The organism is Bacillus sp. cl95 (assembly GCF_900115925.1).
Taxonomy (GTDB): domain Bacteria; phylum Bacillota; class Bacilli; order Bacillales; family Cytobacillaceae; genus Neobacillus_A.
The window spans coordinates 229797-287467 of sequence record NZ_FOYF01000001.1 but is presented as its reverse complement, the minus strand read 5'-3'; the positions used below and the strand labels follow the sequence as shown (position 1 = coordinate 287467).

The 57671-nt window shown below is 38.0% G+C and carries 60 protein-coding genes, 1 tRNA gene, 2 pseudogenes, 1 riboswitch and 1 other annotated feature (2 of these 65 cut by a window edge); of the genes and pseudogenes, 46 read left to right on the top strand and 17 right to left on the bottom strand.

The genetic code is table 11. The annotated features are described in order from the left end of the window. Positions 1–1162: the 3' portion of a DNA mismatch repair endonuclease MutL gene (gene mutL, locus BMZ31_RS01490; RefSeq protein ID WP_090829956.1), read on the top strand. Its footprint begins 749 nt before the window's first position; 1162 of the gene's 1911 nt are visible here — the last part of the coding sequence; its start codon lies beyond the left edge, outside the window; its stop codon occupies positions 1160–1162. 65 nt (positions 1163–1227) lie between these two features. Here mutL and mreBH read toward each other — a convergent pair whose 3' ends face one another. Then, positions 1228–2235, bottom strand: coding sequence for a rod-share determining protein MreBH (gene mreBH, locus BMZ31_RS01485; RefSeq protein WP_090829955.1), 1008 nt, complete (start codon positions 2233–2235; stop codon positions 1228–1230). 254 nt (positions 2236–2489) lie between these two features. Between mreBH and miaA the strand changes: the two genes are divergently transcribed. The 4 genes from miaA (at position 2490) to BMZ31_RS01465 (ending at position 6416) form a co-directional block, all read left to right on the top strand. Beyond that, positions 2490–3473: a tRNA (adenosine(37)-N6)-dimethylallyltransferase MiaA gene (gene miaA / locus BMZ31_RS01480; protein ID WP_090829954.1), complete on the top strand. Its 984-nt coding sequence runs from the start codon at positions 2490–2492 to the stop codon at positions 3471–3473. A 29-nt stretch (positions 3474–3502) separates the two neighbouring features. Then, positions 3503–3733: an RNA chaperone Hfq gene (gene hfq, locus BMZ31_RS01475; protein WP_090829953.1), complete on the top strand. Its 231-nt coding sequence runs from the start codon at positions 3503–3505 to the stop codon at positions 3731–3733. A 529-nt stretch (positions 3734–4262) separates the two neighbouring features. Next, on the top strand, positions 4263–5210 hold the full coding sequence (gene spoVK, locus BMZ31_RS01470; RefSeq protein ID WP_090829952.1) for a stage V sporulation protein K: 948 nt from the start codon (positions 4263–4265) through the stop codon (positions 5208–5210). 96 nt (positions 5211–5306) lie between these two features. Continuing rightward, a complete protein-coding gene (locus tag BMZ31_RS01465) occupies positions 5307–6416 on the top strand; it encodes a GerAB/ArcD/ProY family transporter (protein WP_090829951.1) in 1110 nt (369 codons plus the stop codon). A gap of 24 nt (positions 6417–6440) precedes the next feature. Here BMZ31_RS01465 and BMZ31_RS01460 read toward each other — a convergent pair whose 3' ends face one another. The 6 genes from BMZ31_RS01460 to BMZ31_RS01435 all read right to left on the bottom strand — a co-directional run bounded on the left by BMZ31_RS01460 (position 6441) and on the right by BMZ31_RS01435 (position 12482). Further along, positions 6441–7535 (bottom strand): GerAB/ArcD/ProY family transporter, encoded by a 1095-nt coding sequence (locus BMZ31_RS01460; protein WP_175477973.1) that lies wholly within the window; start codon positions 7533–7535, stop codon positions 6441–6443. Between the two features lie 13 nt (positions 7536–7548). Next, entirely contained in the window at positions 7549–8655 is a 1107-nt protein-coding gene (locus BMZ31_RS01455) for a GerAB/ArcD/ProY family transporter (protein ID WP_090829949.1), read from the bottom strand. 13 nt (positions 8656–8668) lie between these two features. Beyond that, positions 8669–8902: a hypothetical protein gene (locus BMZ31_RS01450; RefSeq protein ID WP_090829948.1), complete on the bottom strand. Its 234-nt coding sequence runs from the start codon at positions 8900–8902 to the stop codon at positions 8669–8671. A 4-nt stretch (positions 8903–8906) separates the two neighbouring features. Further along, positions 8907–10097, bottom strand: coding sequence for a Ger(x)C family spore germination protein (locus BMZ31_RS01445; protein ID WP_175477972.1), 1191 nt, complete (start codon positions 10095–10097; stop codon positions 8907–8909). A 20-nt stretch (positions 10098–10117) separates the two neighbouring features. Continuing rightward, positions 10118–11662, bottom strand: coding sequence for a spore germination protein (locus tag BMZ31_RS01440; RefSeq protein WP_090829946.1), 1545 nt, complete (start codon positions 11660–11662; stop codon positions 10118–10120). A 214-nt stretch (positions 11663–11876) separates the two neighbouring features. Next, entirely contained in the window at positions 11877–12482 is a 606-nt protein-coding gene (locus BMZ31_RS01435) for a trimeric intracellular cation channel family protein (RefSeq protein WP_090829945.1), read from the bottom strand. Between the two features lie 390 nt (positions 12483–12872). On the opposite strand from BMZ31_RS01435, the gene hflX reads away from it, so the two are divergent. The 4 genes from hflX to glnA all read left to right on the top strand — a co-directional run bounded on the left by hflX (position 12873) and on the right by glnA (position 17445). Then, positions 12873–14132, top strand: a complete 1260-nt coding sequence (gene hflX, locus BMZ31_RS01430) for a GTPase HflX (protein WP_090829944.1) — start codon at positions 12873–12875, stop codon at positions 14130–14132. An 18-nt stretch (positions 14133–14150) separates the two neighbouring features. After that, positions 14151–15413, top strand: coding sequence for a methionine gamma-lyase family protein (locus BMZ31_RS01425; protein WP_090829943.1), 1263 nt, complete (start codon positions 14151–14153; stop codon positions 15411–15413). A gap of 254 nt (positions 15414–15667) precedes the next feature. After that, the gene (locus BMZ31_RS01420; protein ID WP_090829942.1) at positions 15668–16072 is read left to right on the top strand and encodes a MerR family transcriptional regulator; all 405 of its coding nucleotides are present in this window, start codon (positions 15668–15670) and stop codon (positions 16070–16072) included. 38 nt (positions 16073–16110) lie between these two features. Next, positions 16111–17445 carry a type I glutamate--ammonia ligase gene (glnA, locus tag BMZ31_RS01415; RefSeq protein WP_090829941.1) on the top strand — a complete coding sequence of 445 codons (1335 nt, stop codon included), beginning with the start codon at positions 16111–16113 and terminating at the stop codon, positions 17443–17445. Positions 17446–17996: 551 nt separating this feature from the next. On the opposite strand, the gene BMZ31_RS01410 is transcribed toward glnA, so the two are convergent. Beyond that, positions 17997–18605, bottom strand: a complete 609-nt coding sequence (locus BMZ31_RS01410) for an exonuclease domain-containing protein (RefSeq protein WP_090829940.1) — start codon at positions 18603–18605, stop codon at positions 17997–17999. 79 nt (positions 18606–18684) lie between these two features. Further along, positions 18685–19308 carry a transcriptional repressor LexA gene (lexA, locus tag BMZ31_RS01405; RefSeq protein ID WP_090829939.1) on the bottom strand — a complete coding sequence of 208 codons (624 nt, stop codon included), beginning with the start codon at positions 19306–19308 and terminating at the stop codon, positions 18685–18687. A gap of 158 nt (positions 19309–19466) precedes the next feature. Here lexA and BMZ31_RS01400 point away from each other — a divergent pair, with 158 nt between their 5' ends. The 9 genes from BMZ31_RS01400 to BMZ31_RS01360 all read left to right on the top strand — a co-directional run bounded on the left by BMZ31_RS01400 (position 19467) and on the right by BMZ31_RS01360 (position 28176). Further along, the gene (locus BMZ31_RS01400; protein WP_254778548.1) at positions 19467–19787 is read left to right on the top strand and encodes a cell division suppressor protein YneA; all 321 of its coding nucleotides are present in this window, start codon (positions 19467–19469) and stop codon (positions 19785–19787) included. Positions 19788–19801: 14 nt separating this feature from the next. Next, entirely contained in the window at positions 19802–20449 is a 648-nt protein-coding gene (locus tag BMZ31_RS01395) for a YneB family resolvase-like protein (RefSeq protein ID WP_090829938.1), read from the top strand. Between the two features lie 73 nt (positions 20450–20522). Continuing rightward, positions 20523–20756 (top strand): DUF896 domain-containing protein, encoded by a 234-nt coding sequence (locus BMZ31_RS01390; protein ID WP_090829937.1) that lies wholly within the window; start codon positions 20523–20525, stop codon positions 20754–20756. 180 nt (positions 20757–20936) lie between these two features. Next, entirely contained in the window at positions 20937–22943 is a 2007-nt protein-coding gene (tkt, locus tag BMZ31_RS01385; RefSeq protein ID WP_090829936.1) for a transketolase, read from the top strand. A gap of 213 nt (positions 22944–23156) precedes the next feature. Further along, on the top strand, positions 23157–23597 hold the full coding sequence (sirA, locus tag BMZ31_RS01380; RefSeq protein ID WP_090829935.1) for a sporulation inhibitor of replication protein SirA: 441 nt from the start codon (positions 23157–23159) through the stop codon (positions 23595–23597). A gap of 87 nt (positions 23598–23684) precedes the next feature. Beyond that, positions 23685–23897, top strand: a complete 213-nt coding sequence (locus BMZ31_RS01375; RefSeq protein ID WP_090829934.1) for a YneF family protein — start codon at positions 23685–23687, stop codon at positions 23895–23897. Positions 23898–23993: 96 nt separating this feature from the next. Beyond that, positions 23994–24488 (top strand): GNAT family N-acetyltransferase, encoded by a 495-nt coding sequence (locus BMZ31_RS01370; protein ID WP_090829933.1) that lies wholly within the window; start codon positions 23994–23996, stop codon positions 24486–24488. A gap of 138 nt (positions 24489–24626) precedes the next feature. Next, a complete protein-coding gene (locus BMZ31_RS01365; RefSeq protein WP_090829932.1) occupies positions 24627–26378 on the top strand; it encodes an ABC transporter transmembrane domain-containing protein in 1752 nt (583 codons plus the stop codon). 1 nt (position 26379) lies between these two features. Continuing rightward, entirely contained in the window at positions 26380–28176 is a 1797-nt protein-coding gene (locus BMZ31_RS01360; protein ID WP_090829931.1) for an ABC transporter ATP-binding protein, read from the top strand. 52 nt (positions 28177–28228) lie between these two features. Here the strand turns inward: BMZ31_RS01360 and BMZ31_RS01355 are convergent, their stop codons facing one another. Then, positions 28229–28426, bottom strand: a complete 198-nt coding sequence (locus BMZ31_RS01355) for an aspartyl-phosphate phosphatase Spo0E family protein (protein WP_302846823.1) — start codon at positions 28424–28426, stop codon at positions 28229–28231. Positions 28427–28688: 262 nt separating this feature from the next. Here BMZ31_RS01355 and BMZ31_RS01350 point away from each other — a divergent pair, with 262 nt between their 5' ends. The 3 genes from BMZ31_RS01350 to BMZ31_RS01340 all read left to right on the top strand — a co-directional run bounded on the left by BMZ31_RS01350 (position 28689) and on the right by BMZ31_RS01340 (position 30590). Further along, complete coding sequence (locus BMZ31_RS01350) at positions 28689–29399, top strand: cytochrome c biogenesis CcdA family protein (protein ID WP_090829930.1); 711 nt, start codon at positions 28689–28691, stop codon at positions 29397–29399. Positions 29400–29710: 311 nt separating this feature from the next. Further along, positions 29711–30067: a response regulator gene (locus BMZ31_RS01345; protein WP_090829929.1), complete on the top strand. Its 357-nt coding sequence runs from the start codon at positions 29711–29713 to the stop codon at positions 30065–30067. 55 nt (positions 30068–30122) lie between these two features. Then, positions 30123–30590, top strand: coding sequence for a CcdC family protein (locus tag BMZ31_RS01340; RefSeq protein ID WP_090829928.1), 468 nt, complete (start codon positions 30123–30125; stop codon positions 30588–30590). 128 nt (positions 30591–30718) lie between these two features. Here the strand turns inward: BMZ31_RS01340 and BMZ31_RS01335 are convergent, their stop codons facing one another. Further along, a complete protein-coding gene (locus tag BMZ31_RS01335) occupies positions 30719–31144 on the bottom strand; it encodes a DUF2621 domain-containing protein (protein WP_090829927.1) in 426 nt (141 codons plus the stop codon). A 108-nt stretch (positions 31145–31252) separates the two neighbouring features. Between BMZ31_RS01335 and BMZ31_RS01330 the strand changes: the two genes are divergently transcribed. The 4 genes from BMZ31_RS01330 (at position 31253) to BMZ31_RS01320 (ending at position 35339) form a co-directional block, all read left to right on the top strand. Then, positions 31253–31669 (top strand): GNAT family N-acetyltransferase, encoded by a 417-nt coding sequence (locus tag BMZ31_RS01330; RefSeq protein ID WP_090829926.1) that lies wholly within the window; start codon positions 31253–31255, stop codon positions 31667–31669. A gap of 154 nt (positions 31670–31823) precedes the next feature. Further along, positions 31824–31920, top strand: a tRNA-Sec gene (locus BMZ31_RS20200). A gap of 838 nt (positions 31921–32758) precedes the next feature. Next, a complete protein-coding gene (locus tag BMZ31_RS01325) occupies positions 32759–33931 on the top strand; it encodes a glycerophosphodiester phosphodiesterase family protein (RefSeq protein ID WP_254778547.1) in 1173 nt (390 codons plus the stop codon). Between the two features lie 490 nt (positions 33932–34421). Next, positions 34422–35339 (top strand): GDP-mannose 4,6-dehydratase, encoded by a 918-nt coding sequence (locus BMZ31_RS01320; protein WP_090829924.1) that lies wholly within the window; start codon positions 34422–34424, stop codon positions 35337–35339. 78 nt (positions 35340–35417) lie between these two features. Here the strand turns inward: BMZ31_RS01320 and BMZ31_RS01315 are convergent, their stop codons facing one another. Continuing rightward, positions 35418–35798 carry a DUF4183 domain-containing protein gene (locus BMZ31_RS01315; protein WP_090829923.1) on the bottom strand — a complete coding sequence of 127 codons (381 nt, stop codon included), beginning with the start codon at positions 35796–35798 and terminating at the stop codon, positions 35418–35420. 182 nt (positions 35799–35980) lie between these two features. Here BMZ31_RS01315 and BMZ31_RS01310 point away from each other — a divergent pair, with 182 nt between their 5' ends. The 7 genes from BMZ31_RS01310 (at position 35981) to BMZ31_RS01280 (ending at position 42289) form a co-directional block, all read left to right on the top strand. After that, the gene (locus BMZ31_RS01310) at positions 35981–36328 is read left to right on the top strand and encodes a DUF4183 domain-containing protein (protein ID WP_254778546.1); all 348 of its coding nucleotides are present in this window, start codon (positions 35981–35983) and stop codon (positions 36326–36328) included. A gap of 158 nt (positions 36329–36486) precedes the next feature. Continuing rightward, a complete protein-coding gene (locus tag BMZ31_RS01305; RefSeq protein WP_090829922.1) occupies positions 36487–37740 on the top strand; it encodes a glycosyltransferase family 4 protein in 1254 nt (417 codons plus the stop codon). Further along, positions 37715–38662 carry a hypothetical protein gene (locus BMZ31_RS20625; protein WP_090829921.1) on the top strand — a complete coding sequence of 316 codons (948 nt, stop codon included), beginning with the start codon at positions 37715–37717 and terminating at the stop codon, positions 38660–38662. The genes BMZ31_RS01305 and BMZ31_RS20625 overlap by 26 nt, the downstream gene beginning before the upstream one ends. Before the next feature lie 283 nt (positions 38663–38945). Beyond that, a complete protein-coding gene (locus tag BMZ31_RS01295) occupies positions 38946–39272 on the top strand; it encodes a hypothetical protein (RefSeq protein WP_090829920.1) in 327 nt (108 codons plus the stop codon). A gap of 420 nt (positions 39273–39692) precedes the next feature. After that, the gene (locus BMZ31_RS01290) at positions 39693–40352 is read left to right on the top strand and encodes a DUF1796 family putative cysteine peptidase (RefSeq protein ID WP_090829919.1); all 660 of its coding nucleotides are present in this window, start codon (positions 39693–39695) and stop codon (positions 40350–40352) included. After that, positions 40353–41336 (top strand): polysaccharide biosynthesis protein, encoded by a 984-nt coding sequence (locus tag BMZ31_RS01285; protein ID WP_090829918.1) that lies wholly within the window; start codon positions 40353–40355, stop codon positions 41334–41336. A 44-nt stretch (positions 41337–41380) separates the two neighbouring features. Further along, positions 41381–42289, top strand: coding sequence for an NAD-dependent epimerase/dehydratase family protein (locus BMZ31_RS01280; protein ID WP_090829917.1), 909 nt, complete (start codon positions 41381–41383; stop codon positions 42287–42289). A 916-nt stretch (positions 42290–43205) separates the two neighbouring features. Here BMZ31_RS01280 and BMZ31_RS01275 read toward each other — a convergent pair. Further along, entirely contained in the window at positions 43206–43478 is a 273-nt protein-coding gene (locus BMZ31_RS01275) for a YqhV family protein (protein WP_090829916.1), read from the bottom strand. A gap of 420 nt (positions 43479–43898) precedes the next feature. Between BMZ31_RS01275 and BMZ31_RS01270 the strand changes: the two genes are divergently transcribed. Both BMZ31_RS01270 and BMZ31_RS01265 read left to right on the top strand, forming a co-directional pair. Then, positions 43899–44228 carry a hypothetical protein gene (locus tag BMZ31_RS01270; RefSeq protein WP_090829915.1) on the top strand — a complete coding sequence of 110 codons (330 nt, stop codon included), beginning with the start codon at positions 43899–43901 and terminating at the stop codon, positions 44226–44228. Positions 44229–44507: 279 nt separating this feature from the next. Further along, on the top strand, positions 44508–44900 hold the full coding sequence (locus BMZ31_RS01265) for a hypothetical protein (RefSeq protein WP_090829914.1): 393 nt from the start codon (positions 44508–44510) through the stop codon (positions 44898–44900). 84 nt (positions 44901–44984) lie between these two features. On the opposite strand, the pseudogene BMZ31_RS01260 reads toward BMZ31_RS01265, so the two are convergent. Further along, positions 44985–45678 (bottom strand): annotated as a pseudogene (locus tag BMZ31_RS01260) (aspartate/glutamate racemase family protein). A gap of 280 nt (positions 45679–45958) precedes the next feature. On the opposite strand from BMZ31_RS01260, the gene BMZ31_RS01255 reads away from it, so the two are divergent. Continuing rightward, positions 45959–46399 (top strand): DUF6376 family protein, encoded by a 441-nt coding sequence (locus tag BMZ31_RS01255; RefSeq protein ID WP_090829913.1) that lies wholly within the window; start codon positions 45959–45961, stop codon positions 46397–46399. A gap of 47 nt (positions 46400–46446) precedes the next feature. Here the strand turns inward: BMZ31_RS01255 and BMZ31_RS01250 are convergent, their stop codons facing one another. Then, positions 46447–47037, bottom strand: a complete 591-nt coding sequence (locus tag BMZ31_RS01250) for a LysE family translocator (protein WP_090829912.1) — start codon at positions 47035–47037, stop codon at positions 46447–46449. Positions 47038–47076: 39 nt separating this feature from the next. Continuing rightward, positions 47077–47318 (bottom strand) — a binding site (T-box leader). Positions 47319–47497: 179 nt separating this feature from the next. Here BMZ31_RS01250 and BMZ31_RS01245 point away from each other — a divergent pair. The 4 genes and pseudogenes from BMZ31_RS01245 to BMZ31_RS01235 all read left to right on the top strand — a co-directional run. Continuing rightward, on the top strand, positions 47498–48595 hold the full coding sequence (locus BMZ31_RS01245; RefSeq protein WP_254778545.1) for an amidohydrolase: 1098 nt from the start codon (positions 47498–47500) through the stop codon (positions 48593–48595). Positions 48596–48759: 164 nt separating this feature from the next. Then, complete coding sequence (locus BMZ31_RS20860; protein WP_302846822.1) at positions 48760–48888, top strand: hypothetical protein; 129 nt, start codon at positions 48760–48762, stop codon at positions 48886–48888. A gap of 92 nt (positions 48889–48980) precedes the next feature. Next, complete coding sequence (locus BMZ31_RS01240) at positions 48981–49829, top strand: hypothetical protein (protein ID WP_090829910.1); 849 nt, start codon at positions 48981–48983, stop codon at positions 49827–49829. A gap of 45 nt (positions 49830–49874) precedes the next feature. Beyond that, positions 49875–50225 (top strand): annotated as a pseudogene (locus BMZ31_RS01235) (cation acetate symporter); the annotation flags it as partial. Positions 50226–50410: 185 nt separating this feature from the next. Here BMZ31_RS01235 and BMZ31_RS01230 read toward each other — a convergent pair. Continuing rightward, positions 50411–50692 (bottom strand): phage holin family protein, encoded by a 282-nt coding sequence (locus BMZ31_RS01230; protein WP_090829909.1) that lies wholly within the window; start codon positions 50690–50692, stop codon positions 50411–50413. Between the two features lie 1030 nt (positions 50693–51722). Then, positions 51723–51807, top strand: a riboswitch (cyclic di-GMP riboswitch). 82 nt (positions 51808–51889) lie between these two features. Here BMZ31_RS01230 and BMZ31_RS01225 point away from each other — a divergent pair. The 6 genes from BMZ31_RS01225 (at position 51890) to BMZ31_RS01200 (ending at position 56364) form a co-directional block, all read left to right on the top strand. Further along, positions 51890–53581, top strand: coding sequence for a methyl-accepting chemotaxis protein (locus BMZ31_RS01225; protein ID WP_090829908.1), 1692 nt, complete (start codon positions 51890–51892; stop codon positions 53579–53581). A gap of 257 nt (positions 53582–53838) precedes the next feature. Then, complete coding sequence (locus BMZ31_RS01220; RefSeq protein WP_090829907.1) at positions 53839–54057, top strand: DUF1659 domain-containing protein; 219 nt, start codon at positions 53839–53841, stop codon at positions 54055–54057. An 80-nt stretch (positions 54058–54137) separates the two neighbouring features. Then, positions 54138–54356, top strand: coding sequence for a DUF2922 domain-containing protein (locus BMZ31_RS01215; RefSeq protein ID WP_090829906.1), 219 nt, complete (start codon positions 54138–54140; stop codon positions 54354–54356). A 68-nt stretch (positions 54357–54424) separates the two neighbouring features. Beyond that, the gene (locus BMZ31_RS01210; protein WP_090829905.1) at positions 54425–54568 is read left to right on the top strand and encodes a YvrJ family protein; all 144 of its coding nucleotides are present in this window, start codon (positions 54425–54427) and stop codon (positions 54566–54568) included. Positions 54569–54774: 206 nt separating this feature from the next. Then, entirely contained in the window at positions 54775–54975 is a 201-nt protein-coding gene (locus tag BMZ31_RS01205; protein ID WP_090829904.1) for a cold-shock protein, read from the top strand. A gap of 90 nt (positions 54976–55065) precedes the next feature. Next, entirely contained in the window at positions 55066–56364 is a 1299-nt protein-coding gene (locus BMZ31_RS01200) for a UDP-glucose dehydrogenase family protein (RefSeq protein WP_090829903.1), read from the top strand. Between the two features lie 103 nt (positions 56365–56467). Here the strand turns inward: BMZ31_RS01200 and BMZ31_RS01195 are convergent, their stop codons facing one another. Further along, on the bottom strand, positions 56468–57172 hold the full coding sequence (locus BMZ31_RS01195; protein ID WP_175477971.1) for a hypothetical protein: 705 nt from the start codon (positions 57170–57172) through the stop codon (positions 56468–56470). Between the two features lie 453 nt (positions 57173–57625). On the opposite strand from BMZ31_RS01195, the gene BMZ31_RS01190 reads away from it, so the two are divergent. Beyond that, positions 57626–57671, top strand: the beginning of a protein-coding gene (locus BMZ31_RS01190) for a CotH kinase family protein (RefSeq protein WP_090829902.1). The gene runs 1046 nt beyond the window's last position; only the first 46 of its 1092 coding nucleotides appear in the window; it begins with the start codon at positions 57626–57628; its stop codon lies beyond the right edge, outside the window.

The window sequence follows — 57671 nt, the reverse complement described above, 5'->3', positions numbered from 1 at the left end:
AACGATGATAAACGGACGTTTTATTAAAAATTATCCACTTGCAAAAGCGATTCAAGAAGGTTACCATACGCTGCTTCCAATCGGTAGATATCCTATCGTTCTTCTCAATATCGAGATGGATCCACTTCTTGTGGATGTGAATGTACATCCATCCAAAATGGAGGTGCGTCTGAGTAAGGAATCTGAACTGAATGAGCTCATTACAAGTACAATTAAGCAGTCGTTCAAAACAAAGGAACTGATTCCTTCAGGCTTTACGCCAGCGAGAAAAGAAAAACCGCAATCTGAGCAAACGTTTTTTTCTTTGGATGGTCATGATGCACCCGAAGAAAAACCAACACCGGGAGTTCAAATGCCGTACATGGGATCTCAAACGGAGGGGTCGGTTACTCGAATTGAACCAAGAGAGATTGCTAGAGATTCCTTTTTACAGGTAAAGGAGACTGTTAGCGAAGTTCTCCAAGCAAAACCTTTAACAGATTCTTATCGAATAGACGAAGAAGATTTTGATGCGTCTTTGGTTGAGGAAAACAAAGAGGAAATGGCGGTTTTCGAACCAGAACAGCCTGAAGTGCCAAGCCGAGTCCCAACGCTTTTCCCAATCGGTCAAATGCATGGTACGTACATTTTGGCTCAAAACGAAAAGGGGCTTTATATTATTGATCAGCACGCCGCACAGGAACGCATCAAGTATGAATACTTCCGTGAGAAGGTAGGACAAGTCGAAAGTGAGCTTCAAGAAATGCTTGTTCCCTTAACATTCGAGTATTCTACTGATGAGTGCTTGAAAATCGAAGAGCATAAGCATGAGCTTGAAAAGGTCGGTGTCTATTTAGAGGAATTTGGAATGAATAGTTACATCGCGCGAGCTCACCCTCAGTGGTTCCCTAAGGGAGAAGAAAAGGAAATTATCGAGGACATGATTGAACAGTTGCTTTCAATGAAGCGAGTTGATCTCAAGAAATTACGTGAAGAAGCGGCAATTATGATGAGTTGTAAAGCTTCTATAAAAGCCAACCACCATTTGCGAAATGATGAAATTCAAGCGCTTCTCGATGAATTGCGACGTTCCTCTGATCCATTCACTTGTCCGCATGGACGCCCAATCATTGTTCACTATTCGACATATGAAATGGAAAAAATGTTCAAACGTGTCATGTAATAATCCTTTACAGAGAAACCCCCACAGCATATGCTGTGGGGGTTTAAGGTATGATATAGAATTTATTATCTTACAGCCGTATGAAGCTTGTCGATGAACTTTAGAGCTTTTCCTGTACCGATGGCAACAGATTCTAATGGACTTGGAGCAATATGGACTGGAACGACAATTTCTTCGCTCAACCAATCTTGCATGCCGTTAAGCAAAGCGCCACCGCCAGTTAAGATAACCCCACGGTCGACAATGTCACCGCTTAGCTCTGCTGGACTATCTTCAAGTGTCGCACGAACCGCTTCAAGAATGTGTAATAATGATTCCCTCATTGCTTTACTAATTTCATGAGATGATAAAGTGATGGTTCTTGGCAATCCTGTCATGAGGTCACGACCACGAATATCCATCGTCTTTTCTTCATGATCAACAAGAGCATAACCAATTTCCATCTTTATTCTTTCGGCTGTACGCTCACCAATTAAAACATTGTATTTTTTACGTACATATTGAACGATATCGTCATCAAGACGGTCTCCGGCAATTCGTATAGAATTACAAGCGACTACACCGCCGAATGAGATGATTGCTACCTCAGTTGTACCGCCACCAATATCAACTACAACGTTTGCTACAGGCTCGTCCACAGGCATACCTGCTCCAATGGCAGCTGCTACTGGTTCTTCTATTAAGTGAACTTTCTTTGCACCCGCATTTCTAACAGCGTCATGAATGGCACGGCGTTCTACACTGGTGGAACCTGACGGTGTACAAACCACCACATTTGGCTTACGAATCGCAAAGCCTAATTTCTTGGAAGCTTTTTTCATAATATGCTTAAGCATTTCAGTGGTAACATCAAAATCTGCAATGACACCATCTTTCAATGGTCTGATTGCAACGATTCTTCCTGGAGTCTTACCTATCATTTCTTTTGCTTCTGTTCCTACTGCCAATACATTCTTTGTTTCTGTATCAATGGCCACTACTGATGGCTCATTAAGTGCGATGCCTTTATTTTTACTATATACAAGGATATTTGCTGTTCCTAAATCGATTCCAATTTCAGAAGTTGAAAACATATTCTCACTCACCCAATTCTCTAATTTTGTACATGATAAGTTTCTTAAAAGACTACCATGAGAATGGGGGTAATGGACCATTTGTAAATAAACCGTTATTCAATTGTAAAATAAGAAGAAAATTTTACATGTTGTGGACAATAAAGGGAAATGTATAAAAAAAGCTTTTATAGACAATAATAGTTTGATGGTTAAACTGCTTTCAGATTTTATGGTACGATAGAAGATATCGTTTAGATTTTGCGATAAACGGTATGTTAGCAGTTTTTGAAAAAGGTAGTGTGAAGGATTTGAAACAGAAACTTGTGGTCATAATCGGACCGACAGCAGTGGGTAAAACAAACTTAAGTATACAACTTGCCAAACGGTTCAATGGTGAAATCATTAGCGGTGACTCGATGCAAATCTATAAAAAGATGGATATCGGTACGGCGAAAATTACTCCAGAAGAAATGCAGGGAGTGCCTCACCATTTAATCGACTTGAAAAATCCGGATGAGAGTTTTTCGGCAGCGGAATTTCAGGAACTTGTGAGGGAAAAGATAACGGACATTACCAATCGCGGAAAGCTTCCTTTTATCGTAGGTGGAACGGGTTTATACATCCAATCCGTTATCTACGATTATCAATTCTCAGATGTAGTTGCAGATGAAAAGTTCCGTAGACAACTCGAAGAGAAAGCCGGAGCCGTGGGATATGAAGCCATTCATCAGGAATTGGCAAACATTGATCCTCAAAGTGCTTCGCAAATTCATCCTAATAATATCCGTCGCGTGATTCGAGCTCTAGAAATATATCATTGCACAGGTAAGACAATGACGGAGTATCAAAGTAAACAACAGCCTGAAATGATGTACGATACTGCACTCCTAGGTTTAACCATGGATCGAGATTCTTTATATGAAAGAATAAACCGCAGAGTAGATATCATGATGGATGCTGGACTTGTAGAAGAAGTAAAAGGCTTATACGAAGAAGGCTATCGAGACTGTCAATCCATACAGGCAATCGGGTACAAAGAGCTTTATGATTACTTCGATGGAAAGGTAGCTCTAGAAGATGCAATCGAGAACTTAAAGCAAAATTCTCGCCGATATGCAAAAAGACAGCTGACGTGGTTTCGAAATAAGATGGATGTGGAATGGTATGATATGTCTGATTCAGACGGTGCCACAAAAAAATTGGAGCAAATTTCTCAATATATTGAAGGAAAGCTTCAATTAAAATCGAATACATAGTATTAGAGATAAAAGAGGAGGATTCACACATGAAAACACCAGTAAACATTCAGGATCAATTTTTGAACCAGCTTAGAAAAGACTGCACGAGCGTTACCGTATTCCTATTAAATGGATTCCAATTAAGAGGTCAAATAAAGGGGTTTGACAACTTTACAGTTCTTTTTGAGTGTGAAGGCAAGCAACAACTCGTTTTCAAGCATGCCATCTCAACATTCGCTCCTCAGCGAAATGTCCAGTTGGATATGGATGGCCAATAATATATAAGACTCTGAACCTGCCAATGGGCAGGTTCTTTTTATGTTAAAAGAAGGCTGTTATCGCATAGATTGTTACTTTTTCGATTAAACCAACAACACGTATAGATTCTTATTTCGTGCTCTTTTCCTCAATATGAAATTCTAAACTCTAATTTCCTGGTGGTATAAGGATTGAAAAAGCCCTAGTGCCAGCTTTTTCTTGTTCGAATAACAACAAAGTTTACGAAAAGAGCCTAAAAGAAAAACCTTTTCCAAACGCGTCAAAAAATCTTAATGAATCTCCCCATGAGTGAATACATATAATTAAGAGGTTTGTGGAGAAATTTCCATCCCATATTTCCCGATATCCTTCATTATTTCTCGGGAAAGCGCAAGAAATGACAAGACTTGATAGAAATGTTGAAAATTTTGTCATTCCGCTGATGTGTTCAATGGAATTTGTCGAAAGCATCATACATTTTTAAGAATAGGCTTTTTTCACAATCATAACTTCTTTGCGTAAACTGTTGAAAAATGTGAGGTGATAGCTTTGGATCAGCCAATTCGCATGAAAAATAACGGACAAATCAGCATTGTACTAAATGCGCAGAGTCGAAAAGCAGTTTCAAAGGAAGTCCCTGAAACCCATGTACTTCCAAAGGATGCGGTACCAGAGCATACTGCTCTAAAGGAAATTGAGCGGGAACTTGGAACCTTAGTTGGTATGGAAGAAATGAAGCGCATGATCAAAGAGATTTATGCCTGGATCTATGTGAATAAAAAAAGGGAAGAAATAGGCCTGAAAGCAGGGAAACAGGCTCTCCATATGATGTTTAAAGGTAATCCAGGTACAGGGAAAACGACGGTAGCACGCTTGATAGGGAAACTGTTTCTAAAAATGAATGTGTTATCCAAAGGTCATCTCATTGAAGCCGAAAGGGCTGATCTAGTAGGTGAATACATTGGACACACGGCACAAAAGACTAGGGATTTAATTAAGAAAGCAATGGGGGGAATTTTATTTATTGACGAAGCTTACTCACTGGGACGTGGTGGAGAGAAGGATTTTGGGAAGGAAGCGATTGATACTCTCGTAAAGCATATGGAAGATAAGCAACATGAATTCATACTCATCCTTGCAGGGTATTCAAGGGAAATGGATTATTTTTTAACTTTAAACCCTGGTTTGCACTCTCGATTTCCGTTGGTAATAGATTTTCCAGATTACAATATTGAACAGCTGATGGAAATCGCTGATAGAATGTTGAAGGAACGAGATTATTCATTAAGCCATGAAGCAGAAAAGAGGGTACGCGAACATTTGCAGATTACAAAAACGACCATCAGTCCAAAAGCTTTTTCTAACGGTCGTTATATTCGCAATATAATCGAAAAATCGATACGTGCACAAGCAATGAGGTTGCTTATGCAAAACAGCTTTGATCGACACGAGTTGGTTACAATTCGAAGTAATGACCTTATTTTTGATGGTGGTTAAAGGATTTCGTGCAGAAATCCTTTTTTTGTTCCTTAATAGTTCACGAGGGATTGGTTAATAATAGAAGTATGTGAGCTGGAGAGGGGCTATTTTCATTTGGAAAAAGGCAGAATTAGTTTAAGGCAATTTTTGGTAATGGTCTTTTTGTTCACCCTTGGAGATGCAATCCTTGTTTTACCTGCTACTGTAATTTATCCCGCAAAACAGGATGCTTGGATTTCTGGATTGTTTAGTCTTGTTGTAGGGTCTGGAATCATCTATCTTTTTTATAAAATAGGAAATACATATCCTGATAAAAGTTTTGTGCAAATCATTGAAGCCATTCTTGGAAAGTGGTTCGGGAAAGCGATCGTGCTCGTTTTTATCTTCTATACTTTTCTTTCAACGGGTATTTTGTTAAGAGAGTTAGGTGCTTTCCTTTTAACTCACTATTTGAAGGGAACACCCATGCAAGTCGTTATGGCACTGTTTATCATCACTGTTGCACTTGCAGTGCGGCTTGGGGTTGAAATAATCGGAAGAACCGCAGAAATTTTTCTTCCTTGGGTAATTGCAACGATTCTTATTTCAGTAACTTTGTTATTAGGGCAAATAGAAATCAAAGAAATGTTTCCTATTTATGAAAATGGACCGAAACCAATTTTATTAGGGAGTTTACAATTCATTGCCTTTCCTTTTTTGGAAATCGTGCCTCTTTTAATGTTTAAACAATTCGTTTCCGATCAGAAACTTAAGTATAAACACCTCTTTTGGGCATCCTTTTTAGGTGGTTTTGTTCTATTTGTAGCAACCTTTATGGCAATTGTAATCCTTGGTCCTTATAACGCTGGGAATGTCTTGTATCCCACACTTAAACTCGCGCAGGAGATTAAAGTAGGTTCATTTATACAAAGGATGGATATTCTTGTAGCGACTTTTTGGCTCTTTACAATTTTCTTTAAAACCAGTTTTTATTTATATGCAACCACCATCGGCATTTCTCAAGTATGTAAAATGAAGGAATTTAGATTCATTGTGTTTCCACTCGCCTTTCTGGCAGTTCCTGTTGCATTGAATTGTGCCAGGGACATTGTTGATCTTAATGAAAAGCTCGTTCGGATATGGCCATTTTTTGACTATACAGTTGGATTATTTATACCTCTCCTACTCTATCTAGTTTGGATGATAAAGCAAAAACGAAAAAAACAGCCTATAATTTCACAATAAATAGGAGAAAGTTATGCGTGTTAATTAACCACGCAACTTTCTCCTTATTTTTATGATCGTTAAGAGTAAGACAGGAATGACAATTTGAAAGGGGATATGTAAATACAATGGAACAATCTTTAGCCCCACATCTAAATGTTCAATAATATTGCTTGCCATGACAAGTGATATTGTAAGTGCAAGCAGTGAAACTGGTAAGATAAGTTTTCGATAAGACTGGATAGCGAGGCTTCGAGATAATACTTGAACGGCCCCCCACTGAAAAATGGTAACCTTGAAAAAACCTCCTATGATAAGAAGCGCAATGACGATTGGATCGAGACGATTAATAAAATCACCAAGCTTTATTTTTGTAACAGTTAAGAGCAAAGGAAATAATGACTCACTTGTTTGATATGCACCATTTATTCCAATATTAATCGTGATGGTAATGACCAGGATGAATCCGCTAATAATCATGCCGGCCAATCCTATTTTGTAAAAGGAAAGATTTTTGGAAACGTAAAGTGAAAACATTGTAAATACAATCATTTCTCCAAAAGGAAAAGTCGTGACAAGAGGAAATGCGGTTTTAAGAACGGGCTTCCATCCATGTTCTAATACTGGCATTAGTTCAATAAAATGAAATTCTTTTGAAATGACAACACCCAAAAGAAAAATAAACCAAAGAGAAAGGCTGAAGCTGAAGAATAAAGGGGCGGTCCGTCCCATCACTTCAACCCCTAAATATAATGCATAGGTGATAGCTAGAGCAAAAATGATAAGAACGATATACGGAGGAGTTTCACTTAACGCACTTCCGAGCAGAAGTTCACAAAAATCTCTTAATACTCTCGCGGCAATGTATAGAAAGTAACAAGCATAAGCTACGGACAATAGAGTTCCTAATTTCTGCCCCACTACTGTTTGAAGAATTTCAACGAGAGACAGCCCTGGATATTCTTTCAAAATGAAATGATAAATTGTAAATAGGATGCAACCACATGCTAAACCAATTAGGATAGCAAGCCAAGCATCCTGTTTAGCACCCATGCCTAGACCAATGACAACGGCACTCCCTATTTCAAATAGGATAATCAGCGATATCATTTCTGACTGTTTCAATTGGAAGTTGTCCATATTCACCATACCATCAGTAAGACTGTGATTTCTTCATATTTTGTTTGACTTTATGTATTACTAACATGGCCATTGGGATTACGAATCCGATTGTTAAAGCATATAATGGCCATATTTTTGCGTTGAAATGAAAAAAATAAACATTGTTGTCAGCAAGTAGGACAGATGTTCCAAACAATATCCATCCTATAGGGATTTTAAGGCTCTTTACATCTCTTAGATTGAACAGATGACCAATGCTATTGGTGAGAGCGGTAAAACAAAGGAGTAGCTTGAAATAAATACTAAGTAACCAAATGATGGCTATAATTACTTCAATTCTTTCGAAGATGTGTTTAAATCCTAGTTTTTTAGCGAGTGTATAAGTTGGATAAAGGTCATTCGCAAGCAAATCGGGACCCATTGTAACGATTCCAAATAAAACTGGAAAGAAGAGTGCGATTCCCCCTAAACAAGTGCCAATAAGGAACGTTTTCTTAATTGTATTTTGGTCTTTGACGCATGGCAAAAACATCAACATGATGACAACCTCTGTAAAAGGAAAATTAAAGAGTGAAAATGAACCATTTATGATAGGTTTGATTCCATTTTCCATTATAGGAAGCAACTTGATTAACTTGGCTTCTTTCGTGACCAAGATAAGGGCAATAATATACAGAATAATCAAAGTAGGCATAAAAACTTCAATACTCCGAGCCATAGTTTGGATTCCGTAGTTATTGCCATGAACGACCACGAGTATCAGGATGATAATAAGAATTTCCATTGGTGTCTCGTTCATGATTTGTGTTGACAAGAAATCTCCGATACCCCTTAGGATAAGTGACGATAAGAATATAAGATAGATGGCAAACTGTAAGGTGAAAAATTTGCCCATCCATTTTCCAAAAATGGAATCATACATTTGGACAAGAGTTTGTCCTTTTAAGGAAGCGTATAATTTGGTATAAAACCAGATAAGGCCCAAGCCTAATAAGGTACCGACTATTGATGCTAACCAGGCATCTCTCATCGCGGTGGCTGCTAAGATGGATGGAATGAACAGGATGGCACTGCCAATGCAAAAGATCATCGTCAGCAGCGTGAACTGATGTTGAGTTATTGAATTTTTTTGATTCACTTAGCTCCCACCCTTATTGTAAAAAGCTGAAAACAAGGTCACTTACCGGCTTAAATACAAATTCCACCGCATCTAGTATAGGAGGTACCTTAATATTCAAAGCAAGCAAAGTACTTAAAGTGAACCCCATTCCGAGCAAAACGAAAAATATAACCATTTCTTTTCTTAATTTCTGTTTCCATAATGTTGGAAGTTCAATCGCGCATATCATAATCGAAATAAAAACCAATCCAATAATTGCCCACATTATATTACTCCTTTACCTTATCATATACGCTATTGGTTATTGTTCCGATGCGTCGAATGTCAACTTTCACTTTATATTCAACTTCCAGTTCGGGAAAAATTTCTTTTGTCCATTTGCTTTTCATTTTTTTCCACTCTTTAGGATGTTGACGATGGATAACTTCACCAAACCCAAAAATATCACTTCTTAATTTTTGAGCCTTTGCTACAGATTCTTTTGATAGTGCGGTAATGCGATCCTCAACTATTTTCTCCATCTGTTTAATTGTCTTTTCTTTAGACAGATCTAAACTGCATTGAACCTCTCCGACATTTTCTTCAATATACATTTCTGCAATGATTTTAGGGCGACCATTTTTGATTTCTGATGATAATTTCGATTTGGCACTTGTTACTTCTGCGACAAATTTTCCTCCATCAGGGCATTTTAAATGTCCAACTGTACTCTTCACATTGGAGGTTATATAGTTCAAACCCTTGGTTTGGTTTTGATTTAACCAGCCTACTAGTTTATCACCTCTAAAAACGGCCACTCCTTTTAAATTTACATTTCCAGCAGGTCTAATTTTTTCAGTACCGCTCTTTTCTCCTGCTTGTTCAAGATTTCCTGTTGTTATGACACCTGTGACAATGGGGTCTTTTCCGAGAGAAATCATATCTGAAACGAGTTCATCGAGGTTGGTAATAACGGTAGGTGCCCATAATTTCTCCGACATTTCAAGTTGAGTATACATGCTCAAGGCGGGTACCTTCTGCATGGGAGTCAATACACTAAGAATATCCTCTGCTCGATGGCCTTTGGCTATTAATAAATAAAAGTCTGAACGGAATTCGTGATCGCGAGAAAGGAAGTCGACACTTTCTTTTATACCGTCCTTCGCAATGTCTTCTCCCAAAATAATGATTTGGACATGTGAAAGATAGATTCTTCTTGGAAGTTCGACAGTAAGTTTCCGTAATGCTTCATAAATGGTTGGAGCCTTAATTTGATAGGTTGTTACTTCAGAACGACCCGAACCTTTTTGAGCTGTGACCTCACCAGGGTTGATTAATTGGATGGATATTAAGTAACCGTTGTCGCCGTTTTTATCAATTCCAAGACCTGTCGCAATTGACAACTCGGAAATTTCTTTTGCATTCCAGCATCCAGTCAGGAGGGGAATGCTTAAAAATAGAGTAAGTATCAATTTTTTCATAGCTTCCACCTCAAACTGCATTATTTTTTGCGTATTGGATTGTTTTTGATATAGCTAGGACGCGTTTTCATGAATGTCCAAGGAAGACGTATTAAGGAATCCTTTTGGTCTGATAAATGGAAAGGACCAACAGAAGCCATATACGGAACTCCGAAGGAATTGAGACTGCATAAGTGTAAAACAAGAATGATGGCGCCTAATACGATGCCATAAAGGCCGAACGTTGCTGCTAAAAAAATAAACGCAAAACGGATCATCCTAACAGCGATACCCATGTTATAAGAAGGGATAACGAAGCTTGTGATTGCAGTAAAGGATACGACAATGACCATGGCAGGCGAAACGAGGCCTGCTGTAACAGCTGCTTCACCTATTACTAGCGCTCCTACGATGGATATGGCGGTACCAACTGCTTTTGGCAGGCGAATTCCTGCCTCCCGTAGTATTTCAAATGTAACTTCCATAATAATAACCTCGATAACAGTGGGGAATGGGACACCTTCACGATTGGCAGCCAAACTAATCAAGAGTGATGTCGGTAACATTTCTTGATGGAAAGTGGTTACGGCAGTGTAAGCAGCCGGTACAAGCATAGCCATTAAAAATGACATAAAGCGAAGTAACCTGATTAAGGAGGCAAAGTCTGCCCGTTGGTAATAATCTTCGCTTGCCTGGAAAAATTCGATAAAGAGTGTAGGAACGGTCAGTACAAATGGGGTTCCGTCTACTATGATCGCAACTCGTCCTTCTAGTATGGATGCAACGACAGCATCAGGTCGTTCTGAATTATAAATGGTCGGAAATGGTGTAAAGGTCTTATCCTGAATGAATTCTTCGATATAACCTGTCTCAAGGATGGAATCGATATTAATATCATCGAGTCTTCGGTGCACCTCTTTGACAACTTTTGGATCCACTACTTTATCAATATAGACAATAGCCACATCTGTCACAGTAAGCCGCCCAATTTGTTTGGTTTCTATTCTAAGGCTAGGATGCTTGACGCGCCTCCGAATTAGAGCAGTATTCACCCTTAGTGTTTCGGTAAATGCATCCTTTGGTCCACGTACGACATTTTGTGAGCTAGGCTCAGTAACCCCGCGATCTACCCATCCTTTTGTGCCGATAATGATCCCTTCCTGGCAACCGTCCACTAGGAGCAAGGTATCCCCAGAAAGAATCGCCGTGACGAGGTCTTTACGTTCGAAACGACCCGAAACCTGGGCATTTGTCAGGATTTTCGTACAAAGTGTGTCTATTAATGTTTCGAGGGGGTATTGATGTTCTTTAAGTTCTTCCCCAATGGGCTTTAATACAGACTGTTGAATCACATCTCCATCGGCAAGTCCTTCAATATAGAAGACAGCCAAGGCGGTTCCATTGTATTCAACCGTCCGAGAGATAAAGTCTGTGCTATTTCCTAACTCCGTTTTTAGAGCATCGATATTCAAATTTAGGCTCTCTAAAAAATTGAATGGTTTACTCGGCTCTTTTTTTTGAGTCTTTTCGAAGTCAGGGTTCGTAGCTTTTTTCTTTTCTTTTGATAGTTTTTTCCATAAGTCCATAAAATGCCTTCCCCCGATCTCTCATAAGAAAGAATTGACATAAAAAGTTTTGTTTACCATCTTATTATTCCCGAGAAGGAAAAATATATGAGATTTTTATGTAAGGTGTGGAAGTAGAGGGAATGAATTATTTTTAAGGAAGAATTTCATGAAGGATTAAATGAATATAACAAAAAAGCATGACATTTTTGGTCATGCTTCTGAAAACTATTTTTTAATGAATCCTTAAACTACGAATGGGCAACTTCCAATTGTATGTGTAGGAGAGCACACGGAATGCGGTGACTGTCACAAATAGTGCATAAAGTTCAATTGGGCTTGATGTCATTTTCAGTCCTATTGCAAGACCGCAAAGGATTGCCCACACTGCATAAATCTCAGATTGAAGAACAATCGGTTTTCTGCCTGCAAGTAAGTCGCGAATAATACCACCGCCGCTCCCGGTTAATACAGCGGCAACGATGATAGCACTCATGGGATGATTCATATTGGAAGCATAAAGCGCTCCTTGAATCGCGAATGCTGATAAACCAATTGCATCAGTGAAATTTCCCCATCGTTGCCAATGTTTCAATAAGTTATTTGGAAACAAAAAAACAGCAGTAGTGGCAAGCATTGCAATCTGAAAAAAGATTCCTTGTTCCCATAATGCTGATATCGGAACACCTATTAATAAATTTCGAATGGCACCGCCACCAAATGCGGTTACAATTCCAAGAATATAAACACCTAAAATATCATATTCCTCTTCCATGGCCACAATGGCTCCGCTCACAGCAAAAGCAATCGTGCCGATCATGCTTAATACGTCCCACGTCATTCTTTTCGTTTCTCCTCTGGATGTAAATTCTTATCTTTAGTCGAGGCTGTTTTCGCATTGATTGTTGTTTTTACGATTAAGCAATAACACGTATAGATTCTTATTTCGTGCTCTTTTCCTCAAAATAATATTCTAAACGCTAAATTCCTAATGGTCTTTGCAGAGAAAGAGCCCTAATGCTGGCTTTTTCTCTTTCTAATTACAACAAAGTTTACAAAAAGAGCCTTAGTCAAACAATATGATTTTATCACGGGGGTGATTTTTTTCAATAGATTTGTTGCCTTAAAGAAAAATATTTTGATCTCGATTTCTAGATATATAGAAGCTGTTTGTTGAAACACTGTATTCAATGATATGATAGGGTCAATAATCACGGAAAGAGGGGTTCAAGTGGAACAAAAACATGAACTTGAAAAAGCCATTCTCGTCGGCTGTCAAACAAATGATGATGACGATATAAGATTCCAATATTCCATGGAAGAACTGGCATCTCTGACTGATACCGCACATGGTGAAGTTTTAATTACGGTTGTTCAAAAACGGCAACGGATTCATCCAGCCACATACATAGGAAAAGGGAAGGTCGAAGAACTAAAGGCTCTAGCTGAGGAATTGGAAGCAGATATCATTATTTTTAATGATGAGCTATCACCAAGTCAAAAGCGAAACTTGGGTACTGAACTTGAAGCTAGGATCATCGACCGCACCCAGCTGATACTGGACATTTTTGCCCAAAGGGCCCGTTCTAAAGAAGGGAAACTGCAAGTCGAACTCGCACAGCTACAATACTTACTGCCACGTTTGGCTGGACAAGGAACGGCCTTATCAAGGCTAGGAGCTGGGATTGGAACGAGAGGACCAGGAGAAACGAAGCTTGAGTCTGATCGTCGTCATATCCGTCGTCGTATAGATGAAATTAAGGGGCAGTTGTCAGTGATTGTTCAGCATCGTGACAGATATCGAGAAAGACGCAAGAAAAATAAAGCGTTCCAGGTCGCTTTGGTTGGGTATACCAATGCCGGAAAATCCTCGTTATTCAATCGATTGACGGAAGCGGATTCTTATGAGGAAAATCAATTATTCGCCACACTTGATCCGATGACGAGAAAAATGATTCTGCCAAGCGGCTTTATGGCACTTGCCACCGATACGGTTGGATTTATACAAGATCTTCCAACTGCGTTGATTGCGGCTTTCCGATCCACTCTTGAAGAGGTAAAGGAAGCTGACTTGCTGCTTCATGTAGTTGATTCTGCAAATGCTGATTACTTTCAGCATGAAAAGACGGTCAATAAGCTGCTTGAGGACTTAGAAATACAACACATTCCACAACTGACGGTATATAATAAGCGTGACATCCAGCATCCTGATTTTGTGCCAACTGCTAATGCGCCAACGGCGATTATCAGTGCATTTGATAAGGAAGATCGTGATGCGTTAAAAAAGAAAATTGAAGAAAGAGTCATAAGCATGATGGAACCATATCATGTTCATGTCCCTGCGACTGAAGGAAAACTGCTTTCTCAATTAAAGAACGAAAGTATATTACGAGAACTCTCATTTGACGAAGATAAACAATTGTACATTTGTCGTGGTTATACTTTAGTAGACCACCAAATCGCAGGCCAACTGCAAAAATATTCAATCTAGATAGGAGCAACATTGATCATGTTTCAAAATTTAAAACATGGAAACAAGCTTCAAGAACTTGCTAAAGAAGTTGAACAGCAAATTTCCGAGGTACATAAAGGAATTGATGAACGAATCGAAAGTAATCAGTTTCGTGTATTGACGAGCTATCAAAAAAACAAAGTGAGTGACTCTCATTTTATTCCAAGTACAGGGTATGGCTATGATGATACCGGACGCGATACTTTAGAAAGCATATATGCAGAGGTTTTTGGGGGAGAAATGGGATTGGTTCGTCCGCAAATCATCTCCGGAACGCACGCTATTTCCATCGCCTTGTTTGGGGTATTGCGTCCTGGGGACGAACTCCTGTATATCACAGGAAAGCCTTATGACACACTTGAGGAAATCGTCGGTATCCGTGGAAACGGTGTCGGATCTTTAAAGGAGTTTGGGATAGGCTACAATAGTGTCCCACTCACTGATTTGGGTGGAATCGATTATGATGCGGTTGCAAAAGCGATCAAGCCTAATACTAAAATGATTGGTATTCAACGTTCAAAAGGTTACGCAACTAGACCTTCCTATACTGTTGCACAAATAAAAGAAATGATTCAATTTGTCAAAGAAATCAAAAGTGATGTAGTTGTCTTTGTTGATAACTGTTACGGTGAATTTGTTGAAGAATTGGAACCTTGCCATGTAGGCGCAGATTTAATGGCTGGATCCTTAATAAAAAATCCTGGCGGGGGGCTTGCAAAAACAGGGGGCTACATCGTCGGGAAAAAACAATGGGTAGAAGCATGTTCGTATCGAATGACTTCACCGGGTATTGGTGCAGAAGCTGGGGCATCACTATATAGTTTGCAAGAGATGTATCAAGGTTTCTTCCTTGCGCCGCATGTTGTTGGACAGGCATTAAAAGGTGCCGTATTTACCGCGGCGATTTTAGAAAAGCTTGGGATGAATTCTTCTCCAAAATGGAACGCTATTCGTACAGATCTTATTCAGTCGGTTCAATTTAATGATCGTGACAAGATGGTGGCTTTCTGTCAGGCAATCCAATTTGCTTCACCAATCAATTCTCACGTCACAGCTTATCCCGCATACATGCCTGGTTACGAAGATGATGTCATCATGGCAGCAGGGACATTCATTCAAGGTGCGAGCATTGAGTTAACAGCAGATGGTCCAATTCGACCTCCGTATGTGGCGTACGTTCAAGGTGGTTTAACTTATTCTCATGTTAAAATTGCAGTTTGTTTAGCGCTTGACCGTTTGATGGATAAAGGACTCATTTAAAGAAATATTATAGATAGATTGAAAAGGCAGCTTATTATAAGCTGTCTTTTTTTAACAGTAAAAGGTTAGTTTTATTATGTTGAAATAGGGAATACGTTGAAAGGTGACTTCGTACATACGAGCATATGAACTTCAGAAAGTACTTGTGAAATTCGCATTAAAAAACCATGTGAGATAATCTAACGTATATTTGACAACTAATATAACATCTCATATAATACGAATATGGTAAGGCTTGAATGAGGAGGAGAATCATGAGTGGAAGTGAAATCCGCCGTTCGATGCCGTTGTTTCCGATTGGAATTGTCATGCAGCTAACGGAATTAACTGCAAGACAGATTCGATATTACGAAGAACACCAATTGATTTCTCCTGCTAGGACTAAGGGAAACACACGGGTATTCAGTTTAAATGATATCGATAAGCTCCTGGAGATTAAGGATTTGATTGATCAAGGAGTAAACATGGCCGGCATTAAGCAGCTTTTCTTAATAAAAGAGCAAAAGGTCATGCCAGAAGAAGTACAGCAACAAGCGGAAAAAGTAAAACGCGATTTAAGCGACGAAGAACTAAGAAAGCTATTGCGAAACGAACTGCAACAAGCAGGTCGCTTCAACCGTTCATCGCCATCGCTTAGACAAGGTCGCTTTTTCCATTAAAATTTAAATAGTTGTTTATAAAATAGGAGGAATATGAGATGGCAAAGTTTACTGCAGATGACATCCGCCGTTTGGCGAAAGAAGAAAACGTTAAATTTATCCGTTTACAATTCACAGACATTCTAGGAACAATCAAGAACGTTGAAATTCCAGTTAGCCAATTGGACAAAGCGCTTGATAATAAAATGATGTTTGACGGATCTTCTATCGAAGGATTTGTTCGTATTGAAGAGTCAGATATGTACTTATTCCCGGATCTTGACACTTGGGTAGTATTCCCTTGGACAGCTGAAAAAGGTAAGGTTGCTCGTCTAATTTGTGACATCTACAATCCAGATGGAACACCATTTGATGGCGACCCACGCAACAATCTTCGCCGAATCTTGAATGAAATGAAAGAGCTTGGCTTCACGAACTTTAACTTAGGGCCTGAGCCAGAATTCTTCCTTTTCAAGCTTGACCAAAAAGGTGAGCCAACACTGGAATTGAACGACAACGGAGGATACTTCGACTTAGCTCCAACTGACCTTGGTGAAAACTGCCGCCGAGACATCGTTCTTGAATTAGAAGAGATGGGCTTTGAAATCGAAGCATCTCACCATGAAGTAGCACCAGGACAACACGAAATCGACTTCAAGTATGCTGATGCATTAACAGCTTGTGACCAAATCCAAACTTTCAAGCTAGTTGTAAAGACAATCGCTCGTAAGCACGGATTGCACGCTACATTCATGCCAAAACCATTATTCGGTGTAAACGGTTCTGGAATGCACTGTAACTTATCTTTATTTAAGAATGGCGTAAATTCTTTCTACGATACAAAAGGAAACCTTGAACTAAGCGATACTGCTCGTCAATTCATCGCTGGTATCATCAAACACGCTTCAGGTTTTACTGCTGTTACTAACCCAACAGTAAACTCTTACAAGCGTTTGGTTCCTGGCTACGAAGCTCCTTGTTATGTAGCTTGGTCTGCAAGAAACCGTTCACCGCTCATCCGTATCCCGGCTTCACGTGGACTAAGCACACGTGTAGAAGTACGTAGCGTTGACCCGGCTGCAAACCCATACTTGGCAATGGCTGTTCTTTTAGCAGCTGGTCTTGACGGAATCAAGAACAACTTGACTCCTCCTGCTCCAGTAGATCGCAACATCTATGTAATGAACAAAGAAGAGCGTGTAGCTGAAGGAATCGACGATCTTCCAGCAACTCTTGCACAAGCATTAGACTTGTTGAAGAAAGACGAAGTTATCATTTCAGCACTTGGTGAACACATTCTTGAGCACTTCGTAGAAGCGAAGGAAATCGAGTGGGATATGTTCCGCACACAAGTTCACCCATGGGAACGCGAACAATACATGAGCATGTACTAAAATAAAGAGGGCCCTTCATACCATTTGGTGTGAAGGGTTTTTATATTGTATTTGTAAGCATGAGGGTACCGGGAGATACATGTATGGGTAATTTGGGTGGTTCGTGGTGTCGGATTGTGTCGGCTCGTCGATATCCGATTAAATCGTATTGATAAATGAAGTTTTGGTATTGATATATCGGGAAATCGTATTGATAAATCAGGTTTTCATATCGATTAAATCAAAACATCTAGAATGTGAAAGAAGGGGTACTTTAAAAAACGTACATGGATGCATAAGTAGGATTGAGTCTTGGACTAGAATAGCAAAAAACATCCAAGATGATATCAAAATACTCGCAGATAATGAAGTATGGGAAAAATTATTAGGCGAAAATACATACTCGACTCTCGTAGACTTATTGAACCACATCGTCATGCACATAACTTACTGTTCATTATGGCTACTCGTTAATTGTGATATTTGCTTGCTAAATACATCAACAATATTTTTATTGAATTTGTAATAGAATGTAAAAAATGCCCTATCTGGTACACAGAACAGGGCATTTTTTAATAGAATCGTGCTTTGCTTACAGCAGGTGCATACTTTTTCATTGGCTTTTTTGCCACAACTTCAGATAAATAGGTATTGCCATTTGGGCTTTGTTTCTTAAGAAGTTCCATCAAGAATTCAATATCGTCCATGGCACGGTGGGTTTGATGTCGTGATATACCGTGTGCGGCCAGTAATGTTAGAAGCTTGCTGTTTTCGTGACCGTAGTTTTTCCACCCGATATTCCTCATCGTGCAGTACCAATTCATATCATTAACTTCAGGATACATCTGGAACATAAAGCTTCGGTCAAAAGATGCGTTATGGGCAAAAATAGAGTCAGCAGCAGATAATAATGGCTTTATTTCATGATCAGGAAAAGCTTTACCCTCTACTGAATTGTAGGGAATGCCGTGGACACGAAAAGCGCCCGCATAATTTGCTTTAGCTGTCCGTGATAGTGGCTCGCGAAGGAACGACTGCTTTTCAAGAATATCAAGAATTTCCCCAGTGTCCCTTTGGTAGGAAAACAATATTAAACCAAGTTCTATCATCTCATCTGAGCCTGGGCGCAGACCAGTTGTCTCAACATCGGCTAGGAGCCCAATATTTTTTTCAGTGTTCACATTAACACCTTCCTCTATAAATACCTATTCTACCAAACTAGGAAACAAAAATAAAAAGACAAGCATGGATGCTTGCCTCTTAATGGATGTCGCGGTAAACGCCGATAACTTTACCTAAAATCGATACGTTTCTAAGGATGATAGGTTCCATAGTAGAATTTTCAGGCTGAAGGCGAATGTAGTCTTTTTCTTTGAAAAATCTTTTACAAGTCGCTTCATCTTCATCCGTCATAGCTACAACGATATCCCCATTGTTGGCAGTCTTTTGTTGTTTGACGATAACATAATCTCCATCAAGGATACCAGCTTCAATCATACTTTCCCCCATGATTTCAAGCATGAAAACCTGTTCGTCTGCAGGAGCGAGTCGTTCGGGTAGAGGGAAGTACTCCTCGACATTTTCAATGGCAGTAATAGGCATACCAGCTGTTACTTTACCTACAATTGGTACATTTATCACTCGTGCTTGTGGGATATGAACGGCATCATCTAATTCTAAAATTTCAATTGCTCTAGGCTTAGTAGGGTCCCTTCTAATAAGGCCTTTGCTTTCAAGGCGAGCAAGATGGCCATGAACGGTAGAGCTTGAGGCAAGACCAACAGCTTCACCAATCTCACGGACGGAAGGCGGATATCCTTTTTTCTTTACTTCGCCTTTGATGAATTCGAGGATATCTTGCTGCCGCTTAGATACTTTTGCCATAACTAAATTCACCTCGTCTGGTTATTGTTGACTTTATTATAACATGTCTTCCTTAATGATACAAACATAAGTTCGAATTTTCGCTTGACTGGAAACAAATGTTCGTTTTATAATAAAAACAAGAAAGCGAACATACATTCGAATAAGAGGTGCGGATCATGAAGAAGTTATGGAACGAATATTCTTATGCTATTATTTTACTTGTACTAAGCTGTTTGTCAGCTTTTATCATGTCTTTTAAATACGATGATGCAATTGATGAGAAATTTGTGAAAGTGACGATTTCTGAAGGGGATTCCTTATGGGAAATTGCTGATAATTACAGTGCCCAGCATGACATGTCACCAAAGGAATTTGTTCAATGGGTTAAAAAAAATAATGAGATCGAAGGAGATTTCATTATTCCTGGTGAGGAATTAATCATTCCGATTGCAAAGGAAGAGCAAAGTACTCAATTGGCCGGGATCGTAAATGAATAATAAGTGGTGATAGAATGAAGGCTGTTATTTATTGTCGTGTCAGTACAACAAAAGAAGCACAGGAAACATCGTTGGTGAGACAGGCAGAAGAACTGACGAATCTTGCGAACAGAAAAGGCTTTGAAGTTGTCAAAATAATCTCTGAACAGGCAAGTGGTTACGATCTGGAACGTGAGGGAATTCTTGAAATTCTTGATTTAATAAAACAAAAGCAAATTGATGGTCTTTTGATTCAGGATGAAACGAGGTTGGGACGAGGGAATGCTAAGATTGCCCTGCTTCATTTTATTATGAAAGAAAATGTGAAACTTTATAGCATTTCTCATGATGGTGAACTTCAACTTTCCGAATCGGACTCAATGGTCTTGCAGATTGTGAGCATGGTAGAGGAATATCAAAGGAAGCTACATAATATTAAGATTAAACGTGGGATGAAGAGAGCGGTTGATAATGGATACAGGCCACAGAAAAATCTTAAAAATCTCGGTGAAAACGGAGGAAGGGACAAAATTGATATCCCTACTGAGGAGATAGTGAAACTGAGGAACAACGGATTGACTTTTACTGAGATTGCCTCAACTTTAAGAGGATTTGGGTATCATGTCTCAAAAGCAACGGTGCATAGGAGATATAAAGAATATATAGACACCATCAGTGAGTAGACCTTTTGCCTTGTCAAAAGGTCTTTTTTCTAGTATTATGGCATTTAGTTTACGTGAAAGAAGGTCATGATGCATGCTGCCAACTGAAAAAATGGCGAGAATCAATGAACTGGCAAATAAGGCGAAATCCACAGGATTATCAGAAGAAGAAGCGAAGGAACAATCAAAGCTTCGTAAAGAATACTTGGAAACATTTCGTTCTTCTATGTTAAATACGCTTACGAGTGTGAAAATTGTCGATCCAAATGGAACGGACGTCACTCCGAAAAAATTAAAAGATCACCAGGCGAAAAACCGCCTTCATTAAAGTCACTAAGGAATACGATGAGTATTCCTATTTTTTACATAGCATTTTGATATTGTGACAAAATAAGAAACAAAGTGCCGTTTTGTTAAGATTAAAGGGTATATTGTTGTATTAGAATCATGCTAGATATAATATTAAGTTGAAAAGTTATTCATTGTATTTATGAAAGGGTGTTTTTTAATGTTTGATACTATTGATGCTTTATCCGTAACATCTATCCGTACGTTATCAATTGATGCAATTGAAAAGGCAAATTCTGGTCACCCAGGAATGCCAATGGGCGCTGCTCCGATGGCATATACTTTATGGACAAGACACATGAACCATAATCCAAACAATCCAAACTGGTTCAACCGAGACCGTTTCGTTCTTTCTGCTGGTCATGGTTCAATGCTTTTATACAGCTTGTTACACTTATCTGGCTATGGATTAACAATGGAAGACTTAAAGGAATTCCGTCAATGGGGAAGCAAAACACCTGGTCACCCTGAATTTGGTCACACTGTTGGCGTTGAGGCAACTACTGGTCCCTTAGGTCAAGGTATTGCTATGGGTGTAGGTATGGCAATGGCTGAGCGTCATGTTGCTGCCACATACAATAAAGAAAACTTCGAACTAGTAAACCATTTTACATATAGCATTTGTGGGGATGGCGACTTAATGGAAGGTGTTTCTGCGGAGGCTGCATCATTAGCAGGTCACTTAAAACTTGGTCGTTACATTGTTCTTTACGATTCAAACGATATCTCTTTAGATGGTGACTTATCTCAATCATTCTCTGAAAGTGTTGCAGATCGTTTCAAAGCTTACGGATGGCAATACATTCGTGTTCAAGATGGAAACAATCTTGAAGAAATCGCTAATGCATTGGAAGAAGCGAAGAGCGACCTAGAGCGTCCAACTATGATTGAAGTGAAGACGGTTATCGGTTATGGTTCTCCAAACATGGCAGGTACTTCAGACGTGCATGGTGCTCCACTTGGTGCGGATGAACTGAAATTAACGAAGGAAGCATATAAATGGACTTTCGATGCTGATTTCCATGTTCCTGATGAAGTTTACGCTCACTTTAAGAAAATGATCGTTGAAAACGGCGAAAAGAAAGAAAAAGAGTGGAACGAAATGTTCGCTCAATACAAGCAACAGTATCCTGAATTGGCTGCACAACTTGAGACTGCTCTAAACGGAGAGCTTCCTGAAGGATGGGACAAGGATATCCCTGTATACAGTGAAGGCAAGAGTCTTGCAAGTCGTGCTTCTTCTGCAGAAGTATTAAATGGCATTGCAAAGAACCTTCCAACATTCTGGGGTGGATCAGCTGACCTTGCAGGATCAAACAAAACTTTAATCAAAGGTTCTGCAGACTTCATGCCTGCAAGCTTTGAAGGACGTAACATCTGGTTTGGTGTTCGTGAGTTCGCGATGGGTGCTGCAATGAATGGTATTGCGCTGCACGGTGGCGTAAAAGTATTTGGAGGAACTTTCTTTGTATTCTCTGATTACCTTCGTCCTGCTATCCGTTTGGCAGCATTAATGGGTCTCCCGGTAACTTATGTTTTCACTCATGACAGCATTGCTGTTGGTGAAGACGGCCCAACACATGAACCAGTTGAACAATTGGCTGCGTTAAGAGCTATGCCAAATCTGCAAATCATCCGTCCTGCAGATGGAAATGAAACGGCAGCTGCTTGGAAACTTGCGGTTGAATCTACTAACAAGCCAACTGCTCTTGTATTGACTCGTCAAAACCTTCCAACGTTGAAAGGTACTGATGTGAATGCATACGAAGGCGTTTCTAAAGGTGCTTATGTAGTATCACCATCTGAGCGTGATACTCCGGATGCATTGCTATTAGCTTCAGGTTCTGAAGTAGGACTTGCAGTTGAAGCTCAAGTTGCACTAGCTGGCGAAGGAATCCATGTTTCTGTTGTAAGTATGCCATCATGGGATCGTTTCGAAGCTCAATCAAAGGAATACAAGGATTCAGTTATTCCAAAAGCTGTGAAGAAGCGTTTAGCAATTGAAATGGGAACTTCTCTTGGTTGGCATCGATACGCAGGTGATGAAGGGGAAGTATTAGCAATTGATACTTTCGGTGCATCTGCTCCTGGTGAAAAAATCATGGAAGAGTTCGGATTCAGCGTAAACAACGTTGTTGCACGTGTGAAAGCTCTATTACAAAACTAAAATTGAAAGAGAGAGGCGGATTTCCGTTCCCTCTCTTTTTTTCTATTTATTATTAGGTGACATATACAGAATGCGTACGATATAATAGAAGGAATAGTTAGAAATTTGTGAATTCGACAAAATCAGTCCTTTTTTTTGCCACCAAAAGACAAACGTTCACGTTTGATTTTCCTATAATAGAAAAAAGAGAGTTATCGACGAGGAGAGATTGTGGTGAGAAAATATCAGCTATATTTAATAGAAGATGAGTTCGCCTCGCATTACTTCGGAAGAGAACGCATGTTTTTTCAACTATTTCAAGAAAACGAACAGTCTAGCGGTGATTTAAAATACATAGTGAACAAGCAGGTGCAATACGTTACCAAGCCAATTCCTGCTTTAAGGATTCACCAGGTTGTCCATCAACAACTAGGAAAACTAAAAGGATTTCGTATAGAAGAAGGTACGTATTATTTAGAGATGAATGGTATGATTGGTCATGCAAAAATGCGTGTCGATGAAGGAATGATTATTTTAGAGGCAGAGGGAAGTTTTGAAGCAGAAACGGCTTTCTTTGAGGTCCTTCGTAAATGTGAGCCTTCTTTTCTAGCTGTTGATCTGGATCACAACAAATTTGGTTGGCTAAAGCCGATAAAAGAAAGAAAATTTGTCTAATTAATTTGTCTAATCATCTGAGGATATTGTATAATTACCTTTGGTCTAGTACACTGTATGATAGACAACATGAAGGAGGAAAATAGAATGGGTTATTACATTCTAGTTGGTATACTTTGCTTAATCGCTGGTATAGCACTAGGATTTTTCATTGCTCGTAAGTATATGATGAGCTATTTACAGAAAAATCCGCCAATCAATGAACAAATGTTAAAAATGATGATGATGCAGATGGGTATGAAGCCATCGCAAAAGAAAATCAATCAAATGATGAGCGCCATGAACAAGCAATCTAAATAATGGTGTACAAGCACTCATATTATATGAGTGCTTTTTTCGTAAAAAAGCACTTCGAGTCATGTTGTAATATAGAAAATTCAGACATCTGGAGGTAGTATGATACGGCTAATTGAAGCGAAAAAAGAAGATGAAAAGTACTTACACAATATCATGCAATTCTATATTTATGAATTCAGCAAGTACATACCTTCTATTAAGTTTGAAAGTGATGGGAGTTTCAAAACTTTTGATTTGTCTTCATATTGGGCCGAGGATCACTTGTTTGCCTATTTAATTAAATATGATGATGAATTAATAGGATTTTCATTAGTGGAAAAACAAATTGGAACAACCCCCAATACTATAAGAGAGTTTTTTATTAGCCATAAATTTGCAGGAATGGGTTTTGGTAAGCAAGCTGCGCTTCATTTATTTAATCGCTTTCCTGGGGATTGGAAAATCACCCAGATTGAGAAAAATGAAAAGGCTCAGAAATTTTGGAGAAGCGTGATTTCACAATATACAAATGGAAACTTCTCAGAGCATCAAGATGAAAATAAGAGGTCAATCCAGATATTTTCGACCTCTGAACGATCAATAGATAGACTCTAATGACTCGCTGATAATCGGCGGGTCTTTTTCTGTTCAAGAAATTATTAGGGTCTCGAAGGTCTTCCTAAATTTAGCAGTTTTTGATAAACTAAATTGGTGATTATTTTAAATTTTCAGCATTTTGGGGGCAGTCAGAATATGAAAGTATTTTTTGAGTTAAAATGGTACTTTTTACAGGAAAAACGGGCTTATATATCAGGAGTCTTATTGCTCTTATTTGTAGCTATGCTACAGCTTATTCCACCGAAGGTTATTGGTATCGTAGTCGACCAAATTAGATCTGGCTCTCTTTCATCGGCTGGATTGATGCAATGGATTGCAATCGTCATAATTGTTGCCCTTGCGATGTACGTCCTTCGATTCTATTGGAGAATTATGATTTTCGGTTCGGCAGTAAAGCTTTCACGGATATTACGTGAACAGCTTTATGATCATTTCACAAGAATGTCTTCTTCCTTTTATCAAAAAAGGAGAGTTGGTGATTTGATGGCGCACGCAACGAATGATTTACAAGCTATTCAAATGACTGCAGGAGCAGGTGTGTTAACTTTTGTCGATTCGCTCGCGACTGGAGGATTTGTCATTATCGCCATGGCTGCGACAATCAGTTGGAAACTGACGCTTATATGTTTAATTCCAATGCCTGTCATGGCACTTTTGACAAGCTGGTATGGCTCGCTATTACATAAACGTTTCCATAAAGCACAAGAAGCCTTTTCTTCCTTAAATGATAAAACTCAAGAAAGTATAAATGGCATAAAAGTAATCAAGACATTTGGTCAAGAAAAGGAAGACATTGAGGATTTTCGCCGTCAATCACAAGAAGTGGTGGAGAAGAACCTTTCTGTTGCGAAGATAGATAGTCTGTTTGATCCAACCATTTCACTGATTGTTGGAATTTGTTTTTTCCTTTCAATTAGCTTTGGAGCACGATTTGTCCTTAATGGAGAATTAACCATCGGTCAGCTTGTCTCCTTCACAACATATTTGGGATTGTTAATTTGGCCGATGCTTGCATTTGGATGGCTATTTAATATCGTGGAAAGAGGAAGCGCGTCCTATGACCGTGTTCGAGCACTCCTTTCAGAGAAAGCAGAAATTGTTGATCATGAGGATGCCCTCCATGAAGTACCTGAAGGAGATATTTCCTATCATATTGTAAGCTTTATGTATCCAGGAGAAGCAAGTTCCGTATTGCAAAACATCTTTTTCACATTAGAAAGAGGTGGAACGCTTGGGGTTGTTGGTAAAACGGGATCTGGAAAGACGACACTTTTAAAGCTCTTGATACGTGAGTTTGATGTTACAGAAGGCAGCATCAAAATCGGCAGCCACAATATTCATGATTATCGAGTAGAATGCCTTCGCGAGGCGATTGGTTATGTGCCTCAAGACCATTTCTTGTTTTCAGCCACTGTTGCTGAAAACATAGCCTTTACGAATCCTAACGCGAGTAAAGATGAAATAGAGCATGCAGCTAAACTGGCAAATATTCATGAAGATATTCTTTTATTCACCGATGGATATGAAACCGTCGTTGGGGAGAGAGGGGTATCATTGTCAGGAGGCCAGAAACAGCGTATATCGATTGCTCGTGCGCTAATGATGAATCCTGAAATCCTTATACTGGACGATTCCTTATCCGCAGTGGATGCCAAAACCGAAGAAGCAATCATATCGGCATTACGAGATAATCGCTCTGGTAAGACGACGATGATTACTTCACATCGTCTCAGTGCTATCCAACATGCCAATTTAATTCTTGTACTGGAAGATGGAAAAATCAGTGGGCAAGGAACTCATGAAGACTTAATGGCCGAGGATGGGTGGTACAAGGACATGTACTTGCGTCAGCAGCTAGAAGAACTCGTGGAGCATGGAGGACGTTAAAATGGAAAAATCCATCGTGTTAACCGAAAAGGAACAGCGAAACGTGCTTTTACGTTTGCTGACTTATGCAAAACCTCATAAAAAGAAGATAACCATTGCCTTCTTATTGTTGATGTTAACAACAGTAGGAGATATTCTGGGACCGATTCTTGTAAAAATTTTCATCGACGATTATCTAACACCAAGAAACTTGCCATTCAAGCCGTTGCTCATACTTGGTAGTGCTTATCTTAGCATTCATCTTATGCATGTAATCATTACCTATTTTCAACAATTGAAATTTCAGGAAATTGCTTTAAAAATCATTCAGCAGCTGAGAATTGATGTTTTTTCAAAAGTGCAGCAGTTAGGATTAAGATATTTTGATCAGACACCTGCTGGGAGTATCGTTTCGAGGGTAACGAATGATACAGAAGCCATAAAGGATATGTTCGTTTCGGTCCTGTTCACCTTCATTCAAAGTGGCTTTTTGCTTTTTGGTATCTTTGTGGCAATGTTCATATTGAACGTCAAACTTGCCTTATTCTGCCTTGTAATCTTGCCAATCATCTTTATGATTATCAAGACATATCGAAAATTCAGCTCTCGTTTTTATCAAGATATGCGTGAACAGTTGAGTCAACTGAATGCGAAGCTTAGTGAATCATTGCAAGGGATGGGAATCATTCAAGTATTTCGTCAGGAGAAACGCTTACGCGGAGAGTTTGCTGAAACGAATAATAAGCATTACCAAGCGGGCATGCGTAATATCAAGGTAGATGGTTTATTACTTAGACCGGCAACGGATTTGGTTTATGCGTTCGCACTCGTCATCATACTAAGCTACTTTGGGATCACTTCTTTTGACAATGTCATTGAAATTGGTGTGTTATACGCCTTCGTCAATTACTTGGATCGCTTCTTTGAGCCAGTAAATCAAATCATGATGAAACTTTCGATGTATCAACAGGCCATTGTTGCCGGATCTCGCGTGTTTAAATTGCTCGATGAGAAAGAGTTGGCACCTCAACAGTCTATGATTGATGATACTCATTTAGAGGATGGAGAAATTCAATTTAAGAACGTGACCTTCTCTTATGATGGAAAACAGGATGTCTTAAAAAACATTTCCTTTACAGCAAAACCAGGAGAAACGGTCGCACTTGTGGGTCATACGGGCAGTGGTAAAAGTTCGATAATCAATTTGCTGATGCGTTTCTATGAATTTGAGCGAGGAGATATCCTTATTGATGGTGTATCAATTCGAGGTTATCATGAAAAAGAACTTCGCGAAAAAATCGGTCTCGTTCTACAGGATCCATTCTTATTTTTCGGTACCGTAAAGGACAATATCAGACTTCATAATCAAGAGATAACGGATGAAGAAGTGGAAGAGGCTGCAAGATTCGTGCAGGCACATACCTTCATTGAAAAACAGGAAGATGGCTACGACCATAAAGTGGTAGAACGTGGAGCTACATTCTCCAGTGGACAACGCCAGTTGATCGCGTTCGCGCGAACGATTGCGGCCAACCCAAAAGTATTGGTGCTCGATGAAGCAACAGCGAATATCGATACAGAAACAGAGGAAGCAATCCAATTAGCGCTTGGGAAAATGCGTCAAGGCAGAACCACAATCGCGATTGCTCACAGGTTGTCAACGATTCAGGATGCAGACTTAATCCTTGTTCTCCATCACGGGGAGATCGTAGAGAGAGGGACACATCAGGAATTATTGGCTATACGGGGCCTGTATCATAAGATGTACTTATTGCAAAATGGCATAACTGATCGCCTTGAAGATGCTGTAAGTTGGTAGAATATAGTGAAAGCCTCGTTTCATTTTCGAAACGAGGCTTTCTAGTAATTATTTATAGGCTTACATACTGATGGTTCTTTTTAATATAAATGCGATTATATTCATTGAGTAAATGGTCGAGTTCTTGGCTGTAGCGAATCGCAACTGAGGAACTTAAACCGTTCTGGGAAGCAACTTGAATCAATTCTGCACGTTTTTTTTCAATTAAAGAAAGTAAGTCTTGTTTTAGCACGGCTGTAGTTCCCTTCATTGAATTCTCCGTAGACTATATAGTTAAATTGGAAGAAAACAGGTATAATGTTTCTCTAGTATATCTCATAAATGCTAGAGTTACAAAGAAAATATGTAAAAAAATATCCAAACATACTTATTTTTTTCTGCCATATAATGAGAAAAAACAAGCTATTACTACAGTGAAGCTTGTCACAAAATGTTCACAAGCAAAGCGTTATCTTTTCATTTAAAGTTTTGTTAGAATAGGAAACGACTGAACAATAATAGGAGATGTGACAATGGCAACTGATGTAAATCTGTTCTTAGCTATAGGCGCCGGTTTTCTTAGTTTTATTTCCCCCTGCTGCCTGCCTTTATACCCCGCATTTTTATCTTATATCACGGGAATGTCTGTTGGTGAATTAAAAAGTGAAAACGCCATGCTCCAAAAACGGAGCTTATTACATACGTTATTCTTCCTGATTGGCTTTTCAATTATTTTTATTGCACTCGGTTTTGGTACTTCTTTTCTCGGTAATTTCTTTTATAATTATCAAGATTTAATCCGTCAACTCGGTGCCATTTTCATGGTATTATTCGGCTTGATGGTCATTGGTGTCTTTAAACCAGAGCTTTTAATGAAAGAAAGACGACTTGAATTTAAAAACCGTCCCTCAGGTTATGCTGGTTCCATACTGATAGGAATGGCATTTGCGGCAGGGTGGACGCCTTGCACCGGTCCTATTCTTGCTGCGGTTCTCTACATGGCTACATCTAACCCAGGATCGGCAATGCTATATATGACGGCTTACATCATTGGCTTTGCAGTACCGTTCGTTGCACTTTCATTCTTCCTAGGAAAAATGAAATGGATTCGTAAGAATAGTATGATCATCATGAAAGTCGGCGGTTACATCATGATTGTAATGGGGATTGTATTGTTCTTTAACTGGATGACAAAAATCATCATGGTGTTTCAACAAATGTTTGGAGGCTTTACGGGTTTTTAAAAGAATGGCTTCTCCTTGCTAAGTAAGTGCAGGTGGGAAGCTTTTTAAATGAAGAATTTAGACTTTTTAGACATTATTTAGTGTTTTGATAAAAATTGTAGATTCAAGAATTGAATTTATCTTATATTTTAGTTATATTTAAGATTATTAGTTTAAAAGATGTACATCATTTAGTTGAATTGATAGTCGACAAAAATCTTTTATAAATACACTTTTCCTAAGAAATGATAAATATGACTTGAATGAAGATAACTGTCTAGCTCTAAAGCTAGCATGGCGCTTTTGCTTTTCTCATAAGGGAGGAATCACCGATGGCAAGAATCTTAATCGTAGACGATGCAAAATTCATGAGAATTACCCTTTCAAATATATTAAAGGGCGAGCACGAAATCGTTGGTGAAGCAGAAAATGGACGCGAAGCTGTCCGTTTATATGAAGAATTGAATCCGGATCTTGTCACAATGGACATCACGATGCCTGAAATGAGCGGCGTCGACGCAGTAAAGGAAATCCGAACCAAGGCTCCACAAGCAAAGATCATCATGTGCTCAGCAATGGGACAACGCAAAATGATCGTCGAGGCAATCGAAGCAGGAGCAAAAGACTTTATTGTGAAGCCATTTGATGGTGCCCGCGTATTAGAAGCGATTAACAAAGTGTTAAGCTAATTTATTACCAAGCCTTATCATCAAGACTTTCAAAAAAATTAGAAGGATGGGTGCTATGAACTGGGTTGTTGCATCTTCATTCGGTGCTGTAGGAATGGCCATTTTCGCCATGATCATTCGTATGAAATCTGCGAAAAAGCCTGCATCTGCCAAGAAAATCATTCTGCCACCAATTTTTATGAGCACAGGGGCATTGATGTTTGTTGTTCCAATGTTTAGAGTGACAAAAATGGAACTTTTAGAAGCCGTCATTGTCGGCTTGTTATTCTCCATACTATTAACTAAGACATCTAAGTTTGAAATCCGTGAAAACAATATTTATTTGAAAAGATCAAAAGTGTTTATGTATATATTAGTGGGACTACTGATTGCAAGGATTATCTTGAAATCCATCTTAAGTACGACAATTGATATTGGCCAACTAAGTGGAATGTTCTGGATTCTTGCATTCAGTATGATCGTACCATGGCGAATCGCAATGTATATCAACTACCGAAAATTGAAAGACCAGCTGCAATCTTAGATCAGACACCTAGAAATGGGTGTCTTTCTTTGTAGGTTAGGGGGAGGTGTGTTGGCTGGATTATCTCCACTTTCCGCTAGATAAACAAACCCCTCCATGAAAAATAAAAAACTGCCAATGCTGGCAGTTTAGAATAAGTGTTCATATGGGGTAATCTCAATGCGGTTTTCATTTAACTTCTTACGTAAAAACTTATGGTCACGTTTAGGTGTAGCCATTATGTATCCTCGAATAACGAGTTCTTCCGTAATTTCCGGTACTTTTTCATTCAATGCAAGCTCACCTATTTTACCTGCAATCTTGTGGCGGGCTACATCCCGGAACAGTTCAGGCACAGGACTCACTAAGTCTTCTAGCAACTGTTTTTGCTCGTCTGTCCATAAATGACGCGACTCTCTTACGTAATGTTCTTCCCAATCCATCACTGACTTGCCATCTTCTTTAGGAAGTTTCTTCAAAAACTTTCGGAACATAAAGAACCCACCGATTGCAAACAAACCGATCAGGATAACCACCCATACTAAAATAAACCCTGCAAACCAGCCTTCAAGCATATCTAACTCACCTTCAACATGTTCTATTTCATCCTATTATAGACTGTTAAGGTAGGGTTAGACAAGCATTGGGGGATGGTTAAGAGAAATGAAAGGGATATGTGAAAAATGAAATACATAGTCGTCGAGAAGCTCTCTAAAGAACAAGTACAACAATTGCACTGTTTGTATCAAGAAGAATGGTGGACGAAAGGCCGCACTCTTGAAGATGTAAAAAAAATGCTAGAGCATTCAGATATCACCGTTGGTCTGTGTGAGGAGAAAACAAATGAACTGATAGGTTTTACGAGAGTGTTAACAGATAGAGTTTATAAGGCGCTGATCCTTGATGTCATCGTAAAGGAAGACTATCGTGGTCATGAGTTAGGAAAAGTACTGATGGATCTGGTAGTTAATCATCCTCACCTAGTTGGTGTGAAACACTTCGAGTTATATTGCCGCCCTGAAATGGTTAAGTTCTATGAAAAATGGGGATTTACGATTGACTTGGGAGAGATGAAGTTTATGAGGAAGGTAAGGGAGTAGTGACTAGGATTGTGTAGGACGTTCCTGTAAGAAATCCATTTGTATTGAAAAATAGTAGATTTCATAGTAAGATACTAAAGGTGATGGGGAAAGGGTTTAACTTTATATAACCTAATCAACCACACCTTTGCATTTCGAAGCAATAAAATTTCACGGGGCTGAATGGGGTACTGGTGTCCTCCACGGTCTTCAAAACCGCTTGTGACCTGCGTGCCAGGTTAGCTGGGTTCGATTCCCAGGCGGTCCCGCCAATAAGATTTCTAATCAATCAAATTCTCATCTACAGATTCTTTTGTTCATTTTGAACGAAACTGTGAGTGACCGAGAAGCTAAAACTGTGTGTGTTCAGAGCCTTCAAATTATTATATTTGGAGGTTTTTTGTATGCGTATAAGTATAAGAAAACATGGAATAGTCTCTAATGTATTTAGGATCAATAACGCTGAAACGTATCATAAGTAAATGTGGTTTTTTAATATTATAAAATCATCTATATATCGTACCAGTAATCAGTCGGCTTATGGTATATAATTTTAAGAGGATTCTTGTTGGATCATGTATTCTACAAAATTAGAAATAACTTGAATATGAGTGATTTTAACCGATTCTCTATCCAATAAAAAATTAGAATCAATAAGTTGTAAAACAAATTAATTATCGGTGTTAACTGATAATTTCATCCATAAAAACCTCAGTGTGATAATTCTAGTGTTAATCCATATTTTTTATAGTTGAAGAGGAATTTCAATTATTTCTATCAGGAGCAACATAAATCAAAAACTTTTGCCCCGATTGAATTTTACGTTTATCCCTTAGACTCTGTAGGGACGTGACTGATGCCATAGGTATCACAGCCTACCTCCTCAAAGGAAACCAATCAAGGAAAAGTTGTTACCCCCTGAAAACTAAATGGTTAAATGAGTAGCCACGAAGTTTACAAAAAAAACATAAACTAAGAAAGGAGTTTCTACGCTATCTATGAATATAGGAATTTTTACTTCCTACTAAAAACCTATTTGTTAGATTTGTATATTCTTTTAAGCCAAAAGAACCAAGACAATCTCCTTGTTTTTCTTAACTTTATCTTATCATGTTGTTAATAAAGGATTTACAGCATTCATCTAAACTTATAAGAGTAATAGATTATAAGGAGATGAGCAAAATGAAGAGGAAAAAGTTTATTTTAGCAACGATGGCTGCCTTAATCATAGGTTCAGCGGCAAGCCAAGTGTCAGTACAACCAGCCTCAGCTGCGGAGAACCCGAATTGGTCACACAATTCGAAAAGCTTTGGTTCCAAAGAGTTTGACCTGCAGGCACATCGCGGCGGACTCGGCCTAACCGTTGAGTCTACGATTGCATCGTTTGCTCACGCTCTTGAACTTGGTGTGAGCACACTCGAGCTTGACGTGCAAATCACAGAAGACCATCAAGCTGTTATCACACACGATCGTAAGATCTCGGGTGCTAAGTGCATGGACACTAGCCCAGCATTCGAAGGTGATCCTGAGTATCCTTACGTTGGCAAGTATATAAAAGACCTAACGCTTGCACAAGTACGAACGCTAGATTGTGGTTCACAGGTATTGCCGCAATATCCAGGCCAGTCCCCTGACCCTGGTGCTCGGATGCCACTTTTAACGGAGGTTTTCGACCTGGTCAAACTCTACAACGCTAACAATGTATGGATGAATATCGAGACGAAGGTGGAGGCTGGGGCACCAGAGCAGACCGCTCCACGTGAAGAATTCGTACAGATTGTTGCTCAACAGGTCCGAGAAGCTGGAATGCTTAACCGAGTGTCAATTCAAAGCTTCGACTGGGGCGCGCTCATGCGTATGAAAGAGGTAGAACCACGCTTGCCAATTGTCGCACTGACTAACGGTCCACAATTCCTTCAGCCTGGTCAGGTGGGTGCCTCTCCATGGTTGGGTGGAATTGATATAGACGACTTTGGTGGTGACTTCGTTGCAGCTGCCCACTCGTTCGGAGTGGACGCCATCTCACCTGTGCACGGTTTCCCGCAGAATGGCAAAATCACTGATGACAACTATGTTCCCTATGTGACGAAGAGCATGGTTGAGGATGCACACAAGTACGGCATGGCGGTCATTCCTTGGACAATCGACGACAAGCCTTCGATGGACAAGCTTATCAACGATGGTGTCGATGGAATCATTACTAACTACCCAGACCGTCTGCGTGAAGTCATGGAACAGCATGGTCTAGATCTGCCAAAGAGTTATACCGCTCGCAAGGAATAAATTAGCTAATCGTTTATTACATTTATCTAGATATCTCTGTAATTTTATAAAATCATTAAAGATTGATAGCCAAAGCACCTATCAGCTAAGAGACACGGTGAGTTAAAATGAACTGTGTCTCTTTTTTAGTTATTAGAAAAGGAATTTATATAAAAAACATCAATTAGGTACATTATGGTGAACCGTATCATAAGTAAATGAAATAGCGTATCTGAACCCCTCGTACTAATGAAAACGCATAAAGGAAGTTTACTAACATCATTAATGGCTTCATTCCATAACCTTCTTTCAGATGTAGCCTTGGAAAAGACGTTTAAAAGGCGAACAATTTCCATGAAACTGGGATTCTGCTTTTAACTATCCATTTTTATTAGATGGCATTCATATTCTAATCACCTATAATTTATTAAGATATTAGTCCAAACAACATGCGATCTTTATCATATCATTAGTAGGAATGAAATCGCAAAGCATGAAAGAAGGAGAGTTAATGAAAATTATAGTTACTGGTGGATTGGGATTTATCGGTTCGAATCTAGTCGATAGGTTAATAAAAGAGGGATTTGATACCCATGTTATAGATAATTTATCGACTGGAAAACTGCAATTTCTTAATCCGCGAGCTAAGTTTTATCAGTCGGACGTCTTAGACGTACAGAAATTGAACTTGATATTTGAAGAAGTGAAACCAAATGCTGTTTTTCATCTAGCGGCTCAAATAGACGTACAAACATCCATACACAATCCTGTCCTAGATGCACAAATGAATATTTTAGGTACGCTGAACATTTTGGAATTATGTAAAAATTATAATAGTAAACTCATCTATTCTTCCTCTGCAGCCGTTTACGGAACACCTCTATATTTGCCGGTTTGTGAACAACATCTTATTCATCCTCTATCTAACTACGGAATATCGAAGTATACCCCTGAACTATATATCCGATCTTATGCACAACTCTATAGTGTAAAATATACGATTTTAAGGTATTCAAATGTGTATGGTCCTAGGCAAATGCCAAAGGGCGAAGGTGGTGTCATCTCCATTTTTATTAATAAAATGATCGAAAATGAAATTCCTGCAATCTATGGGGATGGGAAACAAACTAGAGATTTTGTCTATGTAGAGGATGTCGTTTCAGCCAATCTAACTGCATTAAGAGCAGAACAAAATGGAACTTATAACATTAGCACAAACAAGAGATTATCTATCAATGAAATATTTGAAATAATCAATAGTATCTTAAATAAAAACATTGTGCCCGAATATAAACCAGAACGATTAGGAGACATCACTCACAGTTGTCTTGATAATAATTTAGCAAAAATGGAACTGAACTGGGAGCCGAAATATTCAATTATCAAAGGTTTAACCAAAACATGCCACTTTATTCAAAAAAATCATTAACTCGTTTTTTGAAAAGAAATTGAGGCTGACTCAAATTTGAGTCAGCCTCAGTTTCATGTCATTTCACAATTCTCATCATTATGTCTCAAAAGTGGTCTTTAGGGTAGGGTTAAAGTTGATAACTTCTAAAATAATTGGAGTTCCTGCAGCGATCTCCGTTCCTTCTGGAATGGAAATGAGAAGGTTCCCAATACCTTCTTCACCAGCAGTATAAGCAAAATTATCGTCCATTTGCAAAACACCATTGATATAAACATTAAAATAGCTATTATTTAGATTTAATGACGGCAGTGATTCAACACTACGACCAGTATCATCTAAAAAATGAGTAGCATCAATTTTTAAGGCGGTTATTTGAGACAAGGGTTCAGGTACTTCATAAAAAAATCTTGTTACAGTGGGGGATGTTGCAATTTTTGTATCAGATGAAACGGAAAGCTTTATTATTTTTAAGCCCATAATTTTTCCTCCTTTTAATTGTTCCATACAACATATGTAAAATAACTAAAATGAGATATGGAAGGACGAGTTGATTTATTATAAAGTTCATGAATTTAACCATTTTGCACGTTTCCCATTAAAACAAATATGATAAATTACTAATAATAAACATGAAATTTTTGTGAAGGGAGGAATGTAATTTGAGAATACGAAAGACTACCATACAATCTCCGCCGCCCCCTTTTTTGGGCATTCCGGAAATAGATAGACAAGAATTTTATATTAGTCCCAAACATGTCGAAGTTGTAGAATTTTATACCCTCTCTGACGGTTTAAAAAGGATTTACACAGAAAAAGATGCCTTAACTTGTTACGGAAAACAAAAGATCTTAGATCCAAGAACCGTATCTTTGATCAATCTTTTTATTAATGGAGTCTTACAGCCCAAAACATGTTACCACACCGAAAAAGGAAAAATCACGATTCTTACAGAGGACGTTCCATCAAAAGGAACACCCATTATTTTGCAAATGGTAAAATTTTATTAAAAAAATAATTTACCACTTCTATGGGGATACAATTTCCTATTAGGTTTGTACTATTCAATAATAAAATTAAATCTTAAAAAACTATGTTATCGGCCTATACCAAATGGACTATCGTTCCATATTGTTAGGATATACCGAATAATATAGGAGAGATGTAAATGAAAATACTACTTGCAACTTATTGGCCTATTCCACATGTTGGAGGAGTATGGAATTATATGGTTCAATTACGGGAAAAGCTTGAATCATTGGGTCATGAAGTTGATATGCTTGGATATGATGAGGATAATATCTCGGTTTACATCGTTAATGAAGATCGAAAAATAGATAGCGAAAAGCTCCTTCCTTTATTAAATGCAAAACTAAACGAGCAAACCTACCCCGCTATATATGCAAATGAATTAGTAAAATATACTGAATTTCATCGTTACGTCTATGAGTTAAGCGCTGCCTATTTAGGGCTGGATAAATACGATGTGATCCATACACAGGACGTAATCGCAACTGCCTCCATAAATAGGATTAGACCTAAGCATTCCGCCCTTATTGCAACTCTTCATGGTTCTGTAGCCCATGAAGTAAGGCATCAATTGAATACTATTCATAAATCAAATACATCCTATATGGCTAGAGTTTACTATGATGAGCTGGAGCGAATTGGAGCTACATCTGCTGAGGTTACCATTGTTGCAAATGAATGGCTAAAAAGCATTTTAACAAATGAGTTTCAGGTTCCAACTGAACAAATTAAAGTTTTACACTATGGTTTCGATACAGAGAATTTTATTAAACGGTCTAAGGAAAAATCCTCAATTCAACCTCCTAAGAACAAAAAAGTCATTATTTATGCTGGCAGGCTGGTAGAACTAAAAGGAGTTCATCATTTAATATCAGCTTTAGGTAAATTGAAAAAAATTCGTAAAGATTGGGTATGCTGGATTATTGGTAACGGGGATAAACAAGCAGAATTAAAAGTACAAAGTAAGGGCCTCGGTTTAGACGGAGACATTTTCTTTTTTGGAAAAAGGGATGACATTCCATACTTGTTAGCAAAATCGGATATTTTTGTTCTTCCAAGTCTCTTGGAAAATCAGCCCTTATCTGTAATAGAAGCCCAAATTGCTGGTAAAGCCATAATTGTTAGTGATGTAGGAGGATTGCCTGAAATTGTTGAAGATGGAGTCACAGGATTAATCACTCCCGCTGGTGACGTTGAGACTCTTTACAAAAAAATAAATTTATTACTGGATGATGAAAAATATAGGAAAAGGCTTGGGGCGAACTCAAAAAAATGGGGTATGACTCACTGGTCAATAGATAAAGGTGTTAAACATTTACTGGAAATTTATAAGAGTGCTATTTCCATTCGTGGGAAGGACGAGAGTAATGGCGCATCTGATCATAATAATTAGTCAATTTCTACACAGTTGTTTATCCAATTGTAAAGTTTGGTTAAAAAAAATCTGGTCATATACTCAAAAAGTCTGGTCAAGAAACCAAAACCCTTCCCTATTTGCTAAGCCTTCGGATGAAAATCCTAAAGTATATTTAGTAAATTCAGATGAATATAATTCATTGTTTTCTTTCCCCGTATCAAATCCAAATGTTTTTGTTTCCGGACTAGAATGGGAAAAAATAATAGAATCGGTTCCCAAAGGATTAGTTTTCCCTAATCCGGACACATTGAAATCCTTTAACAAATTGAGAGGCGATTTTTATCTTTCCCTTTTTGATAAAATGGTACCATCGCCTAAAGTATTTGTAGAACCACAAATATGGGAAAGGATTTTAAATATTATTCCTGCTGAATATATTTTGCCAAATCCTTTTTTTGAAAAAATCTTTAAACCCATGGAAGCAGATGCCTATCATTCCATCTTTTCTACAACAATTAAATCACCGGAAATTTTCGTGGATTCTGAGGTTTGGGAATCCATTAAAAATTCTGTGCCAAAAAATTATTTACTCCCTAACCCATTTACGGAAATGACGCTTAAACCAATGGACAGTAGTTTATATCGTTTATTATTCTCCCCCAATACGCCTACCCCTAAAATATTTGTTGATCCAAAAGTGTGGGAACCAATTAAAGAAGCATTGACAGAGGACTTTAAAGTACCTAATCCAATAAGCATAAAAATCTTTGAACCAATGAAAGCTGACAACTATAATTTTTTGTTTGGAGAACAAGTGCACAATCCAGAAGTCTTAGTCGATCATAAGGTCTTGAAGCAAATAACAGATACAGTACCAGATGATTATCATCTTCCTAACTCATTAATTTCGGATATTACAAGTAGAAAATTTATTAGAAAACATATAAACATAAAATGATTGATCTTACAGTTATTTATAAAAAGTGATGTTATTTTTAAAAAGAACATCATTTTGAGTCTTGAAAGCTCGCTAATAGTTTATAGCGAGTTTTTGTCTTTTAGATTAGAAAAGGCTTTTAAAATACTGCTTCGTAAACTATACGAAAGATTTTGGTGAAATGTAAATATTTAATATGTTTTTATTTTTTAAATTTATGATTTTCCCTATTATACAAGCCCTGTCAAATGATTCATTGAAAAAATAAGATATTTTATGTCTTAAAGAGAAGGGAGGTAATAAAATGGCAGAAAAAACCTTTGTTAACAATTCTCCAGCAACTTTACAGATGACTATCTTTATTCGCCAAGGAAATGAGCCTTTTAATCAAGATGGGACAGTTTCATTCACTTTAAATCCAGGAGAATCTCTTCTCGTTTCATTTGGTGACCCACAAAATATGTTTCTAAATGGCTTATTATTGTTTACCATTTTCAATGGAGACCTTTATAGCAAAATTCAATTTGTAACTGTAGCCAGTAGTGAACTTGATAACCTTCTCAATATTAACAATACTATAACCATTACAAAAACAAACACTGATTACGTAATATCAGGAAGCAATGTTTAATTTCCCCAATTAATAAAAACACAATTTAAAGGTCCTGCTTTTCGTCAGGACTTGTCCTTAAAGAGTACCAGAAGAAATATAGCCCTTAATAAGACCGTAAGCACATTAATGTTCTTACGGTCTTATTTTATCCTCATAAAATCCGATGAGGTATCCACTAAATATAGGTTTTTCTATTCCAAATCAGTTTATTAATAAAGATAAAGAATTTTTTAAAGTATAGCTTATTTGCCCTATCATTTATTTTATTTTTGCATTTAATAACTTAGGTGTATTTTTTGCATGAGCAACGTTAGGAGGAGATAGGCTTTTAATTAGATGATTTTTTAACTTTATTCATACATCTATTATTTAGATGATTCAAAGATTAAAATCACCCCAAATTTTGAAACGTTTGATTTAAGGAGATGTTAACTTTTTATGAGATTAGAAGATTTAAGAGGAAATTACGATGCTATCTATAGTTTGGGAGACTTGTGCCTAGCAGCCCTTCAGCTAAGAAAAAACAACTTGAGACCTTTCGCGGGGCCATTGGATTGGATGTCATCCCCTTCATTGCCTAGCATTAGTCTGCTTTTGAAAAATCGATTCAATGGGTATATGGACAAATCCAATTTAATGCCTATAGGGTATTCAACAGGTGTAGATAGTACAGAACAGTATCTTTGTGTAACAGATACGGGTTATCAGATCGTATCAAGCCATGATTTTAAAGCAAGCAAAAATACATTCACTAATTTAGCCACTTACCCTGAGGTTAAAGCTAAATTTGACAGAAGGGTTAAAAAATTCTTAGATATCCTTTCAACAGGAAAGCGTATCCTGTTTATAAGAACGGAAGGAACCTTTGAAGAAATACTCCAACTTGAATCAGTGATATCACAATTGGTAAAAAATGATTTTCATATTCTACTTGTAAATCATACAGATACCAATGACTTAATCGAAAAGGACTGGCCTGTAGAGAGTGTATGTGCCATAGAACTTCCTGATGTTGAAAAATGGCAGGGGAATGATGAATATTGGAGATCCATATTTAAAGATATTACTATTACTGCTTCGAAAAAGGAGGTTTTGTAGATGTTTAAAGACTCAGTTATTTTAGTAACTGGTGGTACAGGTTCCTGGGGGAAAGAACTTATTGTTCAATTATTGACCCATGATCCAAAAGAAATCATCATTTTTTCACGTAACGAAGATACACAAGTTAAGATGAGAAGAGATTATCAAGATCCTCGTTTAAATTTTCGAATAGGGGATATTCGGGATAAGGAGGCATTATTTCAGGCCTTTAAAGGCGTCGATTATGTATTTCATCTTGCTGCCTTAAAGCATGTTCCAATTTGTGAAGAACACCCTATGGAAGCTCTTAAAACAAATGTTACAGGTACTCAAAATGTGATTGATGCAGCGATATTCAATGAAGTGAAAAAAGTGATTAATGTATCCACTGACAAGGCTGCAGATCCAGCAAATTTCTACGGATTTACCAAAGCTATAGGTGAAAAATTAATCATACATGCCAATCTATTAACTACAAACACGAAGTTTGTTTGTGTAAGAGGTGGAAACGTACTAGGAACAAACGGAAGCGTTCTTCATTTATTCATTGACCAAATAAAAAATAAAAAGGAAATTACTATCACTGATAAACGAATGACACGGTTCTTTTTAACCAAGGAAGATGCGATAAAGCTTTTATTAAAAGCCAGTACGGATGGAAAAGGCGGGGAGATTTTTGTTATCAATATGCCAGCGTGTAAAATAATAGATTTAGCGGAAGTGTTAATTGAACATTTTGAAAAAGAAGTAAATATTATTGAAACAGGTCCAAGACCAGGAGAAAAACTGCATGAGGTTCTTGTATCACACAATGAAATAGAAGATACCGTTGTTTATAACCAAGAATATTTTGTGGTTCTTCCGGACATTAACACCCCAGGTGTAAGGGAATTGTACTCAGCATGTCAACCAATAAGTGAGTCATCTTATAGTTCAAAGGATCATTTAATGACTCATGAGGAAATCAAAAAAATGTTAGTTCAGTCAAAACTCCTATATTGATTTTACTTTTTCAGGATGAAAAAGAAATATATGGGAGGAAAATGATGGATAAGCGGCCAAATTTGTTAATTACTGGTGCAAGTGGCTTTACTGGAGAACATGCCTGTAAACATTTTTCCGGTTTAGGATTTGAAATAATAGCTGTAACTAGAAAAGGATCTGTTATAGACAGTAAAGGGATTAGTATAGAATACTGTGAACTTACAAATAAAGAAAGTGTTTATCAATTAATAAAAAAAATAAAACCTGATTTCCTATTACATTTAGCAGCAATCAATCATGTTGGCCGTTCTTGGGAAGATCCGGTTAAAACAATTGAAACCAATTTTTTATCAACACTATATATCATTGATGCTACCCGGCAACTAAATCCAACTTGTAAAATTGTTATTGTCGGTTCTGCTCTCCAAATTAACCCCAACGAACTATCCAATCAACTACATCCTTATAGTCTCAGTAAGACACTCCAGGTAATAATTTCACAAGCATGGGTAAAAATGTACAAAATGAACATCGTAATTGCAAAACCATCTAATATAATTGGACCTGGTATTTCCAATGGTGTTAATTCCATTTTTGCCAATAAAATTGCTCAAATGGAAAAAAATATGTTGGGTAAGGTTTTGGTAGTAAATAACTTAAATTCTAAACGTGATTTCATAGATGTAAGAGATGTTGTAAGTTCATATGAAGTACTTTTTAATAAAGGACTAGCAGGGGAAGTTTATGAAATATCTTCAGGAAAATGTTATTCAATTGGGGATTTAATTCAAATATATAAAACCTTAACAGATATAGACTTTAAGGTTGAATCCCTTTCTAATGATGTTGATAAACTGACGGTTGACGAAATTCCTTTAAAACTACTTCAATTAGGATGGAGCCCAACATTTTCATTACATTCTTCTCTGAAGGATACGCTTCAATATTTTCGAGCCTTTAGCGAAAAATAGATAGCTTTATTAATTACTGTTATATTAAAGGAAAAAACTCCTAAAAAGACTCTTTTTAGAAAAATAAGGTAAACTCTATCGTAAGTAAATAAGGTTTAATATTATGTCGAGGTTGCACAGACACTATTAAATTCAAACATATGCAATTAACGTCTCATATGATTAGTGTGTTTTGTGTATTTTCCAATTTATAGAAAAGGATTCAAGTTAGATTCTGTATAAAAGGATATTTGGGTTTTGACAGGCAGTTTTAAATCCATTTATACCTTCCTATAGACTCTTTTTTAATAGTCATTATTAGCTTATTCCAATTTCTGAATGTTCATTTTAAGCTTATAATCATATAAAGAGAGTGTGTAAACGCTAAACTTAAGAGATCATATGCTTTAATCCCTTGAGTGATGTGTTACCTGTATCATCCTCAGTGTTTACCCGAAGTGACACAAATCTTCCTAGCAATTGGATGCTTAATATCCACTGTCCAGCCCTTGCCTTTAGGAACTAAGTTTACCTTTTCCAAAGACTGTCAGTCATCAAACGAAACCTCTTGAGAAGTTCCCTTCGATGGTGCTGTTCCCTGGAGCAGTCTAGGCCATATGAAGGGAGTTTTTGAACCACCTTTAAATGGCTTAAATTCAAAATAAATTGTAATTATGAGAGATATAGACGACCCAAAAATATTAAAGATATTTAATGATAGACTGAGTTAAGGAATTGTAAAAAGGGTTTTATTTCCTGAAAAATCTCATTTAGAGGCACTACGGTGATCCGTATCATAAGTAAATGAGGTTATTTAAGAAAAAAATACAATAGATAGATTAGTTATTTGAATAGTTTTAGAACAGAATGATGGGGGTACTGAATTATTCAGCACCCTATAAAATTCCCCGCAATTTTAACAGATCAATTTTCATCCTTAAGATCTTACACCAATGATAATAAAGCTAACCCCAAGTATAATCCATAATACTTTTGCTATTGAAATATCTCCTACTATGCCGTAGAGACCGATTGTCGTTGTTGCAATAAAGATGATTGGACCAATAAGGGCAAGGGAACTATTTACAATGATGGCTTTCTCTATAGTGTTAAAACGTAACATCAAAAAGGCTGCAAATAATTCAATACTTCCAGAAAAAATTCTTAACAAGGCCATTGCGAGAACGGCTTTTTCAAGATAACTAAACATACGAACCTCCTAAACAAAACAATATGTCCTAAGTATATGTTGCTACCTCACACTAAAGGACAGGTTTGAGATGGTTCTTCCATTGAAAAATTAGAAACTTGAAGCTGTTATCATTACCGTGTCGGGGAGTTTGACCGAGAAACAACTGGGAATCGTGACTTCATGGGAGTTGGTTGAGATTGATACTATGGATTAATACGGAAATAAAAAAGACTGAACAGGGTTCAAAATATAAGGATAAAATGACAGATGATTTCAGGACACGCCTTTAAGATGGCGTGTTTTTTGTTGAGAAAATAAAGAAATAAGGGTGTTATGGAGGTGAATCTCACGAAAAATAATGAAATCTTGGGCAAAGACCCACGACATTTTGTAGGTAAATGCATAATCTTTAGTGTATGAATAATGAGGAGGAATAATATGCATACCGAATATCAAACTATTTCTAATGGTAATTTTGTTGACCCGCATTTTGTGGATGTAAATGATCAGAGAAGACCGTTTGGACGTCCAGGATTTGGATTTGGACGCCCTGGATTTGGATTTGGAAGACCGGGATTCGGGTTCGGACGGCGCCCATTTGGCTTTGGTGGTCCATTTTTAGGAGGATTTTTGGGTGGATTGGCAGCCGGCGCGATACTAGCACCTGGCCCAGGATACGGATATGGATACGGATACGGATATCCATACCCTTATCCATACCCTTATCCATATCCGTATTATCCTTATTATCCGTATGGATGGTATTGATTAGAAACTGTCAGAGCTCTGCATTGATGCAGAGCTTTTTAGTTGAGGCAAGATTGGGTTAAACTGGACTGACTATTCTATTGTTTCGTCACGGACATGCATGAAATGAAAATGTAACGGGTATTTAGAAGGTTATATGATGAGAAAAATGGAATAATGTAGGTGAAAGGAGTGAATCAAATGAAAATGATCCCTAATGGATTTTCGATTAAAGGATGCTCCCTAACTCTCGGTCTGGTCTTTCTCATCAGTGGATGTAATGGGAAGGAGGAGACCGGAATGGCTGAACAAAAGAAGAATTCAGAGGAAGTGGAAGAAGTAGCCGTACCCCCGGTAAAATCGAAGCCTGGAGAAGGCGGTGTTGAGATTCATCCAATTCAAGAAGAGAAGAATGCATTAAGAACGCTCGCGATCAAGAAGCATTTTGAGAAGAGTTTTTCTGACACATCATGGTATGGATTGATTAAGGACATGAAGGTGAATGGTGAAAAATTATTGATAGAAACATCATTGGCACCTGATGAAGATAAACAAGATCAATTAAAGAAAGCAGCAACTGCAGCATGGGAATTTGTAAATAGTAAAGAGAGTGATTTTAAACTAAAGACAGTCGTCTATTTTGATAAAAATGGACAAATGATTTTTTATGAAACGAATCCCTTACAAAGTTAAATTCACAAATCAAAATGATTTTATTAGGAAAAAGGGACAAATTCTTGTCTTTGATTTGTCCCCTTTTTATGATTTAGTAGGTGATTATTCAAGTGCCTTTTCAACTGCCTCTATTGCATGGATAGTAGTTGTATCATATATCGGCATATCGACATCGCATTGTTCAATGAGCAAGGTAATTTCTGTACAACCGAGGATGATTCCTTCCGCTCCACGTTCCCTCAAATGCTGGATTACTTCTAGATATTTCTCTTTTGATTTCTGTTTGATGACGCCTAGACAAAGCTCCTGATAGATGACATCGTGAATGATTGTTCTTTCTTCTTCAGTTGGAACAATCACTTCAATTCCGTGCTCTTCTATTAATCTTCCTTTATAGAAATCTTCTTCCATTGTAAACTTTGTGCCTAGTAAGCCGATACTTTTCCTGCCGTCTTTTCGTAGTTGGTATGCTGTTGCATCTGCGATATGTAAAAAAAGGAATGCGGATACTTTCGGCAATGTTAGTTGCAGAAATATGCATCGTGTTCGTGCAAAGTATGACAAGATCAGCACCTGCCTGCTCGAGTGTCTGAGCTGCTTCACATAATAGCTTAGTTGCTTCTTCCCATCTTCCTTCAAATTGAAATTTTTTAATGATCTCGAAGTCAAATGAATAAAGAACTACCTTTGCCGAATGAAGACCTCCAAGCCTTCCTTTCACTTCTTTATTCAATATTTCATAATAAAACTTCGTAGACTCCCAACTCATTCCACGAATCATTCCAATTGTTTTCATGCAATGTTCACTCCAATCTCAATCTAGAAATCTTTCGTGATTCTCTCACTATTATCACATCTAAAATAATTAATTACAAAAAAAACCATTTTAATTATGCATTCTCTTTATTATTTGATGAAGTTAATAGTTGGGCTATTCGAACAAGATTTAGTGTTACCATTGAAATGAAACTTTCATGAAGATTGAACGTATTACATACAAATAACTAGTTGGATTTTTTAAAAAGAAGATCCATTTTCAATGTCGTTTAGCAGAGCCAAAAAGAAAGGAAGTTATTATGAAGAAAATACTATTAATCCTTATTGTCATGCAGAGCCTCCTACTTAGCGCGTGTTCTTTATTAGGAGAAGTGAATGATTCTTTGGAGTATGTGAATAAAACGACTGAGCACATTAATTTGCTAAGCGACTTTGCTGAGCAGGCGCCGCAGCTGATTCAAAATGCTGCACAGGATGATGCAGCAAGAAAAGAACTTGAAAATCAATTGATGGATGTTAAGGCGAGTATTGAAGAATTTATTGCTACAGAGGATATTCCAGCGGTTGCAAAAGATATACATGCAGAACTAGTTACCAAGAATGAAGAGCTACTAGATCAAATCAATCAAGTGATTGAAAACGGGCATATCGCTCTCGATAAGCTTGAAAACTCAGAGATTATTACAACGATTAATAATGTCCAGGGTTTACTTTCTAGACTTGAACAATTAGGTTTGTAATTTTAGAGGCAGAGGACTATCAGACGAAGGTAGTCCTCTTTCTTTTATCATAACGCTAATATTCCCAACAGAATGATAAGCCCTCCGGCCACTTTGTTAACGAGTTTAAGATGTAGTGTAATCTTATCCTTGAAGCGACTTACCACGAAACTAAGGAACAACCACCATAGAGAGGTTCCGACAAACACACCACTTATTAATGAAAGGGAGGTAGTAAGAGAACTAGAACCTTGATCAAAACCAAGTCCCGTAAACATTGCCACAAAGTTAAAAATGGTGGAAGGGTTTGTGAACATTAACAAAAATGTTGTTAAGTACATAGAAATGAGTGTTTCCCCACCAAGATGAGCAGCTTCATTAGCCGGCTGCTTCAAAAAAGTTTTGATGCCAAGGTAAAATAAGAACACGGAACCAAAGATTCTTAAATAGGTTTCTTGTTCAGTAAGGAAAGTCGATACTACCGAAAAGCCAAATGCGGCTATGCTTGCGTATATCATGTTGGCTGTTACAGCTCCAAATCCCGTCAGAAATCCTGCTAACTTACCTTTGCTCAGCGTTCTTTGTATGCACAATAACCCAATAGGGCCGACAGGTGCAGAAACAGATATGCCTAGAATCAGGCTTTTAAGAAATAACATTACAACTCCTCCTAAAATAAAAAAACCTTCCATCCCTTATAAAGGGACGAAAGGTTATCTTCCGCGTTACCACCCAAATTGTCTAAAACGACCAGCTTTTTACGAGTACCATCATACTCTCCGATTTTAACGTCTCGGTCACGTCTAAGCCTACTCTAGTCAAGCTATTTCGGTTAGAAACTCAAAGGTGTTATTCATCTTTACGTCCTTGCCAGGATTGCACCATCCCCGGCTCTCTGAAAAGTTGTGTATAGATTACTTGTCCTCATCAATGTTTTTATAAGCTATTTTAATCATAGTTTATCATATTTAAATTTCTTATAAAATAAAAATATCACAGTTAATAATTAAGCTTTAGTAATACAACTTTCAAGAAAAACAAAATTTCAAATTGTCCAACAAACCTCTTTCATGTAACATGAAAAATATAATGTTGCTGAATAGATTGGAGTGCAAGGTATTGAATCAAAATTATGAAAACCAGATCTTGGAGTGGTTTGAACATTTTCACGCTCATCCAGAAGTGAGCTGGAAAGAGTATGAGACGACAAATACAATCGCAAAAATCTTAGATGAATTACAAATAAAATATCGCCGCTTTGAAGATGTAACCGGTTTGGTTGCGGAAATAGGCGAAGGTAACGATGTGATTGCAGTGCGTGCGGAAATTGATGCGTTGTGGCAGGAAGTGGATGGAATATGGAAAGCGAACCATTCATGTGGACACAGTGCGATTATTTCTATGGTATTAGGTGCATTGAAGTATGTAAAAGATGAGCATTTGAGCAAAAAAATCCGTTTTATTTTTCAACCAGCAGAGGAAAAGGGGAATGGATCAATTGCGATGATTGATCACGGAGCCGTCGAAAATGTCTCACAGTTATTTGGTATTCATCTTCGACCGATTGAAGAGCTTCCTTTAGGAAAGGTGTCGCCTTCCATCCATCATGGTGCCGGCATTTTCTTGGAAGGGAAAATCAAGGGGGTGGATGCGCATGGTGCGAGACCGCATCAAGGTAAGAATGCCATCGACGCTCTATTTGCTCTACACCAATTTGTAAAATCAATTTACATTTCGCCTTTTGAGCCTCACTCAGCTAAACTTACAAAAATTTTGGCCGGCGGAGAGAGTTTGAATATCATTCCTGGATCTGCTGAATTTGCGATTGATGTAAGGGCGCAAAAGAATGAAGTGTTGTACAAACTCAAGAATCAGATTGAAGTGGGACTTAACAACCTTCAAAGCTTATACGGGGTAACTTTTGAATGGTCATGGGCTGACCTTACACCTGGAGCAGAAGTGTCTGCAGAAGCAGAAGCCATTGCAAGACAAGCTATCATCGATGTTGTCGGAGTGAGTTCTCTTGCGGATCCTGTCATTACTTCGGGAAGTGACGATTTCCATTTTTATACAGTTAAGCATCCGGAAATTAAGGCGACGATGATTGGAGTAGGGGCAGATTTGGCACCTGGTTTGCATCATCCTCAAATGACTTTTAACAAATCTGCTCTTGACGTTGGAGCTAGAGTGCTTGCAGAAACGCTGAGGAAAGCGTAGTTAAAGGAACAGACTTACTGGTTACATCCCTAAAAAGGTTAGAATCACTTGCTGATCTAACCTTTTATTTCTTACATTTTAATGACAATGAAATGTTTTATGAATCGTCTATATTAAAGTACAATGTTAATTTTCTGTTATTTGTTAAGAGGAGTGGAAGGTGCATGACTCCTCGAAAGGATAATACTGGATTCTTTATTGTCTTCATGATTAAGAATGATTGTGATTATTCTAAAAAACACCCCAAACAGCTGGATTTCATTAAACCATCTGTTTGGGGTGTTTTATCGTAAACTCATTTGCAATTAAATAATGGACAAGCTTCATATTTTTTCGCTATTTGGGAGAAACTAGAGGAAACTATCGATGAAGTAGGAACTTAATTATGAAAAGACAATCCAGACCCTTTATGATTTTAGGAGTTCTTCATCTGTTCTTATTGATATTTACTTTCTTTCATAAGAAGCAAAAAACATTGGTATTATTGTTCAGTAGTATAGGGATTGCCTATGTATTCGAGTATTTTGTGTTAAATGTATTTAAAATGTATACCTATTATCCTAAGGTTTTTAAGAATAAATGGATTGATTCGGTTTTTGGGGCATTGCTTTCTCAAGCAGTATTTGTACCGATTATGGGCACCTTCCTTGCGTTTTTCAAGTTTGATGAAAAATGGAGGATCTTTGCATCCCTTCTTTTTGGAGGAGTGGAAAAGATTTTTATCAAGTGGGGTATTTTCAAGAATCTCTCTTGGAGGACAAAATACACAATAATAGCGATGCCGTATTACTTCAATATTGTTAATCGTTGGAATAAAGGATTACAGGATCCCAATGCTAAAGTAATGCCTGCAATCTCCTTGTTCTTCTATTATTGGGTCAATTACACGAATATTTACTTCTTTTTATTGGCGATATCAAAGCAATTCCTCTTTCGAATAGGATTCTTTAAGGATAAATACTGGGAGCATTTTATTTTACTGCCCCTATATACATTCATTCAGAGTGCGATTGGTACGGCATCTACAAAAATCAATAAATTGAATTCAATATTGTTTGGGCTTTTTTCTTTGCATATGATGGATCAGTTGTTTTTTAAACTAAAAATAATTAAAGCGAAAAAATGGAATCCATACACTTTTTTTCCTGTGCATGCGGCTATGTTCCTAATTGGGAAGTATTTTAACAAGCTTATCTTAAAATATCGAGAAGATAAGAATACTTTAGCTAAATAGACAAAGACCTTCAAACGAATTGAAGGTCTTTGTGATTTTGAATGAATTATTTACGGTATTTTAGGGTTAATGGTAAAAGAAGCTTCTATCGGCCACTTGGTTGCCCTTGCCTTTACGGTAGCAGCAAGTACATTTACACCAATCTTCATTCTTGGAATTTGGTGGAGAGGCATCACAGAAAAGGATGCGATTGCTGGACTAGTAATCGGATTACTAGTATCAATGTACATGATCGAAACTTTACCGCTTTTCTTACAATTTAAGGTTCCAGGCATTATTACAGTACCAATTGGATTCCTTTCTGTTTATAGCGTTCCTAAGATTAATCGCAAAGTTCCTGCTGATGTGAATGAATTTATGAAGCGCATTCACACGAAGGAATCGGAAGCAGCATAAAAGAAGTTTACTAAAGAGTTGAGCACGCTGGTAGTCTGGCGATGTTCAGCTCTTTTTTTGGGGGAATTTAATGTTCTCTATTTTCTCCTTTAATGATAAAAATAATTCTATGTATTAATATACCATCAGGCAGAAAAGAATGTAGTATCTCTTTTTCTACCTGATGATAAAGTAGATAAACCTGGTTAATCTAGTTCATTATCTTTTTTGTCGGATGGAGGATCCTTATCTCGAATACATAACAACTGTTGGCCAAATAAGGAAACTCCGGTTGCTGTAATACTGTTTACAATCGCCTCAAATTCAAAACCATAGGCGTAAGTCGCTAGTGTGAAGGACATAAAGAATAGAATCCAGATGATGGACCAATTGGGGATTTGAGGCGTTTGTTTGAGAGCGTAACCAAGTACACATAGAGCAGGAACAAGCATGAAGTAGTTTTCATTCAAGAAATCTATCAGATTCATCGTACTCACCTCCTTACCCTTCAGTTTATGAAGAAAAGCAAAAGATAGTTTGTACTTTCAACATCGAGGATTGAGGGGGAAAATGTATTTTCAAAGAGTTGGAAAACTAGACAATTGAACTAGATTTGTTTGAAGGTGGTTTTAAGTGATGCGAGAAAATTTTTTGATAAGACGTTACGATCTTGATTGCTCCGAGTGATAGCTACTCTAGCAGTGCTTGTTTACCACTGATTCATGTTTTTCAATCCATGGCCATGGCATGTGAAAAATAACGAACTGAATTCGAACGTTATTCTTTCATTCTCACTGTTAATAGGTTAATGGTTGATGCCATTGTTTTTTGTTATATCAGGCATAAGTGTTTGTATGCGCTCAGAAAAAGATCAACCAAAGCATATTTAAAAGAACGTTGGCTTCACTTGGGCATTCCACTCGTATTTGGCGTGTTTGTTTTGGCACCGCCGCAAGTATATATAGAAAGAATTACACATGGCCAATTCAGTGGTTCATTCTTATCATTCTTTCCGTATTATTTCGATGGACTGACTTTACCTTGAAATTGGGGGGACCGGTAATTTTGCATTTATAGTCTTCACCCCTGGTATTTGTTCGTGTTGCTCATTTTTACAGTTGCTTTCATCTTTTTTATTGGAGAAAAATACTTTTCAAAAACAAATAGAATGTTACTTTGTTGTGCAGAAGCTTCCATGCCAGTTTATGTGAGTCATCAACCCATAATTGTCATTTCGGTTTTTGCATAAAGGATTTAAATTTATCAATTTCTATCAAGTTTTTTATGCTTCATTGCTTGTCATTTATTATGATTATCTCAATGTATCATTATTTTATTAAACCATTTAGATGGATCAGATTGCTTCATGGTCTAGGAAATAAAAGATTTAATAGCGCATTCACCTAAATGTCAAATTTAGTCTATCTTATTAAGGAAATAGAACTATTTTCTTGGAATGAGAGATTGTTTTACGTTTACAGAAAGGGTAGAATAGTTCTATAAGTCTTACAATTTTTATAATTTCATAGGCAAACTGCTTGAAAAAGCAGGACGCAAAACTAGAGGGGCTTCCTCTTATTTGAGAAGCTAGCCAGTTGCATTCAATTTCTTTTGAGTCATGGGTGCTACCTCGTTTTGCGGGGTAGTTTTTTGTTAGTAAAAATAGACTAAAAGGGGAATTCATCATGAAGTTCACAGTGGCAAAGAAGCTTTTCGGAGGGTTCATATTTGTATTGGCATTGCTTGGAATCGTTGCTAGTCTATCAATCTACCAGATTCAAAAAGTTGATCAATCTTATCGCGAATTGATTCAGGACCGTGTGCATAAGATGATTCTTGTTGAAGAACTCCAAATTTCACAAAAGGAACAATCAGCTGCAGTTCGAGGCTATCTCCTAACAGGCTATTCGTCCTATTATGATGAGTATAACGCTTCTCTTGAAGAATTTAATAAGAATATGAATGAACTGAAGAAGCTTTCCACTAGTCAAAAAGGCGGCGCTTTGGTAAAACAATTGGAAGCGGTTAATAAAATTTATCAAGAAGTTGTAGAAAAACAATTTGCTTTTAAACGCCAAAATAATGAAGATTCATATCTTTCATTAATGAATACATCTGCTCAACGTGTAGGGAGTGACCTAAAAGCAAAAGCAGATGAGCTTGTAAAATATCAAGAAGAACAATTGAAAAAAGCAAGTAACCAAAATACCGCTCAAACCAAAAAGACAATGCTGACTGTCATCATCGTCAGTTTGATTGCTGTCGCATCAGGTATGGCAATTGCGTATGGAATCAGCAGAATGATTTCAAAACCTCTAGTGTTAGCAGCAAATTCCCTTCGAAGGGTCGCAGAAGGAGATCTTTCAGTAGAAGAACTAAGCGTGAAAAATCGAGATGAAATTGGCGAACTGGTTACGTCGTTAAATGCAATGGTAAGCGATTTGCGAGTGGTTGTAGGTCAAGTTCGCGATTCATCTGTGCAAGTCGCATCAGGCTCTGAAGAACTTGCTGCGAGTGCTGAACAAAGTACATCTGCTGCAGAGCAAGTTGCCCAAATTACGCAAAGGCATGCCCAAGGAACCGAACAGCAACTGCATAGTTTTAGAGAAGTGTCCGCTTCGGTAGAGGAAATGGCATCTGGAATACAACAAGTAGCCATGAATAGTGAAGAAATGCTTCTGGCTACGGAAGAAGCAACAGGATTAACGAAAATAGGAACAAAGTCTGTCGAAAAAGTTGTCGGGCAGATGAATAGTATTTACCAATCAGTTGGAAATGCGACAGCCCTTATCCAGTCACTTGAAGAAAAATCACATGAAATCAGCAATATTGTTTCAATCATCACTGGCATAGCCGACCAGACCAACTTGCTCGCATTAAATGCAGCAATTGAAGCTGCTAGAGCAGGAGAACACGGCAGGGGGTTTGCGGTGGTTGCAGACGAAGTAAGAAAGCTTGCAGAAGAGTCTAAAAAATCCGCCGATCAAATCAGACAAATGATTGGAATGATACAGAAAGAAACAGAACAGGCTGTCGAAGCAATGGAAGAAGGAAATCAACAAGTTGCGGGAGGTATTCAAGAAACGAAATCCGCAAGTGAAGCCTTCAGTAAAATTTCTGATAGCATTGAAGGTGTTTCAGGAAAGGTTCAGGAAATGTCAGCTGCTGTAGAAGAAATGACGGCATTCAGCAAGGAGATTACAGGTGCTATTACACATGTAAGATCAATTTCAGAAGAAAGCGCACATGCCACACAGGAAAGCTCAGCGGCAACGCAAGAACAGCTAGCAACGATGGAGGAAGTAACCACATCTGCGGAATCTTTAGCCAAACTTGCAGAAGAACTTCAGGATGTAGTCTCTAAATTTAAAGTATAAGCCAGTAAGGAACCAGTTCTCACCATGAGAGCTGGTTTTTTTATGCCTTAGGAAAAACATCTATGTCAGCGGGTATTGAAAGTACGATATTCCTCAGGACATTGATTCAGCCTTTTCGAAGAGTACCTTAGATTCCTTACTATTCAAATTAAGAAAGAAAATCCTTTCAAAAATTATGGCTTTGAAAAAAACTTGCCCATACCATGTCCTTTTCTCTTTTCAAACACTATATAAAAGGTGAAAGGAGGTGAGGGACAATGGCACAAGCATTGTTAGGAGATACAAAATTGCGCTTAGTTTTTGAGGTTGGAGTGGATGAGAAAGGAAATCCAATTCTGAAAACAAAAACATTGAACAACATTAAGAAAGATTCGACGGCAGATGAGTTAAGTCAGGCGGCAAATGCACTCGCTTCATTGAGTAAAGATGTTCTCAGCAGCGTTGAAAGAACCGATAACTCTGAAATCATCGGATAAATTCCAAATAGCTATTTTTAGGGTCGATCGTGATTGGGAACTAAAAAGGCTAAAAAATAACTAAAGGGGAGGTGAATGACATGGCAAAAACATTAGAAATGCAATTTATTACGGAAGCAGGTAAAACGGTAAGACTAGGAGTGGATAACCCTAAAGAACCAATTGAACCAGCGATTGTTAAGCAATCAATGGAACAAATTATCGCTGCGAATGTATTCTTTACAACATCAGGCAGTTTCGTTTCGGCAAAATCAGCCCGTGTGGTAGAGCGTAATGTTACTGAATATGAGTTGAACTAAGATGAAAGAGGGGCTGATCCCATGCAGGGCAGCCTCTCTTATTTCATAAGAAGGGAGGAGGTGCCATAATGGAACAGTTCATACCTTTCATAAGTGATGTAGGGTTTCCGATTGTAGTAACACTGTACTTGCTTTACAGAATCGAAGCCAAGCTTGATACAGTTGTGCAATCAATTCAAAGCCTTCCAGAACGGTTGAAAGAGAGAACATGAAAACAGGTTTAATAATCAGAATTTACTGAATTTTTATTGACAAGAGGATAGTAAAATGATAAATTATAAGCAACCGATACACGTGTTAGATTTATGTAAAAACCTGTTCAGATTGTTGGAAGGGGAGTAGTTGTAAAGCTAAATGCGTTGTGATTTGGTGAATTAACACACGGCTTTTGCTTGAGCCAATAGGAGGATTTTTTTACATGAAAAACGGTAAAGTTAAATGGTTTAATGCAGAAAAAGGTTTCGGATTTATTGAGTCTGAAGAAGGAAAAGATGTATTTGTACACTACTCTGCAATCCAATCTGAAGGTTTTAAAACATTAGAAGAAGGTCAAGAAGTTTCTTTCGAAGTTGTAGAAGGAGCTCGTGGACCACAAGCTGCAAACGTAACGAAAAAATAATCTTAACTATGTACGACAGCCCGACCATTTCGGTCGGGCTGTTTTTTGCGTATAATAATGGAACAACATGTAGTAAGTAGGTGCAAACATTTGAAGGTATGTGTAATTGGTGTAGGCTATGTCGGATTAACAACTGCAACCGTCCTAGCTAAATTAGGACATACTGTACAATGTATCGATCTTGATGAGGATAAAATAGAATCCTTAAAAAAAGGTATATTGCCAGTATACGAACCAGGGCTTAATGAGATGTTCAAAGAAAATATGGAGAATATGTCTTTTCACACCAATTTAGAAAAAGCGGTTGTGGAAAGTAATATCTTAATGATTACTGTGGGAACTCCCTCAGCGAAAGATGGTAGGAGCGATTTATCCGCACTAAATAGGGTGATTGATGATATAGGGAATGCCTTGGTGAATTATAAAACCATTGTGGTCAAAAGTACTGTACCACCTGGTACAAATGCAGGGCTGAAAAAAAGATTACTATCAACAGGGATACCGTATGGGAGTTTTAATATCGTCTCCAATCCAGAATTCTTACGAGAAGGCTCGGCACTTAGAGATATGCTCTTTCCGAGTAAAACGGTAATAGGTGTTTCGTCTGAAGATACCATCTCAGAAGAACTAATGAGGCAGCTTTACTCATCAATTGACGCACCATTTGTGGTAACCAACTTGGAAGAGGCTGAAATGATTAAATACGCCAATAATTTCTTTTTGGCTACAAAAATTTCGTTTATTAATGAAATGGCTAGGATTTGTGATGGCTATGGGGCTGACATTAATGAAATTTCAAAAGCGATTGGCTTAGATCCGAGAATTGGTCCTTCTTTCTTGCAATCAGGCATTGGTTATGGAGGGTCTTGTTTTCCAAAAGACATTGACGCAATGCTCCATTTTACAGCAGAACAAGGGCTAAACACTCAGATCTTATCTGCTGTCAAAAAAGTAAATGAGTGTCAGGTAGATATGTATGTGGAGAAAATGAAAAGTGTCTTTCCTGATCTTTCAAAAAAGAAAATAACTGTGTTAGGTATTTCCTTTAAGCCCAATACAACTGATATTAGAAACTCACCAGCCATTAAGGTAATTGAAAGATTGGTGCAAATAGGCTGTGAAGTACATGCATTTGATCCTGTAGCAAAGTTACCTGATTTTTTGAAGAAAGAAGTGAAACAACACGATCAGATTAGAGATGCAATTAAGGATGCTGATTGTTTGTTTTTAGCAACAGAATGGCAAGAGTTATTGGACTTGAACTGGAAAGAAGTTAGAAGTTTGATGCAAAAACCATTTATCATAGATGGTCGAAATATTTTAGACTTGGAAAAGCTTAAAGAAGCTGGAATGCATGTGTTAGGTGTAGGACGAAATAATATATCATAATAAAGGAGGGAAGGTGTTCTACACCTTCCCTTTTCTCATGGATTAATAGATGGCTCCAAATCAATCGGTTGTGCCATCTTATTTCATGAAAATTAGTCTCTATTCAATCTAAGTTCCCACATGTTACCGTCTCTCCAGTATCTTCTTTGTGTGTTATAACGGTTATCACATCTGTTGTGACAGCAACATCTACAAGAACGTCTCCTAGAACGACCGCTTCTACGTGAAGAGCGTCTAGTAGAACGACCGCTTCTGCGTGAAGAACGACGAGTAGAGCGTCTGCTTCTGCGTGAAGAACGACGAGTAGAACGTCTGCTTCTACGTGAAGAACGGCGAGTAGAACGACCGCTTCTACGTGAAGTACGACAAGAACAGCAACATCTTGAAGAACGACGAGTAGAACGACCGCTTCTGCGTGAAGAACGTCTCGTAGAACGACCGCTTCTGCGTGAAGAACGTCTCGTAGAACGACCGCTTCTGCGTGAAGAGCGTCTCGTAGAACGACCGCTTCTGCGTGAAGAGCGACGTCTAGTAGTGCAACAGCGAGTAGAACCACAAGTAGTACGGCAGCATCTTGAAGAACGACGAGTAGAGCGTCTGCTTCTGCGTGAAGAACGACGAGTAGAGCGTCTGCTTCTGCGTGAAGAACGGCGAGTAGAGCGTCTGCTTCTGCGTGAAGAACGACGAGTAGAGCGTCTGCTTCTGCGTGAAGAACGGCGAGTAGAACGACCGCTTCTACGTGAAGAACGACGAGTAGAACAACGTCTTGTAGAACGACGGCGTCTGGAAGTACCTTGGACAGCTCCACTGCGACGAGTAGAACAACGGCGTCTAGAAGTACCTTGTACTACAGGGTTTTGGCGAGATCTACACCCCCTTTGTGTTCCTTGGACTACAGGGTTTTGACGGTTGCTGCGACGCCTACTGGTGTTGGCAACAGTCTGCTTCTTGCAAGACCTCCTTCTTGAACCAGGATCTCGGAACATGAAATCACCAAAGCCAGCACCTCTTACTTGGTCGGCAGCTTGTTGGATATCATTACTATTATATCTTCTCACTTGATTTCCTCCTTTATTGAGCTAAAAGGTAAGCGCCTGTCGATAGATGTTCAATATCCATCATCAGATTTGCTTCCTGATACTAAATTACGTAGATACCTGTCAGATTGCATGAGGCATTAGCGTAATTTTTAAAAAAGATTTTGTCCTATAGTGACAAGTGTCCTCCTTTTCTCATACGAATAAGGGAAGGAGGAATCAAGATGGACGAGAATACCCAATTGCCTTTATACAAGATGTTTATTCATC

Bases quoted from the DNA above. Each gene is read 5' to 3' on its own strand.
- mreBH (WP_090829955.1), bottom strand. From the start codon at position 2,235: ATGTTTTCAACTTCTGAAATTGGAATCGATTTAGGAACAGCAAATATC.
- miaA (WP_090829954.1), top strand. From the start codon at position 2,490: ATGTTAGCAGTTTTTGAAAAAGGTAGTGTGAAGGATTTGAAACAGAAA.
- hfq (WP_090829953.1), top strand. From the start codon at position 3,503: ATGAAAACACCAGTAAACATTCAGGATCAATTTTTGAACCAGCTTAGA.
- BMZ31_RS01460 (WP_175477973.1), bottom strand. From the start codon at position 7,535: ATGGACAACTTCCAATTGAAACAGTCAGAAATGATATCGCTGATTATC.
- BMZ31_RS01450 (WP_090829948.1), bottom strand. From the start codon at position 8,902: ATGTGGGCAATTATTGGATTGGTTTTTATTTCGATTATGATATGCGCG.
- BMZ31_RS01445 (WP_175477972.1), bottom strand. From the start codon at position 10,097: ATGAAAAAATTGATACTTACTCTATTTTTAAGCATTCCCCTCCTGACT.
- BMZ31_RS01440 (WP_090829946.1), bottom strand. From the start codon at position 11,662: ATGGACTTATGGAAAAAACTATCAAAAGAAAAGAAAAAAGCTACGAAC.
- BMZ31_RS01435 (WP_090829945.1), bottom strand. From the start codon at position 12,482: ATGACGTGGGACGTATTAAGCATGATCGGCACGATTGCTTTTGCTGTG.
- BMZ31_RS01425 (WP_090829943.1), top strand. From the start codon at position 14,151: ATGTTTCAAAATTTAAAACATGGAAACAAGCTTCAAGAACTTGCTAAA.
- BMZ31_RS01420 (WP_090829942.1), top strand. From the start codon at position 15,668: ATGAGTGGAAGTGAAATCCGCCGTTCGATGCCGTTGTTTCCGATTGGA.
- glnA (WP_090829941.1), top strand. From the start codon at position 16,111: ATGGCAAAGTTTACTGCAGATGACATCCGCCGTTTGGCGAAAGAAGAA.
- lexA (WP_090829939.1), bottom strand. From the start codon at position 19,308: ATGGCAAAAGTATCTAAGCGGCAGCAAGATATCCTCGAATTCATCAAA.
- BMZ31_RS01400 (WP_254778548.1), top strand. From the start codon at position 19,467: ATGAAGAAGTTATGGAACGAATATTCTTATGCTATTATTTTACTTGTA.
- BMZ31_RS01395 (WP_090829938.1), top strand. From the start codon at position 19,802: ATGAAGGCTGTTATTTATTGTCGTGTCAGTACAACAAAAGAAGCACAG.
- BMZ31_RS01390 (WP_090829937.1), top strand. From the start codon at position 20,523: ATGCTGCCAACTGAAAAAATGGCGAGAATCAATGAACTGGCAAATAAG.
- tkt (WP_090829936.1), top strand. From the start codon at position 20,937: ATGTTTGATACTATTGATGCTTTATCCGTAACATCTATCCGTACGTTA.
- BMZ31_RS01375 (WP_090829934.1), top strand. From the start codon at position 23,685: ATGGGTTATTACATTCTAGTTGGTATACTTTGCTTAATCGCTGGTATA.
- BMZ31_RS01370 (WP_090829933.1), top strand. From the start codon at position 23,994: ATGATACGGCTAATTGAAGCGAAAAAAGAAGATGAAAAGTACTTACAC.
- BMZ31_RS01365 (WP_090829932.1), top strand. From the start codon at position 24,627: ATGAAAGTATTTTTTGAGTTAAAATGGTACTTTTTACAGGAAAAACGG.
- BMZ31_RS01360 (WP_090829931.1), top strand. From the start codon at position 26,380: ATGGAAAAATCCATCGTGTTAACCGAAAAGGAACAGCGAAACGTGCTT.
- BMZ31_RS01355 (WP_302846823.1), bottom strand. From the start codon at position 28,426: ATGAAGGGAACTACAGCCGTGCTAAAACAAGACTTACTTTCTTTAATT.
- BMZ31_RS01350 (WP_090829930.1), top strand. From the start codon at position 28,689: ATGGCAACTGATGTAAATCTGTTCTTAGCTATAGGCGCCGGTTTTCTT.
- BMZ31_RS01345 (WP_090829929.1), top strand. From the start codon at position 29,711: ATGGCAAGAATCTTAATCGTAGACGATGCAAAATTCATGAGAATTACC.
- BMZ31_RS01340 (WP_090829928.1), top strand. From the start codon at position 30,123: ATGAACTGGGTTGTTGCATCTTCATTCGGTGCTGTAGGAATGGCCATT.
- BMZ31_RS01335 (WP_090829927.1), bottom strand. From the start codon at position 31,144: ATGCTTGAAGGCTGGTTTGCAGGGTTTATTTTAGTATGGGTGGTTATC.
- BMZ31_RS01330 (WP_090829926.1), top strand. From the start codon at position 31,253: ATGAAATACATAGTCGTCGAGAAGCTCTCTAAAGAACAAGTACAACAA.
- BMZ31_RS01325 (WP_254778547.1), top strand. From the start codon at position 32,759: ATGTTGTTAATAAAGGATTTACAGCATTCATCTAAACTTATAAGAGTA.
- BMZ31_RS01320 (WP_090829924.1), top strand. From the start codon at position 34,422: ATGAAAATTATAGTTACTGGTGGATTGGGATTTATCGGTTCGAATCTA.
- BMZ31_RS01315 (WP_090829923.1), bottom strand. From the start codon at position 35,798: ATGGGCTTAAAAATAATAAAGCTTTCCGTTTCATCTGATACAAAAATT.
- BMZ31_RS01305 (WP_090829922.1), top strand. From the start codon at position 36,487: ATGAAAATACTACTTGCAACTTATTGGCCTATTCCACATGTTGGAGGA.
- BMZ31_RS20625 (WP_090829921.1), top strand. From the start codon at position 37,715: ATGGCGCATCTGATCATAATAATTAGTCAATTTCTACACAGTTGTTTA.
- BMZ31_RS01295 (WP_090829920.1), top strand. From the start codon at position 38,946: ATGGCAGAAAAAACCTTTGTTAACAATTCTCCAGCAACTTTACAGATG.
- BMZ31_RS01290 (WP_090829919.1), top strand. From the start codon at position 39,693: ATGAGATTAGAAGATTTAAGAGGAAATTACGATGCTATCTATAGTTTG.
- BMZ31_RS01285 (WP_090829918.1), top strand. From the start codon at position 40,353: ATGTTTAAAGACTCAGTTATTTTAGTAACTGGTGGTACAGGTTCCTGG.
- BMZ31_RS01280 (WP_090829917.1), top strand. From the start codon at position 41,381: ATGGATAAGCGGCCAAATTTGTTAATTACTGGTGCAAGTGGCTTTACT.
- BMZ31_RS01275 (WP_090829916.1), bottom strand. From the start codon at position 43,478: ATGTTTAGTTATCTTGAAAAAGCCGTTCTCGCAATGGCCTTGTTAAGA.
- BMZ31_RS01270 (WP_090829915.1), top strand. From the start codon at position 43,899: ATGCATACCGAATATCAAACTATTTCTAATGGTAATTTTGTTGACCCG.
- BMZ31_RS01265 (WP_090829914.1), top strand. From the start codon at position 44,508: ATGGCTGAACAAAAGAAGAATTCAGAGGAAGTGGAAGAAGTAGCCGTA.
- BMZ31_RS01255 (WP_090829913.1), top strand. From the start codon at position 45,959: ATGAAGAAAATACTATTAATCCTTATTGTCATGCAGAGCCTCCTACTT.
- BMZ31_RS01250 (WP_090829912.1), bottom strand. From the start codon at position 47,037: ATGTTATTTCTTAAAAGCCTGATTCTAGGCATATCTGTTTCTGCACCT.
- BMZ31_RS20860 (WP_302846822.1), top strand. From the start codon at position 48,760: ATGACTCCTCGAAAGGATAATACTGGATTCTTTATTGTCTTCATGATT.
- BMZ31_RS01240 (WP_090829910.1), top strand. From the start codon at position 48,981: ATGAAAAGACAATCCAGACCCTTTATGATTTTAGGAGTTCTTCATCTG.
- BMZ31_RS01230 (WP_090829909.1), bottom strand. From the start codon at position 50,692: ATGAATCTGATAGATTTCTTGAATGAAAACTACTTCATGCTTGTTCCT.
- BMZ31_RS01225 (WP_090829908.1), top strand. From the start codon at position 51,890: ATGAAGTTCACAGTGGCAAAGAAGCTTTTCGGAGGGTTCATATTTGTA.
- BMZ31_RS01220 (WP_090829907.1), top strand. From the start codon at position 53,839: ATGGCACAAGCATTGTTAGGAGATACAAAATTGCGCTTAGTTTTTGAG.
- BMZ31_RS01215 (WP_090829906.1), top strand. From the start codon at position 54,138: ATGGCAAAAACATTAGAAATGCAATTTATTACGGAAGCAGGTAAAACG.
- BMZ31_RS01210 (WP_090829905.1), top strand. From the start codon at position 54,425: ATGGAACAGTTCATACCTTTCATAAGTGATGTAGGGTTTCCGATTGTA.
- BMZ31_RS01205 (WP_090829904.1), top strand. From the start codon at position 54,775: ATGAAAAACGGTAAAGTTAAATGGTTTAATGCAGAAAAAGGTTTCGGA.